This window comes from Paraflavitalea sp. CAU 1676, from assembly GCF_029223285.1.
Lineage (GTDB): Bacteria > Bacteroidota > Bacteroidia > Chitinophagales > Chitinophagaceae > Paraflavitalea.
Genome location: NZ_JARHUJ010000006.1, coordinates 288,357 through 346,027 on the forward strand (window position 1 = coordinate 288,357; position 57,671 = coordinate 346,027).

Annotated in this window: 44 protein-coding genes and 1 riboswitch (2 of these 45 cut by a window edge); of the genes, 16 read left to right on the top strand and 28 right to left on the bottom strand. The window is 49.6% G+C overall.

Translation table 11 applies throughout. From position 1 onward, the window contains the following. From P2H89_RS20935 to P2H89_RS20945, 3 genes are all read left to right on the top strand, one after another. Nucleotides 1–447, top strand: partial view of a dipeptidase gene (locus tag P2H89_RS20935; RefSeq protein WP_275830518.1) — the final stretch only. Its footprint begins 771 nt before the window's first position; 447 of the gene's 1,218 nt are visible here — the last part of the coding sequence; its start codon lies off the left edge, out of view; the stop codon is at nt 445–447. A gap of 17 nt (nt 448–464) precedes the next feature. After that, nucleotides 465–2,810: a penicillin acylase family protein gene (locus P2H89_RS20940; RefSeq protein WP_275830520.1), complete on the top strand. Its 2,346-nt coding sequence runs from the start codon at nt 465–467 to the stop codon at nt 2,808–2,810. 65 nt (nt 2,811–2,875) lie between these two features. Then, nucleotides 2,876–4,447 carry a D-aminoacylase gene (locus tag P2H89_RS20945; RefSeq protein WP_275830522.1) on the top strand — a complete coding sequence of 524 codons (1,572 nt, stop codon included), beginning with the start codon at nt 2,876–2,878 and terminating at the stop codon, nt 4,445–4,447. A gap of 39 nt (nt 4,448–4,486) precedes the next feature. Here the strand turns inward: P2H89_RS20945 and P2H89_RS20950 are convergent, their stop codons facing one another. From P2H89_RS20950 to P2H89_RS20970, 5 genes are all read right to left on the bottom strand, one after another. Beyond that, nucleotides 4,487–6,505 (bottom strand): dehydrogenase E1 component subunit alpha/beta, encoded by a 2,019-nt coding sequence (locus P2H89_RS20950; RefSeq protein WP_275830524.1) that lies wholly within the window; start codon nt 6,503–6,505, stop codon nt 4,487–4,489. A gap of 50 nt (nt 6,506–6,555) precedes the next feature. Beyond that, nucleotides 6,556–6,912, bottom strand: a complete 357-nt coding sequence (locus P2H89_RS20955) for a phage holin family protein (protein ID WP_275830526.1) — start codon at nt 6,910–6,912, stop codon at nt 6,556–6,558. An 80-nt stretch (nt 6,913–6,992) separates the two neighbouring features. Further along, nucleotides 6,993–8,279: a pitrilysin family protein gene (locus tag P2H89_RS20960; RefSeq protein WP_275830528.1), complete on the bottom strand. Its 1,287-nt coding sequence runs from the start codon at nt 8,277–8,279 to the stop codon at nt 6,993–6,995. Nucleotides 8,280–8,317: 38 nt separating this feature from the next. After that, nucleotides 8,318–9,556, bottom strand: coding sequence for a pitrilysin family protein (locus P2H89_RS20965; protein WP_275830530.1), 1,239 nt, complete (start codon nt 9,554–9,556; stop codon nt 8,318–8,320). A gap of 204 nt (nt 9,557–9,760) precedes the next feature. After that, on the bottom strand, nt 9,761–10,963 hold the full coding sequence (locus P2H89_RS20970; RefSeq protein WP_275830532.1) for an aspartyl protease family protein: 1,203 nt from the start codon (nt 10,961–10,963) through the stop codon (nt 9,761–9,763). A 193-nt stretch (nt 10,964–11,156) separates the two neighbouring features. On the opposite strand from P2H89_RS20970, the gene mqnC reads away from it, so the two are divergent. The 3 genes from mqnC to P2H89_RS20985 all read left to right on the top strand — a co-directional run bounded on the left by mqnC (nt 11,157) and on the right by P2H89_RS20985 (nt 17,158). Next, entirely contained in the window at nt 11,157–12,281 is a 1,125-nt protein-coding gene (gene mqnC / locus P2H89_RS20975) for a cyclic dehypoxanthinyl futalosine synthase (RefSeq protein ID WP_275830534.1), read from the top strand. Nucleotides 12,282–12,442: 161 nt separating this feature from the next. Next, nucleotides 12,443–16,801, top strand: coding sequence for a PAS domain S-box protein (locus tag P2H89_RS20980; protein ID WP_275830536.1), 4,359 nt, complete (start codon nt 12,443–12,445; stop codon nt 16,799–16,801). Between the two features lie 66 nt (nt 16,802–16,867). Beyond that, nucleotides 16,868–17,158 (top strand): hypothetical protein, encoded by a 291-nt coding sequence (locus tag P2H89_RS20985; protein WP_275830538.1) that lies wholly within the window; start codon nt 16,868–16,870, stop codon nt 17,156–17,158. 30 nt (nt 17,159–17,188) lie between these two features. Here P2H89_RS20985 and P2H89_RS20990 read toward each other — a convergent pair whose 3' ends face one another. Beyond that, a complete protein-coding gene (locus P2H89_RS20990; RefSeq protein ID WP_275830540.1) occupies nt 17,189–17,881 on the bottom strand; it encodes a response regulator transcription factor in 693 nt (230 codons plus the stop codon). Beyond that, nucleotides 17,878–19,368, bottom strand: a complete 1,491-nt coding sequence (locus P2H89_RS20995; RefSeq protein ID WP_275830543.1) for a HAMP domain-containing sensor histidine kinase — start codon at nt 19,366–19,368, stop codon at nt 17,878–17,880. The genes P2H89_RS20990 and P2H89_RS20995 overlap by 4 nt, the downstream gene beginning before the upstream one ends. A 129-nt stretch (nt 19,369–19,497) precedes the next feature. Between P2H89_RS20995 and P2H89_RS21000 the strand changes: the two genes are divergently transcribed. Beyond that, nucleotides 19,498–20,313 (top strand): GLPGLI family protein, encoded by an 816-nt coding sequence (locus tag P2H89_RS21000; RefSeq protein WP_275830544.1) that lies wholly within the window; start codon nt 19,498–19,500, stop codon nt 20,311–20,313. Between the two features lie 130 nt (nt 20,314–20,443). Here the strand turns inward: P2H89_RS21000 and P2H89_RS21005 are convergent, their stop codons facing one another. The 6 genes from P2H89_RS21005 to P2H89_RS21030 form a co-directional block, all read right to left on the bottom strand. Then, on the bottom strand, nt 20,444–20,680 hold the full coding sequence (locus P2H89_RS21005; protein ID WP_275830546.1) for a Trm112 family protein: 237 nt from the start codon (nt 20,678–20,680) through the stop codon (nt 20,444–20,446). 2 nt (nt 20,681–20,682) lie between these two features. After that, the gene (locus P2H89_RS21010; RefSeq protein WP_275830548.1) at nt 20,683–21,327 is read right to left on the bottom strand and encodes a thiamine phosphate synthase; all 645 of its coding nucleotides are present in this window, start codon (nt 21,325–21,327) and stop codon (nt 20,683–20,685) included. After that, on the bottom strand, nt 21,327–22,385 hold the full coding sequence (locus P2H89_RS21015) for an AIR synthase-related protein (RefSeq protein WP_275830550.1): 1,059 nt from the start codon (nt 22,383–22,385) through the stop codon (nt 21,327–21,329). The genes P2H89_RS21010 and P2H89_RS21015 overlap by 1 nt, the downstream gene beginning before the upstream one ends. Further along, the gene (locus P2H89_RS21020; RefSeq protein WP_275830552.1) at nt 22,382–23,089 is read right to left on the bottom strand and encodes a class I SAM-dependent methyltransferase; all 708 of its coding nucleotides are present in this window, start codon (nt 23,087–23,089) and stop codon (nt 22,382–22,384) included. The genes P2H89_RS21015 and P2H89_RS21020 overlap by 4 nt, the downstream gene beginning before the upstream one ends. Before the next feature lie 75 nt (nt 23,090–23,164). Further along, nucleotides 23,165–23,256, bottom strand: a riboswitch (TPP riboswitch). Nucleotides 23,257–23,317: 61 nt separating this feature from the next. Continuing rightward, on the bottom strand, nt 23,318–26,134 hold the full coding sequence (locus tag P2H89_RS21025; RefSeq protein ID WP_275830554.1) for an outer membrane beta-barrel family protein: 2,817 nt from the start codon (nt 26,132–26,134) through the stop codon (nt 23,318–23,320). A gap of 151 nt (nt 26,135–26,285) precedes the next feature. Continuing rightward, entirely contained in the window at nt 26,286–26,846 is a 561-nt protein-coding gene (locus tag P2H89_RS21030; RefSeq protein ID WP_275830556.1) for a hypothetical protein, read from the bottom strand. 144 nt (nt 26,847–26,990) lie between these two features. On the opposite strand from P2H89_RS21030, the gene P2H89_RS21035 reads away from it, so the two are divergent. After that, a complete protein-coding gene (locus P2H89_RS21035; protein WP_275830558.1) occupies nt 26,991–27,161 on the top strand; it encodes a hypothetical protein in 171 nt (56 codons plus the stop codon). 1,042 nt (nt 27,162–28,203) lie between these two features. Here P2H89_RS21035 and P2H89_RS21040 read toward each other — a convergent pair. Continuing rightward, entirely contained in the window at nt 28,204–31,182 is a 2,979-nt protein-coding gene (locus P2H89_RS21040) for a TonB-dependent receptor (protein ID WP_275830560.1), read from the bottom strand. 295 nt (nt 31,183–31,477) lie between these two features. Then, complete coding sequence (locus P2H89_RS21045) at nt 31,478–35,266, bottom strand: DEAD/DEAH box helicase (protein ID WP_275830562.1); 3,789 nt, start codon at nt 35,264–35,266, stop codon at nt 31,478–31,480. A 376-nt stretch (nt 35,267–35,642) separates the two neighbouring features. Between P2H89_RS21045 and P2H89_RS21050 the strand changes: the two genes are divergently transcribed. The 4 genes from P2H89_RS21050 (at nt 35,643) to P2H89_RS21065 (ending at nt 39,245) form a co-directional block, all read left to right on the top strand. Further along, nucleotides 35,643–37,304, top strand: coding sequence for a M20/M25/M40 family metallo-hydrolase (locus P2H89_RS21050; RefSeq protein WP_275830564.1), 1,662 nt, complete (start codon nt 35,643–35,645; stop codon nt 37,302–37,304). A gap of 91 nt (nt 37,305–37,395) precedes the next feature. Beyond that, complete coding sequence (locus tag P2H89_RS21055) at nt 37,396–37,830, top strand: IPExxxVDY family protein (protein WP_275830566.1); 435 nt, start codon at nt 37,396–37,398, stop codon at nt 37,828–37,830. 178 nt (nt 37,831–38,008) lie between these two features. Beyond that, on the top strand, nt 38,009–38,248 hold the full coding sequence (locus tag P2H89_RS21060; RefSeq protein ID WP_275830568.1) for a 4a-hydroxytetrahydrobiopterin dehydratase: 240 nt from the start codon (nt 38,009–38,011) through the stop codon (nt 38,246–38,248). Between the two features lie 301 nt (nt 38,249–38,549). Then, nucleotides 38,550–39,245 (top strand): hypothetical protein, encoded by a 696-nt coding sequence (locus tag P2H89_RS21065; protein ID WP_275830570.1) that lies wholly within the window; start codon nt 38,550–38,552, stop codon nt 39,243–39,245. 164 nt (nt 39,246–39,409) lie between these two features. Here P2H89_RS21065 and rho read toward each other — a convergent pair whose 3' ends face one another. From rho to P2H89_RS21120, 11 genes are all read right to left on the bottom strand, one after another. Continuing rightward, nucleotides 39,410–41,080: a transcription termination factor Rho gene (rho, locus tag P2H89_RS21070; RefSeq protein ID WP_275830572.1), complete on the bottom strand. Its 1,671-nt coding sequence runs from the start codon at nt 41,078–41,080 to the stop codon at nt 39,410–39,412. A 346-nt stretch (nt 41,081–41,426) separates the two neighbouring features. Then, nucleotides 41,427–42,167: a 2-phosphosulfolactate phosphatase gene (locus tag P2H89_RS21075; protein WP_275830574.1), complete on the bottom strand. Its 741-nt coding sequence runs from the start codon at nt 42,165–42,167 to the stop codon at nt 41,427–41,429. A gap of 128 nt (nt 42,168–42,295) precedes the next feature. Next, the gene (locus P2H89_RS21080) at nt 42,296–42,772 is read right to left on the bottom strand and encodes an SRPBCC family protein (protein ID WP_275830576.1); all 477 of its coding nucleotides are present in this window, start codon (nt 42,770–42,772) and stop codon (nt 42,296–42,298) included. Nucleotides 42,773–42,934: 162 nt separating this feature from the next. Beyond that, the gene (gcvT, locus tag P2H89_RS21085; RefSeq protein WP_345799372.1) at nt 42,935–44,086 is read right to left on the bottom strand and encodes a glycine cleavage system aminomethyltransferase GcvT; all 1,152 of its coding nucleotides are present in this window, start codon (nt 44,084–44,086) and stop codon (nt 42,935–42,937) included. Nucleotides 44,087–44,096: 10 nt separating this feature from the next. After that, entirely contained in the window at nt 44,097–44,936 is an 840-nt protein-coding gene (locus P2H89_RS21090) for a hypothetical protein (protein WP_275830578.1), read from the bottom strand. A gap of 260 nt (nt 44,937–45,196) precedes the next feature. Beyond that, entirely contained in the window at nt 45,197–47,461 is a 2,265-nt protein-coding gene (locus P2H89_RS21095) for a PspC domain-containing protein (protein ID WP_275830580.1), read from the bottom strand. 2 nt (nt 47,462–47,463) lie between these two features. Continuing rightward, complete coding sequence (locus tag P2H89_RS21100; protein ID WP_275830582.1) at nt 47,464–47,883, bottom strand: PadR family transcriptional regulator; 420 nt, start codon at nt 47,881–47,883, stop codon at nt 47,464–47,466. 923 nt (nt 47,884–48,806) lie between these two features. Then, nucleotides 48,807–50,201, bottom strand: coding sequence for a hypothetical protein (locus P2H89_RS21105; RefSeq protein WP_275830584.1), 1,395 nt, complete (start codon nt 50,199–50,201; stop codon nt 48,807–48,809). A gap of 63 nt (nt 50,202–50,264) precedes the next feature. Next, the gene (locus tag P2H89_RS21110) at nt 50,265–50,855 is read right to left on the bottom strand and encodes a penicillin-binding protein activator LpoB (RefSeq protein ID WP_275830586.1); all 591 of its coding nucleotides are present in this window, start codon (nt 50,853–50,855) and stop codon (nt 50,265–50,267) included. Between the two features lie 42 nt (nt 50,856–50,897). Continuing rightward, nucleotides 50,898–51,293, bottom strand: a complete 396-nt coding sequence (locus tag P2H89_RS21115; protein WP_275830588.1) for a hypothetical protein — start codon at nt 51,291–51,293, stop codon at nt 50,898–50,900. Between the two features lie 218 nt (nt 51,294–51,511). Next, a complete protein-coding gene (locus P2H89_RS21120) occupies nt 51,512–52,456 on the bottom strand; it encodes a 2-oxoglutarate and iron-dependent oxygenase domain-containing protein (RefSeq protein WP_275830590.1) in 945 nt (314 codons plus the stop codon). A 128-nt stretch (nt 52,457–52,584) separates the two neighbouring features. On the opposite strand from P2H89_RS21120, the gene P2H89_RS21125 reads away from it, so the two are divergent. Genes P2H89_RS21125 through P2H89_RS21140 form a run of 4 tightly spaced genes read left to right on the top strand, consistent with a single transcriptional unit; the run spans nt 52,585 to nt 55,955 of the window. Beyond that, a complete protein-coding gene (locus P2H89_RS21125) occupies nt 52,585–54,228 on the top strand; it encodes a hypothetical protein (protein WP_275830592.1) in 1,644 nt (547 codons plus the stop codon). Then, nucleotides 54,200–54,904: a glycosyltransferase family 2 protein gene (locus P2H89_RS21130; protein WP_275830594.1), complete on the top strand. Its 705-nt coding sequence runs from the start codon at nt 54,200–54,202 to the stop codon at nt 54,902–54,904. Before P2H89_RS21125 ends, P2H89_RS21130 begins: the two co-directional genes overlap by 29 nt. Then, entirely contained in the window at nt 54,901–55,245 is a 345-nt protein-coding gene (locus tag P2H89_RS21135; protein WP_275830596.1) for a DUF2304 domain-containing protein, read from the top strand. Before P2H89_RS21130 ends, P2H89_RS21135 begins: the two co-directional genes overlap by 4 nt. A 2-nt stretch (nt 55,246–55,247) precedes the next feature. Further along, entirely contained in the window at nt 55,248–55,955 is a 708-nt protein-coding gene (locus P2H89_RS21140; RefSeq protein ID WP_275830598.1) for a class I SAM-dependent methyltransferase, read from the top strand. Here the strand turns inward: P2H89_RS21140 and P2H89_RS21145 are convergent. Next, nucleotides 55,950–56,507, bottom strand: coding sequence for a biopolymer transporter ExbD (locus tag P2H89_RS21145; protein ID WP_275830600.1), 558 nt, complete (start codon nt 56,505–56,507; stop codon nt 55,950–55,952). The two genes, P2H89_RS21140 and P2H89_RS21145, sit on opposite strands and share 6 nt — an antisense overlap. Before the next feature lie 171 nt (nt 56,508–56,678). Then, nucleotides 56,679–57,671, bottom strand: partial view of an asparagine--tRNA ligase gene (gene asnS, locus P2H89_RS21150; RefSeq protein WP_275830602.1) — the 3' portion only. Its footprint extends 447 nt past the window's final position; only the last 993 of its 1,440 coding nucleotides appear in the window; its start codon lies beyond the right edge, outside the window; the stop codon is at nt 56,679–56,681.

Below are 57,671 nucleotides of genomic sequence, written 5' to 3' on the forward strand. Positions count from 1 at the left end.
CAGATCAAAGCAGTGGCAAAGAACGGCGGTGTGATCCACCTCAATTTCTTTTCCGGCTTTCTTGACAGCGGTTTTGTGGCCAGGAACCAGGCTTTCAATCAGCGGCACAAGGCCGAGCGCGATTCGCTGCGCAAAACCGTGACCGATCCTTATTTCGCCGACAACTTCCTGTACCAGAAATATGATGATGAAGTGAAGAGCCTGCGGCCGCCAATGAGCTTGTTGATCGACCACCTCGACTATATCGTAAAACTGGTGGGCGTTGATCACGTGGGGTTAGGTTCCGACTTTGATGGTATCAACTCTTCTCCGCAGCAACTGGATGATGTAACGACCTTTCCGCTGATTACGGAAGAATTGGTGAAACGTGGCTATAGCAAAAAAGCTATCCGGAAGATACTCGGTGAGAACTTTATCCGGGTGTTTAAATCAAACACTGTTCAATAAACCAGTAACTTCTGTACATGAGGCTACTACTATTATTCCTGCTGCTATCTATCGAAATAAGCGCACAACCTGTTTCGAAAGCCGAACTTGGGCGATGGGAACAGCAAGCCAAAAGTGTTACTATCATCCGGGACAACTGGGGTATTCCGCATATCTATGGCAAAACTGATGCGGATGCCGTATTCGGCTTGATGTATGCGCAATGCGAAGACGACTTCAAACGTATTGAAAGCAACTATATAGATATACTCGGCCGTACTGCCGAGCTAAAGGGAGTAGGCAGTATATATGATGACCTCTATACCAGGCTGGTCATCGACTCGGCTGGTGCGATCAAAGATTATGCGAAAAGTCCTGCCTGGCTTAAAAAGCTCCTGCACGCCTGGGCCGATGCGATGAACTATTACCTCTACAAACACCCGGAGGAAAAACCGGCACTACTACGGCGTTTTGAACCCTGGTATCCTTTAATGTGGACCGATGGAAGCATAGCGGCCATCAATACAGGCGGCCTTTCGGCCAATGAACTTAAAACCTTTTATACGGTCGATCTTTCAGTGGCTGCGCGGACGTCGCGGCGGGGAGAAGAGATCAACTCCGGCTCCAATGGGCTTTCCCTTAGGCAAACGCTAGTGACGCAGTCATCGGAAGTACTCCGTTCCGGATCCGACGCGCTTGCTCTTACGCCAGCGCCGTCAGCAGAACTCCGCTCCAACCTCAACCGCTTTGCCATTGCGCCAGCGCGGACGGTGCAATCTGCTGAAGAGATCCACTCCGGATCCAACGGCTTTGCTGTCGCTCCTGCACGTACTGCATCGGGCAAGCCGCTGCTATATATCAACCCCCACGTCACCTTCTATTTCCGGCCCGAAGTGCATATGGTGAGCCTGGAAGGATTGAATGCTTATGGTGCAGTTACCTGGGGACAATTCTTCGTGTACCAGGGGTTTAACGAACATTGTGGATGGATGCATACTTCCGGGTATGCTGATGTGGCCGACCTCTATGCCGAGCAGATCGTAAAGCAGGGAGCAGGATATTTCTATAAATACGATGGCAAACTGTTGCCGGTGCAGCAGCATACCTATACCCTTTCTTACAAGGATGGTGACAAGATGGGTCGCCAATCAATAACCACCTATGCCACTCACCATGGCCCGGTGATGAGCAAACGCGATGGCAAATGGGTCAGCGTTAAAGCCGTGAACCGCCACATCAATGGACTGATACAAGCCTGGCAACGTACCAAGAGTACCAATTTTGCCAGCTTCAAAAAGAACATGCAGCTGCTGGCCAATGCTTCCAACAACACGGTCTATGCCGACGACCAGGGCAATATTGCATACTGGCATGGCAACTTTATACCGCGGCGTGATACACAGTTTGACTGGTCGAAACCTGTAGACGGCAGTATCAAAGCAACGGAATGGAAAGGCCTGCACCCGTTGGATGAAACCATCCATTTGTTCAATCCGGCCAGCGGATGGATACAGAATTGTAACTCGACGCCGTTTACGTCGTCGGGCAGTAGTAGTCCGAAGAAAATCGATTACCCATCCTATATGTCAACCGAAGCGGAAAACTTCCGTGGCATCAATGCCGTGAAGGTGATGGCGCGCGACAGCAGTTTTACCATTGATAAACTGATCGCTGCGGGCTACGATACTTACCTGGCGTTTTTTGAAGATCTGATTCCGGCCCTGGTAAAAGCTTATGCTACCATGCCCGATACGGACCCGCGCCGCAACCTGCTGATAGAAGCGATACCAACCTTGCGTAATTGGGACATGCGATCGAATGAAAGATCAGAAGCTACTACACTAGCTATCGAGTGGGCCCAACGACTGCAGTCCCTGATCAACCGGGTAAATGCGCCCGACTTTGTGAGCCGCACCGCGCTGTTTGCGAAAACTGCTTCTGCAGAAACTTTATTGGAGTCATTTGCCGAAACAGTACGCGATCTCAATAAACGATTTGGTACCTGGGTTACTCCCTGGGGAACCATCAACCGGTACCAGCGTTTAACCGGCGCCCTGCAGGAAACTTACGACGACAGTAAGCCGAGCATTCCCTCTGGCATGGCCGCCTCTACCTGGGGTTGTTTGCCGTCGTTCGTAAGCAGAACCATGCCGGGTACCCAAAAAAGATATGGATACAATGGCAATAGCTTTATCTGCGCCGTAGAGTTTGGGAAAACAATAAAAGCAAAATCGCTGTTAGCAGGGGGCAATAGCAGCCATTCCAACTCGCCGCATTTCAGCGACCAGGCGGAGATGTATACCAAAGGACAATTCAAGGATGTATTGTTCTACAAAGAGGATGTGTTGAAACACGCTGAGCGAACTTATCATCCGGGAGAATAAAACTGGGCTGGCGGCATTAACCGGATCAAATGCTGCTACCCGCGACACTTATCAATACAAAGCTTATGAGACTTATCTTATTCCTGATCCTTTTGATGCCTGCCGGCCTTCTGGCGCAACAAACGGCCGATATATTGATCCGCAACGGAAAGATCATCGACGGCACCGGCAACTCCTGGTTCTATGGCGATGTGGCCATCCGCAATGGCAAGATCATTGCAGTTGGCAAACTGACCCAGTATACCGCCCCCAAAGTGATCGACGCCAAACAGCAGATCGTAGCTCCAGGCTTCATAGACGTGCACGGCCATATCGAGGGTGGCATTTTTGATCAACCCACTACCGAGAATTACATCTACGATGGTGTAACTACTGTTGTAACGGGCAATTGCGGGGGCTCTGCCAGCAACCTGAAACGATTCTTCTACCGGGTAGATAGTTTGCACCCTTCCATCAATGTGGCATCGCTGGTTGGGCACAATACGGTTCGCGAACAGGTGATGAAACGCGAGAACAGACTTCCAACAGCCGATGAGCAGCGTAAAATGGACAGCCTGGTAGAGCAGGCGATGAAGGAAGGAGCGGTAGGACTTTCCACCGGACTCATTTATATTCCCGGCGCTTTCGCGAACACGGCCGAAGTGGTAAGCCTGGCAAAGGCGGCCAGCCGGCACAACGGCATTTACGCCTCGCATATACGTAATGAAGAAAACAGCGCAATTGAAGCGATCAATGAAGCCATTCAGGTAGGCAAGGAAGCCAATATTCCTGTACAGATCTCGCATTTCAAGATCGGTGGCAGAAGCAACTGGGGCAAAAGCAATATCACGCTTGGTCTGGTTGAACAGGCCCGGAAAGAGGGCTGGGATGTTACAATCGATCAATATCCGTATACCGCCAGCAGCACCAACCTCGGCGTAAGATTGCCGGAATGGGCCCTGGCTGGCGGGCAGGACTCCGTAAAAGCCCGTCTGCACAACCCGGCCATTCGCGCGCAGATCAAAAAAGAAATGCTCGAGCAGCTGGGCCGCTACAAATTCAAGAACTACAGCTACGCGGTAGTTGCTAACTATAGTGCCGACAGCAATTACAATGGTAAAAGCATTACAGAGATCAACAAACTGATGGGCCGTAAATCGAAGGCCAGTTATGAAGCCGAGACGATCATGGATATGATCGAAAAGGGCGGTGCACAAATGGTTTACCACAGCATGAACGAAGAGGATGTAAAGTACATCATGAAATATCCTTTCTGCATGGCCGGAGCCGATGCCGGTGTGCCGGTACCCGGTAAGGGAATGCCCCACCCCCGCGGCTATGGAACCAATGCACGTATACTCGGCCGCTATGTACGCGATGCGAAAGTGATTTCCATCGAGGAAGCTATACGCCGGATGACATCATTGGCCGCGCAGAAGTTTCAACTTAAAGACCGGGGATTGTTAAAAGAAGGTATGGCTGCCGACATCGTGATCTTCGATGAGCAGACAGTCAATGATAAAGCAACTTTTGAACAGCCGCATCAGTATTCAGTAGGGTTTCAATATGTGCTGGTGAACGGGCAACTGGTGGTAGAGGATGGCAAACACAACAAGAACCGCCCTGGTAAAGCCTTACTCGGCCCTGCCACTTTGTAAAGGATGCACACAGCGGCGCTGCGGCAGTGCATATCCGCTTTAATAATTGATCAGCTTCCGGATATATTCATCCAGTCTGGATTTAGCCAGGAAGTTCTGCTCGAGCCCCGAATTGAAAGGTACGGGAGTATCGAGTGAGGCACAGCGCATCACCGGCGCATCGAGCAGGTCGAAGCAGTGCTCGCCGATCCAGGCGGCCAGCTCGCCCCCAATGCCACCCAGCAAAGTGTCTTCGTGCAGTATCAGCACCTTTCCCGTACGCGCTACCGCCTGCCTTACAGCTGCATAGTCAAGCGGCAATAAGGTGCGCAGATCCAGTATATGAAATGAAATGTAGTTGTGCGAATTGGCATATTCACTGGCCCAATGCACACCACTTCCATAAGTGATGATGGATATATCGACGCCCTCCTGCACTACGCGTGCCTTTCCGATCTCCACCTCATAGTAGTGGGCGGGTACAGGTCCGCTGATACTCCGGTAGAGCGCCTTGTGCTCAAAGAACATGACGGGATTGGGATCGTTGATAGCGGCGATGAGCAACCCTTTTGCATCCATGGGAGTAGAAGGGTACACTACTTTAAGCCCCGGCGTATGTGTAAACCAGGCTTCATTGCTTTGAGAGTGGAAAGGCCCCGCACCTACGCCGGCGCCCGTCGGCATGCGGATCACCACATCGGCTGGCTGACCCCAGCGGTAATGGATCTTCGCGAGGTTATTGACGATCTGGTTGAAACCAACGGTCACAAAATCGGCAAACTGCATTTCCATCATACTCTTGAAGCCTTCGAGGCTCAATCCCAGGGCAGCGCCAATGATTGCACTCTCACAAAGCGGCGTATTGCGTATCCGTTCTTTCCCAAACTTCTCTACAAAACCCTCGGTGATCTTGAATGCTCCCCCGTATTCTGCAATGTCCTGCCCCATCAACACCAGGTTGGGATGTTGCAGCAGGGACTGTTGGAGTCCTTCTGTAATAGCATCGATAATTCGTTTCGACGGATCGGCTTCGTGTTTTTGGAGTGAAGCCGGAGTCGCGTTGTCGATCACATCAATGCCCCGGCGACTGTCGGGCGCGGCAGTGGCATAGATGTCTTTCAACTCTTCATCGGTATCGGGCGTAAACGGCGCAACATTTAATCCGATCGATAATTCTACTTCGATGTATTCTTTAATGTCTTCTTTGATCGCAGCAATCTGCTCTTCGTCCAGCACCGCTTCGGTAAGGAGGTACTGCTCATAGTTGCGGATGGGGTCTTTCATTTCCCACACGTCGAACAGGTAGGATGGCACATATTTGGTGCCGCTGGCCTCTTCGTGGCCACGCATGCGGAAGGTGGCGCACTCTACCAGGTAGGGCTTTTGCTTTTCCAGGCAGTAGTCGCGTACGCCTTTTAGGGTATCATAAACAGATAGAATATTGTTTCCGTCGATCCTGATGCCTTCCATGCCATAGCCCTTTGCCCGCTCTACCAGGTTTTCGCAACGGTATTGTTCCGATACAGGCGTACTCAATCCATAGCCGTTATTCTCGATGAGGAAGATGACGGGCAGGTCCCATACAGCCGCGGTATTCAGGGCTTCATGAAAATCGCCCTCGCTGGTACCACCTTCGCCGGTAAAGGCGAGTGCTACCTTTTTTTCCTGCCTTAGTTTATGCGCCAACGCTACACCATCGGCGATAGCGAGTTGAGGGCCCAGGTGAGAGATCATGCCACAAATATGGTGTTCCTGGCTACCGAAGTGAAAGCTGCGCTCACGTCCTTTGCTGTAACCTTCACGGCTTCCCTGCCATTGCATGAACAATTTGCTCAGTGCCATATGGCGCGTTGTAAATACGCCGAGGTTTCTATGCAATGGCATGATCCATTCGTCCTGCTCCAGGGCCAGCGCGGCGCCCACCGCAATGGCTTCCTGACCAATACCGCTGAACCATTTGGATATTTTGCCCTGCCGCAGGAGCACCAGCATTTTTTCTTCGATCATGCGGGGCAGCAACAGGCTTTTATAAAAATGACCCAGCTCTTCGTTGGTCAGCTCTTTACGGTTAAACTGCATAGGCCAAATATAAACATGGAAGTTTAGCCCGGAAAGGGCGTCATCTAAAATTAACGGGACTGTTCTTTATTAGATCGATCTTCTCTATACAACACGGATGTAATGATCGAAAGCAACAGGCTGAACAACAGCGCCCACCAGAATCCGTCTACCCGGAACCCTTTTACAAACTCCGCAGTGAGCAGAATGAGCGCCGCATTGATCACAAAGAGGAAGAGACCGAAAGTGAACAGGGTGATCGGCAAGGTGAGGATGATGAATATCGGCCTGAGTATCGCATTGAGGATGGCCAATACGATGGCAAAAATGATGGCAGCCCAGAAAGAGTCGATATGTACCCCCGTGAGGATGTAGGACAACCCAAATGCAATAATGGAGGTTACAATGATGCGCATGATAAAATTCATAGCGAGGATTTTAGAACCGGCATATTGCTATGCCGGTTATGCTATTGAAGTTAACGTTTATTCAGCACATCAAACTTACCCTAAATCACTACCAGCTCATAGAACTGCCCGGGATGCAGGTATTTATTGGAAAGTTCCTGTAATTCCTGCGCAGACACTTTCCGGATCACGTCGAGGCTGGTGTGAAAATAGTTCTCGTCGAGGTTATTCAGGATAAGACTTTTCCAGCGGCCTATTACCTGGAACGGGCCGTCCAGATCGCCGAGTATCGACCCAATCATATAATTGCGGGTCATGAGCAGCTCCTCTTCATCGACTGGTTCTTCGCGCAGCAACTCCATTTCATTGTACACTTCGGTAATAGTAGCTTCACTCACATCACGCCCAGCTTCGGTACTGATCATCCAGCCACTGTCGTGTATATGGTTCAGCAGGAAACTGTAGATCCCGTACGTGTAACCTTTATCTTCCCGGATATTGGCCATCAGCCTCGACCCGAAGAAACCTCCGAACAGGCTGTTCAACACGAGGGTTTTCTGAAAATCGGGATGGTGCCTGTTGGGGAAAGGACGGGCGATGCGGATAGCTGCCTGTACGCCCTGCGCATCATTGACCACATGGTTTTTCAGCTGGCTGGCCGGCTCCACGATGTGTTTGATGATCCTGGCCTGAGCACGGTGCGACTGCAGGGGCAGCGTACCAAAATGCTTTTCCAACTCTTCGATCAGGTTGCCGGGCAATCTACCGGCAGCAAAGATCACACACCTGCCTTGCTGGTAGTATTCTTTATAGAATGCCTTTACATCGTCCTGCACAATGGCATCGTAGTCTTCGGCATTGTTGTACTTTCCATATGGGTGGTGCTCGCCGAATAAATAAGCGTCGATCAGGCGGCCTGCCACAAACTCCGACTTCAGTAGGTTTACTTTCAGCCGTTGCTTGGCATTTTGTTTATATATAGCCATTTCCTCTTCGGGAAACACGGCATCGGTCAGCAACTCGGCCACTACCGGCAACAATTGGTCGGTATGACGGTTGAGGCAGTGCAGCGTGATCTCGGAGGTTTCGCTATAGCAGGCGCGGTTGAGGTAAGCGCCGTGGTACTCGAAGTGTTCGTTGATATCGAAGGCCGTCCTTTTCGAGGTGCCGTTCTTCAACAGAAAATTAGTAGCGGCTGCTACAGCTTTCTTTTCTTCGTTCCAGTTGCCCGCATAGAATACCCAATTAACCATCAGGGTATCCTCGCTGCCCATATCGACCGTGTACACTTCAATCCCATTGGAAAGTGTGTATTTTTTATAGGCCGGGAGCGCTATGGTAAAATCAACCGGTTCTTTTATCGTTGGTGCTATTGTTCTGTTCAGCATTGTGAATTAGGATCGCTTTTTATTTTGTTTTCCTGACCTCAGTTATTGCTATAGTAGCAAAGCGTGTTTGAATTGTTTACATCGAATATCTTCCGGCTGTACTGCAGGACGTCTTCGCGGGTAACGGCGAAATACTTTTCGCGGTCGGTATTGAAGAGTGCCGCATCTCCCAGCAATTCATAGAATGCGAGGTTATTGGTGCGGGTCATAACACTCATATCCTCGAAAGCGATAGACGATTCGGTCTTGTTCTTGATCTTGGTGAGCTCCTTTTCGCTAATGCCTTCCTGCTTCAGTTTCTCCAGCTCTTCTTCCACCGCTTTTTCGGCATCTTCCATTTTAACCCCTTTTACCAGCTTGCCTTCAAAGGCTACAAGACCTTTGTCTACAGTGCCGAAATGGTAGCACTCGATGTGGCTGAATAGCTTCTTCTCTTTTACCAGCGACTGGAAAAGCCTGGAAGAACCGCCACCTCCGAGTACTTCGGTAATGAGGTCGGCCACGTAGTAGCCATGCTCCATGCGGCTGTCCATATGCCAGCATTTGTACAAGGCATCGAGCGGCACATCTGCCTTTACTTCCATCCGGCGGGGAGCCGCTTGCGGCAGCTCATCGGGAATGGACCGATCATATTTTTCGCCGGCGGGTATATCACCAAACCATTTTTCCACCAGTTGTTTTACCTCAGCGGTTTTCACATTGCCACCCACCACCAGGATCGCGTTGACCGGGCGATAATGCTTAAAGAAGAATTGCTTTACATCTTCAAGCGTGGCATTTTCGATATGCGATAATTCCTTGCCAATGGTCATCCACCGGTAGGGGTGGTTGGGATAAGCCATTTCCCGCAGCTTGAACCAAACATCGCCGTAGGGCTTATTGATGTAATGCTCTTTGAACTCCTCGCACACTACTTTGCGCTGTACTTCGAGACTCTTTTCATCGAAAGCCAGCGAAAGCAGGCGGTCGCTCTCGAGCCACAGGGCCGTTTCGAGGTTTTCGGCAGGCAGCTGTACATAATAATTGGTGACGTCGTTGGTCGTGTAGGCATTGTTCTCGCCACCCGCCATCTGGAGTGGTGTTTCGAAGTCCTCGATATTTACCGAACCACCAAACATCAGGTGCTCAAACAGATGCGCAAATCCCGTTTTGTTGGGATCTTCATCGCGCGCGCCCACATCGTACATAATATTAACTACCGCCATAGGAGTGGCAGGGTCTTCATGTACCACTACCCGCAATCCATTGGCCAATGTAAACTTCTCAAAATGTATCATGGAATTTCCTTTCGTTTTGCTCACAGACCCAACTGGCGACCAACAATTTACATGCTATACAAGGTAAAGTAGGAACGCCTGTTTGCGGCTGTAAGGGGGACAGCAAATTAACGACAAGTTGGGGTATAATGTTTATTTCCGTCCAAGATTGACGAATGAGGCCTCTAACTATTTAATAGTAAGCAACTTACGGGTAGGCCGGGATTATTTACCGGTGAGAATGTTCTTTACTTTAAGGGTGAGCACCAGGGGGCCGCCTTCCCGAAGTACCAGGATCTTGAGCCTTTCGCCGGGCATTTGCATCAGGTTTTTGTAGGTCTGGATATTTTTGGAGAAGTTATTCTGCACGGCTACGATGAGGTCGTCGGGTTTAAACCCAGCCTGTTCGGCCGGCGAGCCGGGCATTACATCCACTACCAATATCTCACCTTCCACGACGTACATCCCCAGGCCGGTGTAAGCATAGTCAAATACATCTTTAAAGTGCGAATTGGGCAGCATGTGGATCTCGGGCCGGTCGTAATTGATGATGAGGTTGAACCTTCTAAGCAGGTCGTTGCCAATAAGCCCGCCCAAGGCCGGGTATTGGATCACATTGTATTCATCATCAAATATATAGGTCGGGACATTCCTGAATTTGTAGGGCCCCAGTTTAACCTGCTTGACCACTCCCTGCTTCATGGGTGCTTTGCCGCCGAGGCCTTCGGCCTGGGTGGCATACCACTTGCGGCGTTTGCTGACGATGGCGCTGTCATTGACAAAATCGGAGGTCATGAGCAAGCACATGCCGGCACCGGTATCAAAATAGAAGCGGGCCGAAAGATCACGGGCATCGTTTACCTGGGCGCTGAGGATGGGTATGTATTGCAACTGTGGCTTCAGCACAAAACCACCGCGGGGATATTTGATGGAACCTTTGGTATACACGTGGATCCGGGAGCTGTCGTAATCGACCTTTACGATATACCGGGAAAGAAAGCTGTACCCTACGATGCCGTCTATTTTTTCGCCATAGGCGCTGGTGAGGATATCATAGTCGTTGATGTGAAAATTGAGGCTGTCGACGTCGAGGCCGGGGAGGTGCAGTGTTTGATGGTTGGCAAACCGGACCGTCATGCTACCTGCAATGCCCCGGATGGTACGGTCGCTGGGCACCGTATTGATCTTGATATTGGCGGCCGTGGCCGAATCGAGCGAAATACCGCCGCTGCCGGTATCGAGAATAAAAGTAAGGGAGTCGGGAAACTGGCTCAGTTTGGCCCGGAGGGTGATGATGCCGCCGGTCAACATCCGGAACCCAAAGCTCGTAATGTGCTTAGCAGGCGCCGGAACGAACACTTCCTGCGCGGGCAGTGAAGTACAGACCAGGGTTAACAGCAGCAGTGTAGTGATGGAGCGCAATCGCATAGGCTATTTTACTAATTTTCCGGGGTACGCTATGGATTTGTCTGCGAATGACCGGTTTTGGTTGACGAACGACATCTACCGGTAATCCTCATTTAAGTTAGTGGATTTATAGGAAATGGCGTCTCCGCCAGAATAAAAAATAGTGGGTAGGGGCAAAACCGATCGTTTAGTACTTTTGTTGTTTAATGTTGTTATGAAAACAGACGATCTCTACTCGAAAGCCCTGCAGTTTGAATTCCTGAGCATTGAGGAAGGCATGCAGTTGTTTGAAGAAGCCCCGCTTACTGAACTGATGTATGTAGCTAATGAGCTACGGAAGAAACAGGTGCCTTATAACAAGGTAACCTGGCAGATTGACCGGAATGTGAATACGACCAATGTGTGTACGGCCAACTGTAAATTCTGCAACTTCTACCGCATTCCGGGCCATGCAGAGGCCTATATCACCGATATAGAGACGTACAAAAAGAAGATCGACGAAACCATCCGCTGGGGCGGCGATCAGCTGCTATTACAGGGCGGCCACCACCCCAAGCTCGGATTGCAGTTTTATGTGGATCTTTTCCGAGAATTGAAGAGCCTTTATCCCAACCTGAAGTTGCATACGCTTGGGCCGCCTGAGGTGGCCCATATCACCAAACTGGAAAAATCGACCCACCGGGAAGTACTGGCCGCACTGAAAGAGGCTGGTATGGACAGTTTGCCCGGCGCCGGCGCCGAGATCCTGGTAGACAGGGTGCGCAGGCTGATCTCCAAAGGTAAGTGTGGTTCGCAGGAGTGGCTCGATATCATGCATGAAGCGCATAAACTGGAGATCACCACCTCGGCCACGATGATGTTTGGGCATGTGGAGACGGTGCGTGAGCGCTTTGAACACCTGGTGAAGATCCGGGAAGTGCAGAGCCGCAAACCCGCATCAGCCAAGGGATTCCTCGCATTTATTCCCTGGACCTTCCAGGACGTAGACACCTTGCTCACCCGCATCCGTGGAGTACATAATCTTACCACGGCCGACGAATACATCCGGATGATCGCCATCAGCCGCATTATGTTGCCCAATGTGAAGAACATCCAGGCGTCCTGGCTCACGGTGGGTAAACAAACAGCCCAGATATGCCTCCATGGCGGCGCCAATGACTTTGGCAGCATCATGCTGGAAGAAAATGTGGTCAGCGCGGCAGGAGCCCCCCACCGGTTTACCTACAAAAGCATTCAACAGGCCATCAAGGAGGCCGGATTTGAACCTCAGTTACGCAACCAGCAGTACGAATTCAGGCCCTTGCCGGCGGTGATCGAAGAGCAGGTTATTGATTATTGATGGTATAAAACGGGCGTCGAAGCTGCAAACACCGTCTTTTTTGCTGATTTATATCAGTGATTTTACGGTAAATGCCTTAGATATTAAAAAAAAGCACTAGGGTATTCAATAGAAACCCTTGTTTTGCAGTTATTTGCTATTCGAATATCCCGTTAAAAACCATGAAGAATCCGCGTAAGCTGGTGCGTATTGCGATCGTACTCCTCGCAACCGTGTTGTTGTTCAACTTCACGGGCTACTACCTGATCTATCTCCGTAGTCAGGAAAATGAACAATATGTGCAGGTGCATCGAATTGCCAATGAGCAGCGCATGCTAAGCCAGATCATCAGCAAGGATATCGTATTGCTAACCCGTCCCCGGCTCACCAACCAGGAGATTGTAGAGCTTCGCAAGGAGCTGCAAGCGGCAGTAGATACCTTTATTGTCAACAACGAATTTCTGAAGACAAAGGTCAATTCCCTTTCTCATGAACGCCAGTTTGAGATCCGAAAACTGCATAGTCATGCCCAGGTCCATTTCAAAGACATTATTGCCGTAAGCCGTACCGTGCTGGCCGCCGACAGCGCGCAACTAACAGATAACCGCCATGCTTTCAGGCGGGATGTCCTACTAAAAGAAAAGAATTATAGTCCGCTCCTAAGTACCCTGTCGCACAATTACTCCGACATCATTTCGGACAAAATGGGCGAGGCTACTACTATCAATACCGGAAAGTTCATTTCGCTGATCGTAGCCTTTGTTTGCCTTGTTTTCCTGGTATTGGAGCCCCTGTTCCGCTCTAACCAGCGTAATTTCGAAGAACTGCAGCGGGCCCAAAATGAACTGCAAAAAGAGAAGACCTACTTTTCATCGATCCTCAATTCGCAGACCAACTATGTTATCCGGGTCGATCATGATGGAAATTTTACTTATGCCAACCCCCAGTTCCTGCAAGCCTTCGGGTACGAAGAGAAGTTCCTGATGGGAGAACCATATTATAATACCATCTACCCCAAAGACCTGTACCGCTGCCAGCAGATGGCTGAAGAGTGCTGGAAAAATCCGGGGAAAGTGAATAAGCTCCTCATCCGGAAACCCATCCAGCATACGAAGATGTTCCAATGGACCGAATGGGAGTTCATTGCACTTCAAAACGAAACCGGAACACTCGAAATGCAGGGCATTGGCTCCAATGTGACCGACAAAGTGATGGCGGAACAACTAAAAGAAGAGGCCATCCGCACTTCATCTTACGCCATGACCTATGCCAGGATGGGCAGCTGGAAACTGGATTTCTTTTCGCAGGAGATGACGATGAGCAAGGAGTTTGCCACGCTGCTGGAGTACGATGAACAGGAAGAGCTGACCATGACCTTCGAGCAGTTCATGCACGATTATGTACTGCCCGAATACCATAACAAGGTAATCAGCGAACTCACCAACTCGATCCACAACAAGTACAACCACGATTACGAAACTAATTTCAGCTGTCAGATCATAACCCGTAAAGGGAATATCCGCCACCTGTACATACGCGGCAAAATGGTTGATGCCACCAGTGGTTTCGGCATTGCCCAGGATATTACCACACAAAAAGAAGCCGAGCAGGCGCTTCAGGACAGTGAGCAACAGTTCAGGCTACTGGCCGAGCATTCGGAAGACATCATTACGGTGAACAGGCTCGATGGTATACTGCTTTACGCTTCACCATCGATGGAAAAAACCCTCGGTTATGCGCCGGAAGAAGTGTTGAACCATTCGGTGCTGGACTACATACATCCCGACGACAAATATAAATTTATACCACAGGCAGGCGGACCTACGATGGAAGACCTCGAGAACATTACCCTCCGGTACCGGATGCGCACCAAAAGAGGCGACTATGTCTGGCTGGAAAGCATCATCAAGCCGGTGCGTGAAACGGGTGAGGTAAACCGGTTGATCTGTACATCGCGTAACATTACAGAAAGAAAACAATCGGAAGTGGAACGGGAGCAGTTGCTGACCGAAGTAAAGCAGTCGGAAGAGCTATTGCGTACCGTGATCAACTCCACACCCGATTGGATCTTCATCAAAGACCTTGGTCACCGTTTCCTATTGGTGAACCAGGCTTTTGCGGACTCCATGAATAAGCCGCCGCAGGAATTTATCGGCAAGAACGATCTGGATATCGGTTTCCCCGAAGAAGTGGTGAAAGGAGATGAAGACAAGAGTATACGCGGTTTCTGGCACGATGATGAGGAAGTGGCCAAGACCGGCAACGCCAAATTCATCCAGGAAGAACCTTCTTCCATCAATGGCAAGGCACAGGTAATGACCACTGTAAAAGTTCCTTTGCGTGATCCCGATGGGGCCGTATGGGGGGTACTGGGTTTCGCACACAATATCACGGAGCAAAAGAAGTCGGAAGAAAGATTACTCCATAAAGACCTGCTGCTGCAGGCCATGGCCGAAGCAACCCACCAGCTGATCAGTAACAACCACCTCGAAGAAGCGATCGGTGAGGCGATCCAGTTGCTGGGCGTGAAGCTGCAGGTAAATTCCGTGAATGTGTACAAGAACGATTATAGCTACCAGGAGAACAAATGGTACTCGAGTCAGCTTTTACACTGGGATAGTTCGACGGGGGAACTCGTTCATAAAGACCCGGCTTACCAGCGCCTGCTGATGAATGAAGACACTTCGATCTTTAAAACACTCAAGCAGGAAGAACTGTATTGTGGCTATGTAAGGGATATTGTTGAAGAGGAAGCCAGGGCCTATTTTGAGAAGTTGGGCGTTAAATCGGTGGCGATCGTTCCCATATTCACCCTGCACCAGTTTTGGGGTATCGTAGGTTTCAGCGACCGCGAAGAGCGTGACTGGACCATTCCGGAATTCTCCATCCTGCAATCATTCGCAGCTACGCTGGCAGCCGCGATCGAACGGAAACAAATGGAGCAGGAACTGGTACTGGCGAAAGATGCTGCAGAATCGGCCAGTCAGGCTAAAAGCGAATTCATGGCCAATATGAGTCATGAGTTGCGGACACCCATGAACGGCATCATTGGTTTTACCGACCTGGTATTGACCACCGACCTGCAGAAGACGCAGCGCGACTACCTGCACAACGTGAAGAAATCGGCCAACGGCCTGCTCGATATCATCAATGACATTCTCGACTTCTCGAAACTGGAAGCCGGTAAACTGCAGATAGAGCATATTCCATTCAGGCTGGATGAGCTGGTAGAAGAAACAGTGGATATCCTGATGGTGAAAGCGTTTGAGAAAAATCTTGAACTGATCTGCCATATCGATCCGGAATTGCCGGTTCAATTTGGTGGCGACCCTGTCCGCATCAGGCAGGTGTTGGTGAACCTGCTGGGCAACGCCATCAAATTCACTCCGCAAGGCGAGATCCTTGTTTCGCTCGTGAAGGCTGGCGGCGTTTATCAAAAGAATGGAAAACCCTTCCTTGACCTCGAGCTTTCGGTGCGCGATACCGGTATCGGCATTTCGCCTAAAAAACTGCGTAAGATCTTCGAGAGCTTTACCCAGGCAGATTCTTCTACCACCCGTAAATACGGAGGCACCGGTTTGGGCCTCACCATCTCCAAGAGCCTGGCCGAACTGATGTATGGCAACCTGACTGTGAACAGTGAGTTGGGAAGAGGAAGTACGTTCACCCTGCATATTCCGCTCGAAGTAATGAAGGAGCATACCGAGATCGCTGCTGCGCACAGACCACCATTGCGCAACGTGCTGGTGGTGGACGACAACAGCACGAACCGCTGGCTGATGCAGGAGATCTTCAAATATTTCAGTATTCCTTGCGAGATAGCAGGCAGTGGCCGCGAAGCATTGATGATCCTGGAGCGCATAAAACGCTCCGGTGAGCCGCTGGACCTTATTATTACGGATCACCACATGCCCGAAATGGACGGTATTCAACTGGTGAAAGAGCTGAACCAGCAAAATACCGGCTCTACACAGCCTACGATCCTGATGTTGTCGTCGCTGGAGAAAAACCTCTTCCAGTATGAAGCAGAAAAACTAGGCATTCGTCAGCTGCTATCCAAGCCGGTCAAGATGTATGAACTTTATGCCATGTTGAGTGCGATGTTCATTCCGGGTCACGAGTCGAACAAACAGGACCTTTCTACCGCCAGGATCGAACACATTGCGGACGCCGCCTCTATCATGGTCGTAGAAGACGACCCCATCAATATGCTGCTGATTTCGGAAGTATTGCGGAAAATGGGTTTTGAGATCATCCGTGCCAATAATGGCAAGGAAGCGCTCGACATTCTACCACACTACGACCCCGTACTCATATTCATGGATGTGAACATGCCCGAGATGGATGGCTACACGACCACCCGCCACATCAGGGCCATGGGAGAGCCTTATAAACACTTGCCTATCATTGCGCTTACGGCCGATGCCATGCAGGGTGACCGCGAAAAATGCCTGGCTGCCGGTATGGACGATTATATTTCCAAGCCATTCCGTATCGAGGAGATTGTAGGGGTATTGAAAAACAGGACCTTGCTGGTGTGATGAACAAGTGCGGGGATACAACCTTTGGGTGTATTCCTGCGTCTTCGGATAAATATCATCACTACCATGAACAATACGCCCGCAAGACCTTCTTTACTAATATGTATCCTGATGGATCTTATTGGTTATGCCACCTACGCCATTCCAGGCCTGGGTGAGCTGGGAGATATTGTATGGGCACCAGTTTCTGCTATTATATTCTACAAGCTTTTCGGAGGATGGAAGGGTGCCTTTGGCGGCCTGTTCAACTTTGTAGAAGAAATACTTCCCGGCCTCGACTTCATACCAAGCTTTACGATCATGTGGATATGGCAAAAACGGGCAGCTTTCAATAAACCTGTCGTCGGCGCCCGATAATCAACACATTCATCACGACTGAGATCTTAATCAGGCGATTATAAACCGGTATCCCACTCCTTTTATCGTAATGATGGCCAGGCTGTCATCATCTTTCAGGTAGCCACGTAGTTTGGTAATATAAACATCCAGGTTGCGGGAATTGAAGAAAGAATCATTACCCCATAGCATCGTGAGTATATCCTTGCGATCGATGATCTTATCCCGGTTCTCATACAACAGTTTCAGCAATTCGCTTTCGCGGAAGGAGAGTTTGCGCTCATCCTTGCCCACGATCAACGTTTGCCGGGTTAGGTGAAACTGGAATTTCCCAAGCCGCACTTCGTCGCTGTTGGGAATAACCGACCGGCTATGGAGCCGATACCGCAGCGCGTTGTCGATGCGCACGATCAACTCTTCCATGCTGAATGGCTTGCGGATATAATCATTGGCGCCCGTAGAGAATCCTTTTACCAGGTCTTCCGTTTGGGTTTTGGCAGTCAGGAAAATGATGGGTACCTTTTCATCGATGGTCCTGATCTCACCGGCCAGCGTAAACCCGTCCTTGTTGGGCAACATCACATCGAGTACGCATACCTCGGGGTTGATGCGTTTAAAGGTTTGTATCACATTGGCGCCATCGCTTTCCATCACCACATCAAATCCCCGGCTTTCGAGGCTTTCCTTGACGATCTTGCCAAGGAACAATTCATCTTCTACGTACAATATCCTGGTCTTACTCATGCGGGTTTAGGCAGTTTAGTCGTAAAGCGGGTTCCAATGCCCGGCTGGCTTTCTACATTGATGGCTCCTTTATGCCGGTCCATGATATAGGCTACATAACTGAGGCCGAGGCCATACCCTTTTACATTGTGGGTATCGCCGGTGGGGACGCGGAAAAACTTGTCGAATATTTTCTTCTGGTATTCATTAGAGATCCCGATACCATTATCGGTTACGTTCATTTCAATATGCTCGTCGAGAGAAACCAGGTCTACCTGGATGGTTGGATGCGCCTTGCTGTATTTGAGCGCATTGTCGAGCAGGTTGAATATTACGCTGGTGATGTGCATCCTGTCGGCATTCAATATAAAATCGTCGCCATGCACATGGATGCTGACGCTGGCTTTGTATTTTTCAAACTGCAGGCGCATGGATGCTACCACTTCTTCTACCAGTTCTTTAAGGTCGAAGGTCTCCCCATTCAATTCGATCTGCTGCTTCTCGAACATCGACAATTTGAGCACTTTGTCGACCAGCAGGGACAAGCGCTGCAGCTCGTTGGCCGATATATCCAGGTATTCCTCCGTTCGTTTGGGATCATGCAGCGCGTTGAAGTTGCGCAGGGCCTCAATCGCTACACTTACCGTAGCGATGGGCGTTTTAAGTTCGTGAGTGATATTACTGATAAAGTCGTTCTTAAGCCGCGTAAGGCGACGTTGCTTTATCATGTTCCGGTACATCAACACAAAAGAAAAGATCGTAAGGCCCACCAGCAGGGCCGACACCAGTATCTGCGATGTCAGCTTCTTCAGGACCCAGGGGATCGTATTTTCCAATTCCAGTGCAAGGGTATATGGCTTGCTGAAGCCAATGGTTACTTTATTGTCTTTGGCGATATCATCCGGAATAATCAGTTCGTCGGTGGGTTCATGTTGCTCCCGCAGGATGTAGAAAGGAATATCAAGGCCTTCCTTCTCCAGCATTTTGCCATAACGGGTCGTTGCTTCCTTTACGGTAATAGAATCCTGTAGTGAGTCGACCCCTTCCAGGAACTGGATGATCCGCTGGCCGGGGTGCATGCGGGGAATCATGTCACCCATAACCGCTGGCCGGCCCGCCACCACGTGCAGGCTATCAGTTTTTATGCGCATCGAATCGGATCGGTATGACCTGAAAGTTTTGTTGAGCGTATACACAACAGACCCCATACGCTGTTTGCGGGGAGAAGCAGAATCAATGAAGGTAACAGACTGAAAAGAGGCATTCACATCGGGCCGGCGGGAGACCCTCATTTTAATATTATTCGTATCCAGTTTCATCCGCTCTATCTGGTACCGTTGGATGGATTCGCGGAATAATACATTCGCGCGGATATGCAGGTTTTGCAGTTCATCCCGGTAATTGTTCCGTAACCAGTATCCCTGGAATAGAACAATCGCGAGGATGGCCAATACCATCAACGCGACCGACATGGAGGAACCCGATATTTTGGCTGACCTGGTTGACATGCGATACAAATGTAGGTTTTTGACTATTTCAGCAAGGCCCGTATTAACCTTAATTAACATTAAAGCAAGGTGTGTTAACCTGCTGCCAGAACGCCACTCAGTAGCTTTGGTCATAAATCAACCAGCATTATGAAAAAGATATGGATGGGTTGCCTCGCGATCTTACTGATTGCCACTGCCCGGGCTCAGCAAACTGAAGGGAAAGTCGTTTACGAACGGACGATGGAAATGGTGATGCGTTTTCAGGGAATGGACGAACGGATTGCCCAGCAAATTCCGCGTACGCGAACCGATAAATTCGAGATCCTCTTTGCCAATGGGAAATCCCTGCGGCGCCAATTGCCGGCCGAAGAATCGGACGAGCAGGCATTTCAAAGCGCAGTGGGTGACGGGCGGCAAATGCAGGTGCGTATGATGGTGGCCGGCGCCGATGATGTAACCTTTACCGACCACCTGAATGGTACCTATATCGATCAACGCGAGTTGGGCACCAAAAAAGTATTGGTGGGCGACACTATCCGAAAGCTCAGCTGGAAACTTACCGGAGATACCAAAACGATTCTGGGTTATGCCTGCCAGGCGGCCACTACCCAGCGGATATCTACACGGATGATGACCTCTATGTCTAACGGCGAAATGAAGCGGGAGGAAATTCAGGATACGGCCAATATTACAGCCTGGTTTACGACCTCGATACCTGCCAGTGTGAGCCCCGAATTTGCCGGTCAGCTGCCTGGATTGGTACTTGCCATCGACATCAACAATGGACGCACTGTTTACAAAGCCATAGAAGTATCGCCCAAGGTAGACGTTACCGCGGTAAAAGAGCCCAAGGAGGGCAAGCGACTTACTCCGAAAGAGTTTGCCGACGAGCGAAGCAAGCTGATGCGCGATATGCAAACAGGAGGCCCCGGAAGAGGCGCCACCATACGGTTCTCGAACTAACGAAGGGAAAGCCATGAATACATAAACGGTAGCCAGGCGGTGCTATGATCCAGACACATTGGAATCATTTTACTACTGCCTGGCTACTTTGTTTTTTACCGTAGACGGATAAACAGCTCCTTGCCGGCTATTATGCCGGCAATTCTATTTGCCAGCGTTGGGTAATGTTGCCTTCCAGTGCGGGCTGCCTGTATTCATCGGGGGCCAGTATGGGCAGGCCGTAAATGATGGGGTATTGCCGGTTGCAATGCTGGCAGTGCAGCATCCCTTCAATGATATTGCCGTTGGTATCTTTAGCAAATACTTTGAGCGAGAGGTCGTGCTTGTCCATGGGACAGGCGAGTTTATGAAGCAATGCAGGTTGCATAGTCAAAGTTGTTTTAATTGTTGTAATGCCTGTTTATAGGCTTGGGTTGATTGTTGCGGATCAGCTGCTTTCATGATACCGCCTATGACTGCAACTCCATCCATGTGGGTGGCGGCCAGTGCGCTGAGGTTGTGAGGTGTGATGCCTCCCGCAAGGAAGATGGGCATACTGGTAAGGAGTCGGGCTTCCTGCACCGTTGACACCGCTACCAGCTCGCAGCTACCAGCGGAACCAGAAGGGAACATCGAACAAAAGGAAATATAGTCGAGTCCGTTGTCTATAGCCCACCGAACCTTTTGGAGGTCGTTGCCACAAGTGATACCGGCAATGAACGGCCGGGCCAATTCTTTTCGGATAACGGCCAGATCGGGCTCGTTATCGAAATGAACCCCATCAAGCCGGGTGTTCTGCAATAGTCGCCAATCTTCATTGATCAGTACGGGAATATCGTGCCCTTGAGCACAGGCACCTATCTTTTCAATGAGCGGGCGCTTCAATTGGCCGGGAAGCCAGTGGTTCCAAATTTGTATCACCTCTACACCACCCGCTATGGCCTGTTGCAACACCGGCATCACGATCTCTTCTCCTTTTGCGGGATCGATGACCAGGTAAATGCCGCCGGTTATTGTTCGTTTAGTTGTTTCCATTAGTTCCAGCCATTATTAAGGGCGTTGAAATACGCCAACCAATAGGGGTCAGTACCGGGATGCACGAGTGGATGAGTGCTTCCATGCTGGTGTATGTTAATTCCTGCTTCCCTTTCTGTGATCACCCCCACCACCGCAGCGTTGATCCCGGCCAGTTGCAGGCGATGTATCACCGGCTGGTATTGACCGGCTCTTGCTGTGATGATCATAGAGCCGGCGCCTATCGAAAACATCGGATCGATGCCAAACAACCGGCATACAGCCTGTTGTGCCGGGCCCACCGGTAATCGACTGGCTTCTATCGAGGCGCCAGTGCCGGCAGCCTTCACCATTTCGTAAATAGCTCCCAATATGCCGCCTTCGGTTACGTCGTGCATGGCGGTTACCTGCCTGTTTGTGTCATTACCAGCGGCTACCAGTCCTGCTTTGAGCGAACTGGTATTGTAAAATAGATCACAGGCCCGGTTATAATTCTCAACCCCGCATTTGTCCTTCACAAACTTCGGAAAGCTCATGGCCAGGATGGCAGTGGAAAGCATGGCGGCTTCGGCGGTTACGATGATCACATCGCCGGGTTGTGCATATTTACTGAGCAGAAAGGTATCGGCCGGGGCGATCGATACCATCGTGCCGCCACCTGCCAGTGTTGAGTGCTGCCCCGCAGCCACGCCGGTATGGCCACCCGTGATCGATACTTTTATTTCGCTGCAATAGTTGTGTATGTGGCGCCAGTATTCTTCGAATTGTTCGGGTGTGGTGGACTCGGGCAAGTTCAGTACGAACTGGGCATACATTGGCGCCACACCGGTAGTAGCCATATCATTGGCCATGAGATGAACCGATAGCCAGGCCGATTCCTGCAATCCGATAGATGGGATGAGGGATAGCGGATCACTGGTGAGCGCCATATCGAAGCCATTGGGCAGGTTGATAATGGATACATCCACGCCAAACGCAGCACCTGCCTTCACTTCCGGCCGCGCTGCCCCACAAAACGGATATATGGATTGATGAAAGTAATTATCAGCGATCTTTCCGCTGCCATGAAAGTTGCTCATCGGATATCGTTGAATTGTACATGTAAGCCAAAGAAATCACCATAGGGAACGCCCCATTTTTGTACCGGGAACCATTTTGGCAGGCCGGTGCAGGTCCATTCTATCGAATATTCCCTGCCCTTCAATGCTTCATGAATGATTGCGGTGAGCGCAGCAGGTGTATAGAAGGTGGCGGTAACGTAAAAGGGATTCTTTCCGAAGAGTTGCTGTACGCGGCGACGCACCACCTTGGGCGAGTTGCGGTTCATCATCCCAAACACGATTCCGTACCTGCCTACCCGTGCGGCCTCACGAATCACCTTTACGGGATCCTTATAGTATTCGAAGGTGGTGATAAAGGCCAGTGCGTCGAAGGTGTGGTCTTTGAAAGGCATGTGGTGCGAATCGGCCAGCACAAGGTTGCCATCGAAAAGGTGTACACCCTGGCCCAGCATGAAAGGGGATATGTCTCCACCGGTAGCATCAATCCCGATGTTATGCCACCAGCGGGTAAAGCGGGTAGTGCCGCAACCAAACTCCAGCAACGTCTTTACGCGTGTATCTTTTTTGATCAGGCCGCCGATCACTTTCTTTTGCCATACTTCGGCGCGCTTGTAGCGCCCCTCATACCACTGTTCGTAGGTATCGGTATGTTCGCGGTTGAAGAACCACTCCTGCCGGCCCTGCCAGTTGGTGAGGTTGTTGGTGAACTGTTGTATATCCATATCGTATAATTAAAAATCAAAAGCCACATTGCCTGTGCAGGAAATGTGGCTTTCTATATACTTAATGAAATATACGTCGGGCCCATTTGCATTTCCTCCGCTGGTATTAGCCAGATCAGGTTCCCGGGTATTATCTCAGCCTTGTGCAGGCACCCCGATGCAATGTGTATCTCAAAAATATTAATGTTTGCCCAACTGGCAAAATGGATTATCGGCAGCGGCTATACTTTATCGCATGATGCGAAAACTTCCGGGCGCGGGTGATGCAACGTCGAGGCCCATCTTGCTGAGGCTGTACGTGAAGCTCAGGAGGAAATACCTGCGCAAGGTGGTTACCCGGTTATCTTCGATATAGTTTTGGTTGCTTGTGCGGCTGATGTTCACATTCTCATTCAGCAGGTCGAAGGCAGTAAGCTTGAGCTCGCCACGGTTGAATCGGAGGAACTGCTTGCTGATCGATGCATTCCACAAGGGAACACGCAGATTGAAACCGTCGGCCAGGCGGTTATTCAACATATACGTAAATTCGGTATTGAAGTAAAAGCTTTTGGGAAGCTGCCAGTTGATATCGGTACCATAGTTCTGAGAGAAATAGGTGGTATTAAGGCTCGATTGCAGGGAATACTCGCTCCGGTTGTAGTTGATGCCGGCGTTGAGCGATACATCGAACTTGCCGGTGGGACTCATATCCAGCCGCAGTGATGGTCCCAGCGTAGTGGTATTGATCGTATTGCCGGCGCCATTGATATATTGTTTGTTCCTGTCATACCCGACGTTGGAAGAAATGTTGACGGTTCCCTTCAGGAATCGTACCGGTAAACCCAGACTTACCGTTCCATTTAGATTAAATACGCCGTCTACGTTGATGGGCCGGGTGCGCTTGATGCCCTGGGCGTTGATGCTGTCGTAGCTTACGATCTTGTTATTGGTTTGCCGGATGTTGAAGTAGGCAAACAGGTTCTTGTTCCTGAATGGATTGACCGACATGAAATTGATGGTGGCCAAATGCGTGTACTCCTGTTGCAGATCGGGATTACCTTCCCGGATGTTGAGCGGATTACTGATATCCGCCACCGGCGACAACTGTGTCATGCTCGGCTGATTGGTCATTGCATTGTAATTGACCTGCAGATTCTTGAACTTGGTGAAATTATATTGGAACCTCGCGCTGGGTAAAATATTGTAGAACGTTTGTTTGATCAGGCTGTCTTTGGTACCGGCAATGATATTGCCTTCCAGGTCGGCTTTTTGCCAGTTGGCGCCGGCTGCAAAGTTCCACTTCTTGAACTGGCTGCGCCAGCGAATACCTCCATTGGTAAATTCATAGGTATTCTCATAGTGGTTGGATAGCGCGTCGTTGATGGCATCGTATTTCCCGTTAAGCCTATTGTAATCCCAGGTGGTTTTGGCGGAGGTGCTTTTGCTGAGGCTGTTGCTTACACTAAACTCGAGCAAGGTGTTCTTCATGATCGGCTCTGTATATACGGCCCTGGCGTTGTAACTGAGCAGGTCGCTTTCGAATGCATTGAACTGGTTGATGGAATCGGTTCCAAGTGCGCTGCCATCGGGGTTAAAGAATTTATTGACCGACAGCTGGCTTCCATCGCCATCGGAGGCATTGAGGTTGGTGGTGAGCGTGAGGGAGAAAGTACGCCCGCGCGTACGGAATCTTTTCCGGAACAGTATCTCATTACGGAAATTATATCCGTCGCTGGCCGACAGGCTTTTATTGATGCCCTGGTTGGCCAGCGTGTTGTGCTGGTTGCGGGTGGCGTATTCGCTGATGTTATTGTTGTTGGTTGACTGATAACCCAGCGATGGTGAGATCTTGATGGAATGAAATGAATCAAGTTTGATATCCGCGCTCAGGTTGAGCTTGTGGCTGTTGTTGATATTATCTGAAAGACTATTGGATGATTTTGTAAGTATGGACCCATCGGGCAGAAAATTCTGCTGTTGTGTTTCCTTTTCAATTTTAGGATTGTAGCGGTTGTAGAAGTAGTTGCTGGTAAAGTCGGTATTGTTGCCGATGATATTGTTGTAGTTAAGGCCGCCTCCCCAGATGGTGCGGATGCTGTTGTTGTTGTTGCCACCGGCGAAGCCACCTACAGAAGGATCATTACTAGTGATGGTCATCACACCGCCATTTTGCCGGCCGCCGCTCAGCTGGCCCGAAAAACTCAGCATATCCATAAATGAGAACCCTTCGGCATTGGTATTGTTGCCCATGCCTATGACCGACAGCTGTCGTGCGCCTTTGAATGAGTTCAAATTAAAGCGGCCTTCGTACCGGTCAGATGTACCGGCTCCAACGGAGGCTTTTCCGAATAGACCTTTCTTCTTGTCTTTTTTCAATTTCAGGTTGATGGTCTTTTCGCTATTGCCGTCATCGAAGCCGGTGAGCTGTGCTGCATCGCTCGATTTGTCATAGACCTGCACTTTATCAACGGCGTCGGAGGGCAGGTTCCTGGTTGCGATCTTCGGGTCGGTGCCAAAGAACTCCTTTCCATCTACCAACACCCGCTTCACTTCCTGGCCCTGTGCTTTTACGGTGCCATCTTTTTCAACCTGTATGCCGGGCATTTTCTTGAGCAATTGTTCCACGTTGGCGTTTGGGGGTGTCTTGAAGGAGCCCGCATTGTATTGAACGGTATCCCCTATCAGGGTAACCGGGGGCGCCTCGGCCGTTACCACTACTTCATTCAGCATCTGGGCCGCATCGTGCAGGATGAGGTTGCCTAGATCCCTGTTCTTATTGGCATCGTCGATGCTGAAGGTTTTATTGCTGCCATGGTAGTTGACGTGCGTGATCAGCAACCGGTAGTCGCCATTGGCCAGCTGGGTAATCTCAAAACGCCCCTTGCTATCGGTCATGGTAAAAGTGACGAGGGACGAATCCTTTTTTTGGAGTACTGTAATGGTGGCCGATGCTACGGGTTGTTTCGCTACGCTATCATACAGGCTGCCTTTTACGCTGCCGTTCTTTTGCGCGCAGAGGCTGAGGGTGGAAAGGCTGGCGATGATGAGCAGGTAGATATTTTTCATACCGGTTTTATTTTCGGAGGTTTATTCAGCTACGAAAATATTAGTACACGGCATGAAAGCAGGTTAACCAGCCTTGCTTTAATGTTAATGAAGGTTAATAAATAAGAATCGGGAGTTTGCAAACTCCCGGTGGCTGTATCTTTATTTTCGGTTAGGGTTGCTGCATGGCAACGTCGTATTGCCGATCCTGGTCGTACACCGAGAGAGTGATCTTCCATTCGGTTGTGTAACGCAGGGAAAGTTCTACTTTGAGCGGCTGCACAGCTTCGGGCGCAGCGAGTAGTTCGAAACGGATGGTGGTGGCTTTTTTGTCGACCGGTGCTTCGAATTTACCGTTGAGGATAAAAGGCTTTTCGCCGTCTATCTTGATGATGGTATTGGTGATCTGGTTAAAGAGGTTCTGGAAACTGGTCTTTGCCTGATCGAAGTTGTCGGACCTGGCCAGCTCGCAGCTCCAGGCGTATTGCTCTTTGGGTGGTGCAGCATAGGTGGTGATGATGGGATTGGCGGCCCCGGCAATGACCACGCGGGATTTATAGTCGACTGCGCGGGTATGTTCGGCAAGCCGGTCGCCTTTGATGTTATTGAACCGGTTGGGATAGTCTTCAATGACCTTTTGAAGTGCGGTGGTGGTTTTGGTGCTGAAAACGCCCTGCGCGTGGAGGGAGGCGCTGCATACAGCAAACCACAGGAGCAGGTAAATCTGTTTCATGGCATGGATTTATGGTCGAAAAATAGACAATCCCGCTGGCGGATGAAATAGAAATCCACTTTTTTTACCGGTACACAATAAAAGAATAAAAGGGGCGTTGAGTGTAGGTTAAACCTAAACTTTGTTCCCTAAATCCACTATTCCATGCAAAAGAATACAATGTATTATGACACCCACCGGGCTAAGATCAATAAAGACATCTATCGCCCTTCCTCCAATGTACTCCGTTTCTTCAGGAGTCTGATGGCTGTTTTAATGGTCGGAAAGTCGCCCATTTCGTCTCCCATCAGCAGATACCGTTTACACCAACACTAACAGCATTACCTAAACTGAAGTTAGCCATTGGGCTTGTTCCAAGGCCTTGTACACTTGAATAAAGATTTCAGCACTTACCTCTGAAACCACAATCAGTATGTGCTGGCCCCCTGTGCAAACGGGGGGCTTTTTGTTGTTTGGTACCGCAACCGGAAGTCCTTCCGGCAGACTTTTTGAGTTTCCTGAAGGGCTCTTCCGACAGGTTTAATGCGTTTCCCACTGGGCCTTGCGTGCAAGCTAATTGCTCCACTCCTCAGGACTCCACTGCCAGGCTTACCTGGTTTGCAGCCTGGCCCTGTCTGCAGACTTATTGCTGCTCCAGCCGGGCTCATCAGACAGCACTACTGTGCTTCCCGCCGGGAGCAGTCTGCTGACGTATTGCTTTTTTGCCAGGTTCGACCAGCTTACTGTACGCCTGCAGCTACGGCATTTTGCACATTCCCACCTCCAAATTATTGGGCCCAATAGCACTTCCCCGCTAGCCCTGTTCTTCAATATGCTTTCAAAATCTTAATGGTGGAAATGGGTCGGGTTTCTCGAAAGTTAAACACAAACTGTAGCCATAGACATGCGATCTCAACGCTGACCAAAAACAGGGCAAACACGCCAAGTATTCGGATTTGCCCGAGTCTGGTCCGGGTTTGGTCCGGCTTTGGTGTGCGTCTGGTGCCTGTCTAAAAGGTCGCTTTCGCCTTTTTATGACGATATTTTGCCGGCTTAGCATTCAGCGAAAACCATCAATCAGGTGTATGTGAATGGCGTTTAATGCCACCAACTACGGGCATTGTTAGCTCGCCTGGCGGCGACCGGGAAATGCCAGGTTTTTGAGAAAAAGGAAGGTGGCCCAGCTTTTAATATGGCAGTCCGAAGTGCCCCTGTATACGCAGATATGATCGGCCCTCGTAATAGTTCGAAAAATGTTGTGCCTCTTTGGACGAGGGGTGGGATAAGATTATCAGGAATTGGAGACCGTTGCGCCTTTACCCAAAAACAAAGCCTCCCATTGGGAGGCCTGTTAGTATGTGAAGGGGGAAAGCTCTTGCTAGTTGCGCATCATCCTGAACTGGCGGGGCATATCGCCTCCGCCGGGGCCGCGTTGCTGGTTTTGTGCACCTGCCCTGTTGAGGTTGTACGTAAAGGTGAGCATGAAATAACGCTTCAGTACCAGAGAGCGGGTGTCTTTGATGTTCAATCCGTCTACCGTACGGTTAATGCTCTGATTCTGGTTAAGCAGGTCATTGACAGAGAATTTGATCTCGCCTTCTTTCTTCTTGAAGAGCAGCATCGCCAGGCTGGTATTCCACAATGGAATGTTTTGATCGAATTCGCCGCCACGACCAGAGTTGATGATATAATCAAAATCGGATGAATAAATCAGCTTTTTGAAGAAAGTATAGTTGAAGTCCAACCCATAGTTCTGTGTATAATAGACCTGTTCGGCTGCTCCGCTATAATTGCCTGAGTAGTTGATATTGTTGTAGGTAAAGCTTCCATTTACGCCAACGTTCAAACCCTTGTAGTCGATATGGATGCTGGCGGTTTGGGTCATTGCAAACGTATTGGTAAAGTAAGTTAACCCCGACTGTATTCCGGCATTCCTGTTATAAGACGCATTGTTGTTGAAATTCAGGTTGCTGCCTTTCAAGGCACCTTTCAGCGGAAAGCCCATTGTTACAAAGGATGATGCACTGAAAGAACCATTGAGGTTTACCGGTACAATGTAGGAAGCACCTGGTGTATTATTATACTTCTTGAACCGGTCGGGCACAGTATCAACATTGTTCACGATCTTATTGCTGGTATTGCTGAAGTTCAGGTTGGCTGAAAACAGCTTAAACGTAGAAATATTGAACGTGCTATAGTTCAGGTTCACGTAGTTTGAATATTCCTGCTTCAGGAAGGGATTACCATTGGTAACAGAAAACTGATTCGAGAAATCCGGTGCGTCCTGCAACTGTGTTATTGAAGGCTGGTTCGTACGACCCATGTAGGAGATCCGGAGGTTTTTGGTACGGGTAAACGTAAAGTTCAAGCGTGCAATTGGCTGAAAATTGAAAAAGTTCTGGTTTACCGTTGTGTCTTTCGAGGTAAGCGGGCGAACGGTACGGTTGGTGAGGTCGGAGGACTCGACTGCACCACCTATCTGGAAATTATACTTGTTGGTTTGCACGCGGAAATTTGCACCCGCTCGATGTCTTATATTATCGTTCTCGAAATAGTTGGTCTGCGCCAGGTTCGGGATGGTGTATCCTTTGCTGCCAATGCTATCGAAATTATACGCCAACCTATCGGAAGTATTATGACTATTGGTGTAGGCATAGTTAAGTTCGATGATCTTATTATGACCTATCGGCTCCGTGTAGGAGGTGCTGATTACTGTAGACGTTGATTTTGTTGTCGAGTTGCTGATAAAGTCCTGCAACGAATCCTGGATCAAGGTGCCATCGAAAGCATAGGAACGGATAGGCGAATAGTTTTTGGAATCCGTTTCATTGTTATTGATGCTGTTGTTGAGGCCCAGGGTAAACGTGCGGCCAGGCTTATTGAACTTTCTGCGATACAACAGGTTGTTGTTTACATTGTAGCCCTTCCGCTCGCTGTAGCTGCGGGTTTGGATGGTATTGGCCAGATACGAGCCTTTATTGGCGGGTGAATAGCGGTAGATGGTATCTTCCTGGTAGTTGGCTGTTTGAGATTGCTGGAAGGTAGCAGTTGGCGTATACAGGATCGAGTTCATGGAATCGATCGCAGCTTCTATACGCAGACTGAACCGGTGGTTCTGGTTCTTGGTATCGGTGAATGCCTGTTCGTCTTGCACAGAAGCAGAGTCGGGTATGATTTTACCTCTTACGCTTTTACTAAGATCAGTTTGCTGGCGAATGATCTGCTCTGCGTGGTTGTTGGTATTGGAGTAAAAGTAACTTCCTGTTACATCTACTTTAGAAGACCACTTATCGGTATAGTTGATGCCACCAGAAAGCGTTTTCGTAATACCACCAGAGGCTCCGTTGCTGAGCAAGCCAAAGCCCATGCCGCCGCCACCGCCACCGCGGAAACCTCCGCCACCTCCACCACCGCCGCCGAAGCCTCCAAAGCCTCCGCCACCGAATCCACCACCTCCACCACGGTTACCGCCGCCACCGCCGCCGGAAATATCGTTAAAGCTGAAGCTTTGCTTGTTGATGTTATTGAACTGGCCGAGTACAGAGATACGGCGATCGCCATTGAAGCGGCTGAAGTTGAAGCTACCGTCATAACGGAAATCTTTGTTCTCTTCACTATAACCACCGCCTACTACGGCACGGCCGAAATATCCTTTTCGTTTATCTTTTTTGAGGCGAATGTTGATTGTCTTTGAACGGCTGCCATCGTCGATACGGGTAAACTTGGCCTGATCGCTCATATCATCGAATACCTGTACGGACTCGATCATGTCGGCAGTAATGTTCTTGGTGGCCAGTTTGGGATCGCTGCCGAAGAATTCCTTTCCATCAACATATACTTTCTGCACATCTTCGCCCTGCGCTTTCACGTTGCCTTCTTTATCTACCTGAATGCCGGGCACTTTCTTCAGAACGTCTTCTGCCGTAGAGTTGGGCTTGGTCTTGAATGCGCTGGCCTTGAACTCGATCGTATCTTTTTTCACCTGGATGGGCGGCGCTTCTACCACTACCTCATCGAGTAGGGTAGTTCGTTTGTCCATATATATAGTGGCCAGGTCGAGCGTGGGCTGTTCGGTCTTTATGCTAATTCTTTTTGTAACAGGCTGATAACCCTGGTAGGTTATGCTGAGGCGGAAGGTGCCCGTATCGAGGTTTTTGATCTCGAACTCTCCTTTCGCATTGGAGATGCCGAATGCGATTACCGAAGAGTCTTTGATGCTGTAAATCGAAACGGTGGCCTCAGACAATACTTCTTTATAAGTGGAATCGGTGAGCTTACCTTTCACACTCCCCTTTTGTGCCAGGGCGGCCGTTCCGAACGTTGTCAATAAAATCAAGAGGGTCAATATCTTGCTCATGCAGGTTGTATATAAGAGTTCGCGATTTAAAAGTTAGACGCTGTGGATTTGTGAAACTTGTGTGGATAAGTGTTCCTTATTACGACAATCCGGTCTTTCGTGGCAGAGAATCGACCGTTGTTGCCTTTGTACCGGTGAATAGGGGTAGGTGTTGGATGGGCAGTTGAACGTTTGGGCCGCCTATGCGCTGCGCTCAGTCCGGGAAAAGGCTGGTTTAACAAATATCAAATGTGTGAGCTATACATGTACGATGCCGCTGTGGGCGGCATCGTACAATATAATATATATGACATCCTTAACTGAACAGGTATTCGACGTCTTCGCGGGTAAGGCTCTTGACAAAGCCTTCATCGTCGGTGATGAGGTCTTTCGCGAGCAGTCGTTTTCTGTCCTGCAGCTGAAGGATCTTGTCTTCGATCGTGTCTTTACAGATCATGCGGTAGGCGAAGATGTTCTTCGTTTGCCCGATGCGGTGCGTACGGTCGATAGCCTGCTGTTCCACGGCGGGGTTCCACCAGGGGTCAACGATGTACACATAATCGGCAGCGGTAAGGTTGAGACCCACACCACCCGCCTTGAGGGAGATGAGGAATACCCGGCAATTGGGATCGTTCTGGAAACGCTGGATCGCTTTTTCCCGGTCTATTGCCGAAGTGCTGCCATCGAAGTATTCGTAGTCAACACCCAGTTCCTTCAGTTTCTCGCGGATCAAGGCCAGCATGCCGAGGAACTGAGAGAACACCAGGGCTTTGTGGTCGCTGATGTTTTCGGTGATCTCACGGCCCAATTCTTCCAGTTTAATGGAGTGGTTGGGGAACTTCTCGGTTTCGTTCAGGATGGCCGGTGAGTCGCAGATCTGGCGCAGTTTCATAAGGCCCTGCAGGATGGTGAGCTGCGAGCGCTGGATACCCTGCGATTCGATGGTACCGAGGATCTTATCCCGGAAATCGTTGCGGTAGGCATCGTATATATTCCGTTGTTCATCGTCCATTTCGCAATAGAGGATGGTCTCCGTTTTATCGGGCAGGTCTTTGGCCACCTGCTCTTTGGTACGGCGGAGTATAAAGGGGAACAGCAGCTTGCGTAGGTGGTCCTTGCGATCGGCCTCGCCAAACTTATCGATGGGGATAGCGAACTCCTGGCGGAAGAACTCGATGCTTCCCAGCATGCCGGGGTTGAGGAAGTTCATCTGCGCAAATATGTCGAAGGTATTGTTCTGCAGCGGCGTACCACTGAGGCAAATGCGGTTCTTTGAATTGAGCAGGCAGGCCGCACGGGTAACCTTACTGGCGGGGTTTTTGATCGCCTGCGATTCATCGAGTACCACATAATCGAACTGAATGTCGACCAGTAATTTAATATCGCTGCGCAAGGTGCCGTAGGTGGTGATCATTACTTCGGCCTGTGCAAATTGTTCCTTATTTCGAGTACGTTCGCCACCGTGGTGAATGTAGTAAGTGAGTTCGGGGGTGAACTTCTTGATTTCATTCTCCCAGTTGAACATAAGGGTAGTAGGGCAAACCACGAGGGCTCTGAGCTTCCCATGGTGCTTACGGTAATAATGCAAGTAAGAGAGTGCCTGGATGGTTTTACCCAAACCCATGTCATCGGCCAGGATTCCACCCCATCCTATTTCACTGAGGTAATTGAGCCAGTGGAACCCATGCTCCTGGTAAGGACGCAGGATGGGCGCCAGGTGCTCTGGTACCGGTATCTCTTTGATCTTATTGAATGTCCTTAACTGATCGTATTTCTCTTCCAGTTTCAGTACCAGTTCTTCTTCGCTGCGGCCATCATAGAGTTCGTCGATGACGCTCATATGGTATTTGGACAAGCGAAGCTGGTTCTGTTTTCCCTCGCCTACCCTGAACAGCAGGGAGTATTTCTTGATCCACTCTTCGGGCAGAATACCCAGGGTACCATCATTCAGCTGCACAAACTGCTGACGGTTGGCCAGGGCTTTCTTTACATCGGCTACGGTAACCTTCTGCTCGCCAAACACGATATCCACCCGCGCATCGAACCAATCGGTATTGCTGCTGATGTGGATCTTGGTTTGTGGTTTGGCTGTATTGAAGCGGAAGTTCTTGAGTGCATCGAAGCCAAAGACTGGCACTTTCATGTCTTTCATGGCATCGACAAACAGGAAGAACCAGTTGTTCTTGAGTACATCGGCTCCTTTGAGGGCCAGTTGCTGGCCTCCTTCGGGGCGGATAAAATTGGAGTGGAGTGCCTCGAGCTTTTGTATAAACTCCTGCTCTTTGTCTTTATCGCGGTGTACGATCAGCACTTTATCGCTATCGGGGATAATGAGCTCATTCTTACCGCCGGGCTTTGTTTCGAACCCTTTATAGGAGAAATAAGGCTGGAACACGAGGTAGTCGCCTTTTTCCTGGAGGATGATGCGTTTTTCGGGATCGCCTTCCTTGATCTCGCTGATGAGGGCGGAATCGAATTCTACGTGGTGCTCGCGGGTGAGGGGCAGTACGAACTGGCGCAACTGCTCGGCCCACTGGCTTTTGGGTATCGTGATCTTTCCCTTGCCATGGAAGCGGGTTACGAGGTTCACTTCTTCGGAAGAGTTCCAGAGGAAGAGATTATCCTGGTAAAAGAACATGAGGCTGCTGTTGAGCAGGTTCTCCGTTACAGGCACCTGCTGCCCGTTGAGCTTGACCCAGCACTCCACATCGTAATTGCTCTTATTGGCCACCACTTTGAACCAAGGCGTTATGGGATCGGTGACGACGCCCACGGTATGCAGGTTATCGGTCTTGAATGGCTTCTTTCCATTCAGGTAAAAAACGAAGGGACTGGCTGCTACATCTACAAACAGTTTTTTGAGTTTGGGGTGCAGGTATTCTACCATGAGTGCCTTCGTCTCTTCGGGAAGCTCATCCTTTTCGTGATGTATGATATTTTCCCAAATGCCGCTGAATGGCGAGTTCCGATTCAGGTATTTCGTGATCTCGCTTTCCTGCATTTTGCGCAGGGGGGCGATGAGTTGACGGTCGTTGTCGTTGTAAACGTCGATGTTGATGAACTTGGACAGGTCGAGTTTTTCGACCTTGCCTACGTAGGCGGTGATCTCTTCGTTCGATTCGCCGCTCACGGCATCGATGGAAAAGCCGGGGTAAGCCTGTTGATTGAGGTTAAAGACAATGCCGAGCCGCTGGGCAGGCACTTCCAACTTTTCGGTGGCTGCTTCCAGCACGCCTGCGCCCGCTTGTGGCTGGGGCAGTTCGGCTTCGGCTACCGGCACAGGTTTGATCACCGGCCGTGCATTGGCTGCCTGGGTGATGCGTTTGATGCTGGTGTCGAGCACGCGCAGGAAGGGTTTTCCTTCTTTGTAGGTAAACTCAAATTTGCCTTCCAGGTTATCGCTGAGGCTGTAGCCATAGGCTTCCAGCAACTTGTTCTTTTCCTTGTCCCAGTTTCGGATGGTATCGAAATAAAAGGGACCATGGTTATTGAGGAGTTGGAGGAAGACGACCACTTTGGGCAGGCCGAGCGGATGGAGGCGGTCCTCGAAGTCACAGCTGGTATCGAAGTTCCGTTCTTCGTTTTTACGGATCACCACTTTCCAGTCCTGGCCTTCGAGGTTAACGGTTGCCTTGACCACTTCGTCCTTGGCAAATTCAATATCGGCACGCTGGGTGCGCAGGTATTGTTCGGCAGCTGTATAGCTTTCGGGCGAACAGAGCAGGCGTAGTGTTTTGAGATCGATGGTCTTCATTTTCACCACGGTATGGCGCTGATCATAGTCGGCGTCTTCGGCTTTCAGCATGTTCTTATCCAGCATTTCCTGGAGCTGGATGAGGGCTGCGGCTTCGTGGCGGCAGATATCGCCGAGGTTATAGGGACAGGCACAGCGCACCGAGAGGGTACGTGGGTCTTTGAACTTGGTGATGTTTACTTTATAGTATGTAGAGTAACTGTCGTCCTTTACCCGGAACACCACAGAATCTGTGAGCTCATCGTAATCAACCAATTCTACATAGCCGATAGCATGTATCTTTTTACCGCGACGGATCACTTCATCTGTTCCATTGGTATAGACGTACTTTATGAGATGGGGTAGTGCCATGCTTTGCGTTGTATTTACAGTTGTCCGGCATGAAAGCGGTCATAGGGTGTGTAGCCTGTTAGTGGGGTGAACATCCTTTGGTGACGCCGTCCAGCATCGGGTTTCTGCCCTATCCGTTGAGGAAAGGGCAATCTGCAAAAGTAAAGGAAAAAAAACGAGCTTAAAAAGTACTAAATCAATTATTAATACCAAAATAAGCTTTTTAATCCCATGCGCCCGGGGCGATTTTCCTGATCCCTGCCAATCAAGGGAATAGACGGTCCGAACGGGTGGCCAGGAACGGGATTTCTTTATAAAATTATCCTAACATTTATTGGTATGGGCTTTGTCGGCTATACCTTTGTCCTCGCTCATTCTGCCCATTAAAACGTTATTTATGTCGAAGGCCCGAACCTTGCGTTTGTTTCTTGTCTTTCTGCTATTATCTACCCAGTTATTTGCTCAAAAGCTCAAAAAGGCCGACAAGGCGGGTATTGCCGGTTTGCAGGCACATATTGCCTACCTCGCCGACGATAAACTGGAAGGCCGCCGGGCAGGCACGAAGGGCGAAGAACTGGCCCGGGAATACATCAGCGCGCAGTTTCAACAGGCTGGTTTGCAACCGAAAGGAGAAGGCAATGGCTGGTTTCAATCCTTCGAGATCAATGACGGTAAACAGCTGGGCAGCTCTACTTTCTTCTTTATCAACAACCACGAACTGAAGGTCAACGAGGAATTTTTTCCTTTGGCAGGCAGCCCCAACGGCAGCCTGGAAGAGGCTGTTTCGATCGCCTTACCGGAACAGGGCGTGCCCTGGTTCTTTGACCTGAAGGAGCTGTTGGAGGGTAATAAAGACAACCCCCACTTCGACCTGGTTCCTGCTATCCGTGCAAAAGCCGCCAAGGTAGCTGAAAAAGGCGCCAATGCCCTGATCATCTACAATAGCTCGGCGATTGCAGACGGGCTCAAATATGACGGCAAGGATCGCTCTGAAGCGACAAAGATCCCCATCGTCTATATCACCGACAAGGTTCGCAAGGCCCACCTGAAAGACGAGGCGGCCACCTACGACCTGAAGATCCGGGTTACGATTGCCGATAAAAAACGCACGGGCAACAACGTGGTGGGTTATATCGACAACGGCGCCGGCACTACCGTGGTGCTGGGTGCGCACTATGACCATCTTGGCTATGGCGAAGACAATAATTCGATGCTACGCACCGGCGAGCACCTGATCCACAATGGCGCCGACGACAATGCGAGCGGTACTGCCGCTTTGATCGAGCTGGCCAAGCTGTTGAAGGTGTCGAAGAGCAAGGGCAATAACTACCTGTTCATCGCTTTCTCGGGCGAAGAACTGGGCCTTAACGGTTCGAAGTATTTTACGGAACATCCGTCCATCGATCTCAGCAAGGTGAGCTATATGATCAATATGGATATGGTGGGCCGACTGAACGATTCGAGCAAGGCCCTTACCATAGGCGGTTATGGCACTTCGCCTTTCTGGGGTGCAACCTTTGGGAAGTTCAATCCCAAGAAGCTGCCTTTGACCCTCAAGTACGACAGCAGCGGCACAGGCCCCAGCGACCACACTTCCTTTTACCGGAAAGATATTCCCGTATTGTTCTTCTTTACGGGGCTGCATAGTGATTACCACCGCCCCACTGATGATGCCGATAAAGTGAATTATACCGGCGAATGGCAAATCGTTAAACTGATCGAAGAGATCGTCGCATCTGCCAATCTGCAGGGCAAGCTGGCCTTTACCAAAACAAGAGAGGTACAGACCTCCACTTCTACCCGCTTCAGCGTAAGTATGGGTATTATGCCCGATTACACGTTCAGTGGCGCCGGGGTACGGGTAGACGGGGTGAGTGATAACCGTCCGGCGAAAAAGGCCGGCATCCAAACGGGTGATGTGATCGTGCAGCTAGGCGACTTTTCCACCACTTCCATGGAGAGCTATATGCAGGCGCTTTCTAAATTCAAGAAAGGCGATAAGGCCCGGGTTAAATACAAGCGTGGCGCCGATACGCATGAAACCGAGGTAGAGTTTTAGCGGGCGGCGGCGGGCTGTTGCCTGGGACTAACCAGGCTGGGGCAGCAGACTGTCGCGTGCAACTCCTGGTCACTTTTTATGTTGTACAGTTATGAAACTGAAGCTGGACCTCGATGAAATGACGGATGACTTCTTCGACAATACCCGGTTGATGGGTATTGTGGCGCCGGTCAAGAACTACCAGTTCTGCTGGCAGCTGAACCAGCTGTTGCGTTTCGATTTCCGCATCAACAACGATATTGAGATCCAGCTGTACAAGAAGCAGCGACATTATTACTTCTCCATTTTCGAATACCGCGAACCCAATAGCTCCCTGGTACACTATTTATACCATAATCAGTTTGACGGCGAATACCTGTTGCCCGAATTCAGGCATCTTGATTTTTTGTGGTTGTTGAAGGGCGACCTGGTGGCTGAAGACTTTCTGCAGAACCTGATGGGCGCCATCAAAGGCATCGGGGCTGTGCAGCTGGTTACTGAGCTCACCAATGAGAAGATCAAGAACAAGGGGCATTTGATCTTTTAGGCGCGTGCCCTGGTGCTCACCGCCACGATGAGGCGGTTATTGAGGTGGCATCGCGACCTGGCGGCGTTAATTTGACTGGCCAGTCACCGCAATAGTTTTGTTTTGTGGGTGACGTCGCCTGTGTTTGGGTTCGCCGCCTGGCCCTTCCGCACTGCTGTGAACTTTTCAATTTAATTATATGTGGCAAGAAGAAAACAACAAACTGTACCGGAAATTCCAGTTCAAGGATTTTTCGGAGGCCTTTGCTTTTATGACCAGGGTGGCCATTGAGGCGGAGAAGATGAATCATCATCCGTTGTGGACGAATGTTTACAATACTGTGGAGATCTGGTTATCGACGCATGATGCGGGCGATGTTGTTACCGACAAAGACCGTAAGTTGTCGGGCAAGATCGATGCCCTGGTTGCCAGCCGGTGAGGCGATAGGGGGTGGATTTGTCGCCTGGCGTGGACTTGGTCATAACAGGATGGCCAGCAGCACGAGGAGTAATCCTATCAGCAAGGATATGCCCGCGCCCATCAACAGGCGTCTTCGCCGGATACGTTTATACCTGATCTTTGCCATAAGCGTTCAGCAGTGTTTTGGAGGGCAAAGAAAGGGGTTGGCTTCCCGGCAAACTATCGCATAATCATGTGGTTTTGGCCTCATTAAAAGCAAGTTAAATGGTGTAGGCCGCATGAGGAATGTTGTATCTTGAAATGCACCAATCCGGTTTTATATGAAGTTCTTATCCATTGCCTGTATGACGGTGTTCCTTATGCTGGCGGCCTGCCAGGATAATGCCGATAAAAAGGCTCCGCAGCAAGACGCCAAGCAGGAAGATTCTGTAGTGGAGAGTCTTGATACGCTGTTATCGGCCGAAACGATCCAATCGTTCAGTACAAGCGGCATTTCGGAGTATGTCCGGAAGAGATCGGCCAGCTTTGACTGGAACAAGTTCAGGATGGTGAGCTCGTACCAGGAGGATTCCATGCTGGTGACTCCTTTTGAAGACAACAATAACTTTTTTCGTAATTATGGTCCTTTCTTAAAGTATTCTCCCGATAGTTCGATGTTCATTGACCTGGACAGTTATAATATCGACATCACACGCGACGCACAGGGACGGTTTTCGGGCTCGGAAATGGGGCCCGATACAGAGGTGAGCCTCATCGATGTAGAAGATAAGACGAGGACCAGGCTGGTTTTCCTGGGGCCAGGCGGTATGGTGGAAGATGGTCTTTGGCTCGATAACCAAACGCTGGTATTGATGGGAAGGCAGGAGAATGAGCACGGAAAACAGGTGCCTACTTTATGGCGGTTTCATGTACCTACCCACACTTACTTTATCTACGAACTGCCCGACCCTTCGCTGGCGGGCCCGATGGCCGAATACTGGAAGACCGAACGGTTGAAGCTGGTGAAGATCAAATAAGGTGATGTGGCTGCAGTGGGCACTTTATGTAGTGGTTGCAGATTACCGGACAGCTCAACTCAATGAACCGTTTATCTAATACAGTGACTATAGGTAAATTAGAAAGCCCTGTATTCCTTGCGGAAATACAGGGCTTTTTATGTTTACTGCTGTTGCAGTAGTGTTTATCCGTTCATGCTCGCCAGGAACTCGTGGTTGTCTTTTGTTCCTCTCATGCGGCGCAACAGTTCGTGCATGGCTTCTTCGGTGTTCATATCTGTCAGATACACACGGAGCAGGTTCATGCGTTGCAATACCTCTTTTTCGAGGAGGAGGTCATCGCGGCGGGTAGAGGAAGCTACGAGGTCGATGGCCGGGAAGATACGTCTGTTGGCCAGGCGACGATCGAGTTGCAATTCCATGTTGCCGGTTCCCTTGAACTCTTCGAAGATCACTTCATCCATCTTGGAGCCGGTATCGATCAGGGCTGTTGCGAGGATGGTGAGTGAGCCGCCATTTTCAATCTTACGGGCTGCACCGAAGAACTGCTTGGGCTTCTGCATAGCGTTTGCTTCCACACCACCAGACAGTACTTTACCGGATGCAGGGGCTACCGTGTTGTGTGCCCGTGCGAGACGGGTGATAGAGTCGAGCAGGATCACTACATCGTGTCCGCATTCTACGAGGCGCTTTGCTTTTTGCAAGGCTATGGTAGATACTTTTACGTGTTTCTCTGCAGGCTCATCGAAGGTAGAAGCGATCACTTCTGCTTTTACGCTACGCTCCATATCGGTAACTTCCTCAGGGCGCTCATCCACCAGTACTACCATCAGGTAACATTCGGGGTGATTGGCAGCGATTGCATTGGCTACTTCTTTCAACAATACCGTTTTACCGGTTTTTGGCTGTGCCACGATCAATCCACGCTGTCCCTTACCGATGGGGGTGAACAGGTCCATGATACGTGTGCTATAGGCGTTAGGAGCCGTAAAAATGTTGAGCTTTTCGAAAGGGAAGAGTGGCGTCAGGTAATCAAACGGAACACGATCGCGCACATCTTCAGGTGCTTTGCCATTGATGTGCTCTACCTTCAGCAGTGCAAAGTATTTTTCGCCTTCTTTGGGAGGGCGTACTGCACCGAAAACGGTATCACCGGTCTTCAGACCAAACAATTTGATCTGCGAGGGAGATACGTAGATATCGTCGGGTGATGAGAGATAGTTATAATCGGAGGAGCGGAGGAAGCCGTATCCGTCGGGCATCATTTCGAGCACACCTTCTGCGAGGATAACGCCATCGAACTCGATGTTGAAGGTTGTTTCACGATGACGGGGATATGACTTTTGCTGCTGGTCCTGTGCGCTGCCGTTGGTATTGATCTCTTCCTGGGGTCCTTCATCTTCCTGGCTGATCTCGTTGCCACCCTGTTGTTGAGATTCCATTACGTCGTCTTCATCATCCTCATCCTCTTCCTGTGTTATCTGTGGCAGGTCGAGTACAGGTTGTTCGTCGTCGGTCTTTTTGCGGGCTCCTTTTTTAGCGATCACCACTTTTTCGGCGGCTTTCTTCTTAGGCGCTTCCTTCTTGAGGTCCTTTTTATTTTTTTCTTCGCCGGTGCTCATGACATCTGCTTCTTCAGTAGCATTGGCGGTTGTGGTTTTAATGATGCGTTTGCGCTTACCTTTTTCTTCAGTTGATGCGCCTTTCTCATCGCTGGCCAGGACGGCCTGCTTATCGAGGATTTTGTAGATGAGACCCTGCTTGTCGAGCTTTTTGGAATTGGGGATTTTAAGCTGCTCAGCTATATCAAGCAGTTCGGGAACGAGCATGTCGTTCAGTTGGAGAATATCATACATAACAAAACTTGAGAGTTTAACACTTGGTCAAGATGACCAATCTTTGTGTGTGTGTGTGAAAAATAAATCTTTTGAAATGAGTTTTTATTGAGTTGGAATGCACAAAAACTGATGAGTTAGCAGAGATCGGGTATGACTTATCAGTCCTATTCCGCCACAATAATACATCAATTTTATAAAAACCAAAAATTTTTGCCCTGCAGGCCTGGGGTTTAATGTTATAAACGGTAAAAGGGTATGATCGACGCTCAATTGTCTAAAAGCCTGATCAGGCTTGAGATATATGGTAAAAACCCCGTATGCGGCAGCAATCGTTGAACAAGCCGGGACCGATGGCTAATCATCATTAACGTGGGTTATGCACCACCAGCTTGCCCTCTTCGTAAAAGGGCAGCACATTAGCTCCATCGGGTGTTAAGCAATAGCGTATATCCTTCTCCAATCCAAAGCCTGTGAGACGATGGTAATGGGAAGCATTCTTGTCGCGCATGAAACCGTACAGGTCCTCGCTGGCTGCAACGTACATGGTCTCTGCCATTTGCGATGAGTCGCAGTTGATGCTAAAGTGCTGTTTTACGCGGTTGATTACGGCGCCTGCGAAGAGCGTGTCTTCAATGTTCACACGGTCTTTCCAGGCGGCGCATCCCAGTACCACGTTCATTTGCTGCCCTACGATGTAATCACATACTGCTGAGAGGTTGGGGAATGAACCGGTGATGATCTGCCCTGCTCCTCTCTCGAGCGCCATGTGCAACAATTTCGTGCCATTGGTGGTGGTGAGTACGAGGGCCTTGTTCCTGATGAACGCTTCCGGGTATTCAAATGGAGAGTTTCCGTATTCGAGCCCTTCGGCAATCTGTCCGTCGCGCTCGCCGGCTGTGATAGAGTCGATACTTTTACCGAGTTCTATACACCTGGCTACACTGTCTACGGGTATTACACATTTGGCGCCATTGTACAGGGCAGTTGCGATGGTGGAGGTGGCTCTCAATACGTCGATGATAACTACTACGGTATTGTTGAGGTCGTACAGGTGTAATAATGCGGGCGACAGGGTGGTGTATAGCGTCAGTTTATTGTTGCTCATGCGCGGATTAACGATTTAAAATCTGGTGCAATGTTAAGACGCTGGCAGCAGCTAAAAAAAACAAAATATGGGACAGGGTGGTTCGGCGGTCGGGGAATGGCAGTCGTTAATGATTTGTAAAAACGGATCTACTTCTGGAGCATGAACTTCCATTTGTCGGTTTCGGCGTATTCGCGGATCATCCGGTTGCGCTGGTTGAGCAGCTGTTCCATGTATTTGCGCAGGCAGATGCTGTTGACCATTTTGCCGAGTGCGCCCCAGGGCGATTCGAAGTGAAAGATATCGATGGCAAGTGTTCCGTTCTCGATGGGCTTGAAGTGGTGTTCGTGCCGCATGCTTTTGAAGGCTCCCTCCACCATTTCATCGGTGAAGCTGTAAGGGGCTTTCATGTCGGTGATCCGCACTTTCATGATGCGCGTTTTGTAAAAGTGCTTTGCTTTCCAGGTTACGGTTTCATCCAGGCCGATCAATCCCATGGTGGTACCTGCCACTGCCTGTTCGCCGGTATGGGCCATTGCTTTCTTATGCAGGTCGATGCTTCTGCTGAGGTCGAATACCCGTTCGACGGGTGCGGCGATGAAGGTGGTGAGGTGGATAGTGGGCATGGGATGCTGGTTTGCTTTGAGGTGTGGAATAAATAGCAATAAACAAGCCAGTTTGCGGTGGTGGTGCATCAGGTGCAGCCGGGGCCCGACAAACTGCCATCAGCCATAAAAAAAGCGTTGCCTGATGGGGCAACGCCTTTGTATAACTGAATAGTTGATCGACTATACGAAGGGGAACTTTACCACTTTGGCCTGCAGCTGCCTGTCGCGCACCTTAATGTAGATCGTGGTGTCGAGTGGCGTAAACGCAGTTTCCACATAACCCATCCCTACTGCTTTTGCGAGGCTGGGGGCCTGGGTCCCGGAGGTTACTTTGCCGATGGTTTTGCCCGTTGCGTCGCAGATCTCGTAGTCGTGGCGGGGTATGCCTTTATCGATCATTTCAAAACCTACCAGCTTGCGGGTTACACCAGCTTTCTTTTGTTGCTCCAGTATTTCTTTGGCAGTGAAATCTTTGGTGAATTTGGTGATCCAGCCAAGGCCTGCTTCGAGGGGTGATGTGGTATCATCGATGTCGTTGCCATAGAGGCAGAAGCCCATTTCGAGGCGAAGGGTATCACGTGCACCGAGACCGATGGGTTTCATTCCCTGCGGTCCGCCAGCGGCGAAGAGGGCATCCCAGATCTTTTCGGCTGCGCCGTCCTTGTCTTCGAAATAGATCTCTACCCCACCCGCTCCGGTGTATCCGGTGGCGCTTACAAGTACATTATCAACACCCGCGAATTTTCCCTTTGCGAAGGTGTAGTACTTGAGGTTGAGTATGTCCATGTCGGTAAGTGGCTGCAGGATCTTCGTAGCGTTGGGTCCCTGAATGGCGAGCAAACAGGTTTTGTCGCTTACGTTGTGCATTTCCACCTTGTTGGTATTGTACTGGCTGATCCAGTTCCAGTCCTTTTCAATATTGGACGCGTTCACCACCAGCATGTATACTTTATTTTCTTCGATGCAGTATACCAGCAGATCGTCTACAACGCCGCCTTCTTTATTGGGCAGGCAGCTGTATTGTGCTTTCCCGGCAGTGAGTTTGGAGGCATCGTTGGATGTTACACGCTGTATGAGGTCGAGTGCATTTTCTCCTTTCAGGATGAACTCGCCCATGTGGCTAACGTCGAATACGCCGGCATTGTTGCGTACGGCTGCATGTTCATCATTGATGCCAGTATAGGATATGGGCATGTTGTACCCGGCAAACTCCGCCATCTTGGCTCCGAGGGCGAGGTGCTTTTGCGTGAAAGGAGTATTCTTCATTTGTTGTTTTTGTGCGGCAAAAATAAAGGTTGCCGCCAAGGTCGCCAATAAAAAGAGGACTGGCATACTGCTAAGTTTATTGGAAGGCCGGAGCTACGCAAGCTGCGTGGCTGGAGCCACTGATCAGAAATACCCGTTCCTGCCGGGCGGCCAATTCCTTCACCACCGCCACCAGCTGGCGATTGCGCAAATCGTTGGTAGTGGCCATGATATCGTTGAGAAAACCCGGCAAGGTCGTTTCATCGGAGGTTATGCGCCAATCGGGGCCGTTGGGGAAATGTGTTTTCCATACGCGGTCTACATCTGCAGGCGTTTTGAAGTTGGCTTCCTGCTGCACGTATTTTGCGCGGGGCAGGTATTCTTCGATGGCTGTTTCGGGAGAAGCTGGTTTCCCAAAACGCAACTGGCTGAAATATGGGTTAAGGATCTGGTACAGCGCTATCTGCTCCGGACTGAACTTTTGCTGCAGCTGTACGGCCAGGGTTTCTTTGGAGAGGTCCCAATTGTATAAGGGGATGCCCTTGTCTTTGGCGAGGGCTGCTACTTTACCGCCTTCTCCCAGTTCCTTCACGGGATCCATTACGCCGGGCAGCAGGAATCCGAGACGACCTTCTACGAGTGCGATGGTTGGGTTGAGGGTTTTCCATTTTTCTTCGATGGTTTTGATCTCTGCATGCAGGGGATCGCGGGTATGCGTGGCACCAATGATCACGTAGTTCTTTCCTTCTATGATGTAGGGCCTTTTGTGGTCGGCGATGAGATGATAGTTTGCGAAAGGAGTAATGGAATCTGATTTTACTGCGGCATTGGTAAGGGTATAATATTTAGGCGATTTCCAGGCGATCATAAATACTGTTCCCAATAATGCAATAACGATCACCAATACCCATGCGGATACTTTAAGTACTTTTTTCATGACTTTGTTTTGTTGTTTTAATCCTTGTTGATATAACCTAAATGGTACGCTATGGAGGGTGATGTGCGTTCTGAAGAGTGGTGGCAGGTTCTGTAAGGCGGGCGACATACGGTTTCCGTGAGGGGTACGGAATGTGTTGATCCTAATGACTGTTGTGGTGCGGATGTTTGGTTCGGGCGAAAAAAGAGGGGCCGTAGTGTAACCGGCCCCGTTGTTCCAACTTCAACCAGGTCCAGGATAGAAGATCCCTGACCAACTATTTATAAGAGCTTTGCGAGCGATGCTACAGGACCGGCAAGGTTGGCCAGGGTGCGGTGGCCATTGCGGGCTGTTTCATTTTCCGCTGATGAATTAAAGGCTGTTTTTACTTCCACTTCTTTCACGCGCGTGCTGTCGGCACTTTGCTTCTTTTCTTTTTCGCGGGGATAGCGGTAGCCGGGTGTTGTATCCTTTTTGTCACTTTCGTTGTTGTTCAATTCACCTTCCAGCTGTATCTCATTTTCGCCGTCTTTGATTTTCAGTTTGAACTTGCCGCTTTTCAGTTCTATCTGATCGTATTTATCGACAGGTTGCAGGCCATCTTCAGGGGTCATGATCATATCGCGATCGCTGGTCCAACTGTAGGAATTATCCCAATTGTAATCATTGCGGAATCCTCGGCGGCGGTTGTAGTTGATGCTGAACCATTCGTAGTCATCCACTTTGCCATCGATACGGATGCGTTTTCCTACAGGCACTTCGATAATCACCAGCACCTGCTGGTTCCTGAACTTTTCGAAGCGGCTGATCGCAAATCCTTTGGGCAATTCCAGGATACTGTCTTTCTGTTCGATGTTGAAGGATACGCGCTCTGCGAGGTCCTTGGCCTTTTGGGGATTGTTGCCCCTGCAGAGCCTTACCCTGCGCACATGGAAATTAGCATCATTGCTCTTTTGGATATTAACCCGGACGGTATTGAGCATCAGGGTATCCTGATTAATGGCATAGAAGGGTGCATCTTCCCAGGAGATACCGAACCAGTCGCCGCCATAGTAGTGCTCGTAGGTGTTGGCTACATCAATGATCAGCTTGTTGTTGGCTGGCTGTGTGAGCTTTACTTCCTCTTCCGAAAAGCTTGAGCTTCTGAAGTTGCGGTAAACTGTGCCGCTGAGGATGAATGCGCATATCAATCCTACGATCCACAAGGTGCTGAACACATACCCAAGGTAGTGATTACGTGAACGTACGCCCATGATGCGGCGAATGAGCCAGGTGATCAATGCGATCAAAGGTATGCCGAGGAAGAGGATGAGGGTGGCCCAGGCCAGCAGGTTCTCACCAAATCCTTCGAAGATGAAGTCTTTCACCGGGAACATCGTAAAGCCTCCGAAGATCACGCCGGCGATGGCTGCGAACAAGGCTACTACTATGATGGCCGCGAGGACCATGAAGAATGCTTTGAACAGTACACCGATGACATGGCCTATTCCGCTACCTGCGCCGCGGGCTACAGGGCCTGCTTCGGCAGAGAAGGTCTTGGCGCGCGAGCCGGCTGTTTGACCAAACTCCTTTGCTTTTTCACCAAACTGCTGGGCAGATTCTTTTACTTCTTTACCCCATTTTTCTGCTTTGGCCTTAAATCCTTCGAGGTCTTCCTTCACGGTATCGCGTATGGAGTTAAGGTCTACCTTCTCCCCCCGCATTTCCAGTTTTTCGGAGGAGGAAACAGCTACGGGTACAGTGATCCAGAGAATCACATAGGCAAAGAAGAGGGTGCTGCCGAGAGAGCCGGTGATGACTTTGGGTCCCCACCAGAAATCCCAATCGTGCCACCAGATATTATTGAACACGCCGGAGATCAATCCGAATATCAGGGGCAGGGCAAAAATGAGCCGGGGTACCCAGGTGGGAGTATTGAAGTAGGCCGATAAACCGCCACATACACCGGAGATCACTTTGTCTTCTGCACTGCGGTAGAGACGCTTGGTGATATTTGTTTCTATCGACTGCGAAGGTATGATGACCCACAGCAGGATGTACACCCAGAACAGGGGGGCGAAGAGCACTACGAACAGTATGCGCATCACGACAGGATCGATGCCGAAGTAGTTGGCCAATCCGCTCGCTACACCACCGAGGATCTTATCGTCGGCGTTGCGGTAAAGACGGCCACGCTGGGCACGGTTCTGGGCACCATAATTATAGGTCGATTGCGACTGCGATTGGGAGCTTTGTTGCTGCTGGCTGGTATTGCCGTTGGTTTCAGTACCGGAGCCAACGGTTTCAGCTTCGAAGTCTTCGGGGCGGCCCATGCTGGCGATGACGGTGTTAACGTCTTCGTCGGTAATGCAGGTAGCGCCTTTCTTGATGCGTTCGGAGAACAGTTCAGCGATACGGCCTTCGATGTCGTTGATGATCTCATCGCGTCCTTCTTCGTTGGCGAAGTACCTTCGCAGGCTTTCGATGTATTGTTTCAGGAGTTCATAAGCGGTCTCCTCGATGGGGATCACTCTGCCCTGAAAGTTTATATTGATTACCTTTTTCATTGTTACTCTTGTTTGTCGGTGGTTGAAGTGTTGGTTGGTATGTTGGGAGAATCGGGCCCGAAGGAGACATTGCCGGCTGTTGAGACCAGCGATTCTTTTTTGGTGGTGAGCCGGGTTACCGCGTTGGCCAGTTCGTTCCAGGTGGCTTCCAGCTCGTTGTAGAATTCTTCGCCTTTCGGGGTAAGCGAAAAATACTTGCGGGGTGGCCCTGAGTTGCTTTCTACCCAGCGGTAGGTGAGCATATCGGCGTTTTTAAGCCGGGTTAACAGGGGGTAAAGGGTACCTTCCAGGATCTGGAGGTTGCAACCCCGCATTTCATCCACGATATCACTCGGGTAAGCTTCGCCCCGACGAATGATGGAGAGAATGCAGAACTCCAGTATACCTTTACGCATCTGGCTCTGTGTGTTCTCGATGTTCATAGATGCTTTTGTTTTTAAAATGGCAGCAGGGGCTTTCATGGCTGTACTTTCTGATACTTGTTGGCTATACTTTGTCTTTGACCCGCTGCTGCCGTTGTTGTGATCATTGACAATACAAATGTAGGGAGAATTCAAGTACTATACAACACATAGTACCTACCGAAGGAAGGTAATTTTGATGGGCTGCTAATAAGTTTTACCCAAAATGCAGGCGGAATAGGGGTTTCCGGGCTCTCCCGGTAGCTGAAACAATTTCGAATGATTGGATGAACGGTAATTAATGCAGGTTGAATGGGGCATAAAATTGAAATAATGCCTGGTGGAGTTGCTGGGATGGCTTGGAATTGGGTCCAGGAGCTGTGCGACGCCCGGAAATGGCGTTTCTTTTCAATAGATTAATGAATTTAATCCACCTCCCGGCGGGAGCAGCCTTGAACTGAGTGAAATGGCTGTAGAGCCTTCTCCTGCCGAACTGGTTCGTTGCGGGATGTTGTATAATGGGATGAAGGGCATGGCAGGTGATTTGGCCGTTGCTTTATATGGTGTTGCAAAGATATTACGCTGATCACTAGCGCCAATTTGACACACTATTTGTATCTTCGGGGCATGCTAGTTTCCCTTACTTACGGCTCTATTCTTCTTTGCCGGCTGCCGGTACGGACCCACGAGAATCGGTTGCTGTTCATGACTCCGGGCCAGACAAATGCGGCCATTTACCTCCTTTTACCCACTTGCGCTTTACTCTAGGTTTACTTCAGGTTTACTCCAGGGCTACTTTAGGTTTACCCGAAATAGTCTCCTTCCATCTTACATTCATGGATTATATACGGTATGACTCCCTTGTATCCGTTCGCCATTTTACTTGGCTTGGGAAAAGGACCTACCCTCTACCTCAGTCAAATTGACAGCTTTTGTTGTATGCGCTATTGTAATGTGCAGATATTTTGCACCTGGAGGCCTCCATGGCCTTCGGCGACCAGGTTTACTTTGGTGGTTGCCTGTCCGGTCAGGCTAACCTCGACCACATTAACACCCCGGTTGAGGGGCACCCTCATGTAGGAAATGGTATGGGGCAGGCTTTGCCAGTTGCGGGTATCCGCTTTTTCGGAAGCGAAATTGAAGACCTGGATGGCAAGCGCTATGGCCTCTTTGGTATCCTTATTCTTATCATCGCTCTTAGGGCGGGCGGCCGCTTCGGCCAGTTTTTTGATGGCAAGGCGGCTGAGGGCGGTTGACATTTCTTTCAGAAACCGCTCGCGGAGGGTGGCAAATGCAATGGCATTAATATCTTCCGCTGCTTCGAAATGATAGTTGACATCGTTAAGTTCTACCGTGGCGTTACGGTAGTTCGGTGGCTGCTCCTGGTAGCGCGGGAAGGCTACCCGCAGTGAGCGCAGGTCATCCAGCTTTAGATCTTCCTTTTTGGCGTTGGTGCTGGAAAAATCAAAAGGAATGTTGAATGAGCCGGCGGGGTCTACAAATGCGAAATTGCCGATGCCGTCTTTGGTGAGCGCGAAGAAGAAGTCCTGCTGCAATTTTACCGGGGCGAGTCCATTCTCCCAGAACAATACCAGTTCGCCTGCTTCGGAAGCGGCCTTTGGCCTGTACCTGACCTTCAGCAATCCTTCATAACGCTCTACCTCTTCGCGGAACCCCATCAGGTCGGCCGTACGCAGCAGATCTTGTTTCAGCTGCTCGGGTAATGGCGTTCCGTAATAAAGGTCATTGTGCTGGAGGTATATGTCTACAGCGTTGCGATAGGATATGAATGCATTGTTGATATCGTTGCTCTGCTCGTATATAATACCCTGGATGGTGAGTGAAAAGGCATCGTCGGAATATCGGTTATCGCTTTTGTATTTATCCTGCTGGGCGTAACTCGCCAGTGAGATCCGGCGGGCTTCTACGAGTGCCTCTTCGCGATCGCCCAGATAAAGATAATTAAGGGCTTTGTAGTAATGGATCATGAACCGCTCGAAATCTTCGCCCCGGTAGGTTTGCATCATGGGGTTGAGGAGAGTTCCGAGTGCTATGTCGCCGGCACTGACACGCGTGTCTTCGATGAAATTATCGGCGAGGTTGAAATAATAATTGCTGCTGTCGTATTTCTTCTGGAGGTGGGTGACCTTCCCTTTTTCGACATAGTACAACAGGCGGTTACGATTCGCTTTTACCAGCTTGATCTTTTCCAGATCATTTTCCGCCTGGTTGTACTGACCATTCCTGACATGCGCATAGTAGCTACCAATACGCGTATTGTAGGTTGCACAGGAAAACAAAAAGAGCATCAGCGAAAAAAGGGCCAATGCTCTTATCATATTTTTAGATGATAATGCCATGCCGGTAGGATCTGCAGTTCACCAGTAGGTTTCGGAAGAAAATCAGTTCTTAATGTATTTGGAGATCTTCTCGTCACCGATCCAAACAATTTCATTGCTTTGCATATCGGTAAGTTCCAGATTAACCTGAAAGTAAGAGACCTTCTTTTTCTTATGGGCGTCCACGATCTGGTTAATGGATCCCTGGAGGATGAAATCGGCTCCTTGTTCCAGGCCAAATTTTTTCATGCTGGAGGCTGTTGAGTTGGTTTGCTGATCGGCTCTTTCGGCGCGCAGCTCTTCCCGTTTTTTGCCGCCTTGTACGAGCCGCACTTTGCCAGAGCGGATGAAGGACTGTTCTACATCCTTGAGAAATGTCTCCGCTTCTATATGCTCGGTCGATTTATTGGTAACGAAGCCTACGATAACTACAGGTTTTTGACCGTTGTGTGCCTGCTGGTAATTGCTTACCCATTTGTCGCCCAGGATCTGATCGATCATTCTTTCGGCGGTGAGGCGGGCATCGGTATTGTTCCAGCGTCCGCTGATGTCAACTTGTTCGCCGGGGTCGATACGGGTTACTGTCCGGGAGCAGGATACACTGATTACGCTTACAGCTACGGCAGCTGTAACAGTCCATAAAAGTCTTTTCATAATACGTTTTTATAAAAAAATAAGCTGTTGAAAGGGGGTGTTTTAGTGGCACCACAATGCCATGGCGGCTATGAATGGCAGTGTAGACAACAGGTAGTTGCCCCAGCCTGTTCCATTGGAGGAAGGATAATATCCATTTCCATAGGTATTATAACCATTATCGTAACCATTACCACCATTACGAGCTTTTTCCATGCGCAGTTCACGCTTCCAGGCTTTGCGGGAGGCACGGAGTGCAAGTTTATCCTCGTAATAATCGATGGCTTTGTAGGTCTCTTGTAATGTTGTGCTGTGCCAGCTGTTGACGGAGTCGGCCATGTTCATATAACGGGCCTGACTAACCATAAAGCTGGGGTTTTGATCGGGGGCTGATGTCTGCGCAGAACTGGCAAACACTGCTGCGAGTACAATAGAAGCTGTAAGTAGAAAACTTTTCATAGTTATAGCTTTTTAGGTTCCGGATTGACAACACAAAGCTAATCGGCGATGCGTTAAGCGAGCGTTAAATCGCTCGTAGCTCATGCAAGATAGTGTTAAACCTTAGGTTATGCAAGCCATATACATAAAACTACATCATTATGTGATCAATGATGCTCAATAATGTCAAAAGCCGGCTGTGTGATGCCGGCTTTTTGCCATATCGCTCCAGGTTTCTTTTACTTTTTGAGGCCGATCTCGCGTAACCGTTCGTCGAGGTATTCGCCTGCTGTGGCATCAGGATAAGCTTTCGGATGGCCAGCATCGATGCAACTTTGCAAGCTAGCGAGGCTCATTTCGCTTTTGGGATGCAAAAAGAAGGGTATTGAAAAACGTGAGGTATGCCACATTTCCCTCGCCGGATTGACGACACGGTGGGTTGTACTCTTCAATTTGTTGTTGGTGAGCCGCTGCAGCATATCGCCTACATTCACTACGATCTGTTCGGGCAAGGAGGTCACCCCTACCCAATCGTTCTGCTTGGTCAGGATCTGCAATCCATCGGCAGAGGCACCTACCAGCAGGGTGATGAGGTTGATATCTTCATGCTGCTCGGCGCGGATGGCCGACTTCGGCTCCTGCGTAATGGGCGGATAATGTATGGCCCGCAGGATCGAATTGCCATTGTGGACGAACTGGTCGAAGTAATGTTCTTCGAGTCCCAGGTATAATGCTATGGCCTGCAACAAGGCGGTGCCTGACTTTTCAAAGGCCCGGTAGGCCTTTTCGAAGGTGACATTGAAGGCTGCCACATCTTTTACCTGTACGTTATCGGGATATTCGCTTTTGATGGGATCGTTGTCTTCGACTATCTGACCGTACTGGAAGAACTCCTTCAGATCGGGTGCGTCGCTGCCTTTGGCGTGTTCTTTTCCGAAGGATGTATACCCCCTTTGGCCCGCCAGGCCAGGTACTTCATACTGTTTTTTAGCATCGAGCGGAAGGGCAAAGAACTGCTGTACGTATTTATAAAGATCGGCTATCAGTGCATCCGGTATTCCGTGATTCTTCACAGCTACAAAGCCAACATCTTCATAGGCCTTGCCCAATTGCTGTACAAACGCCTGTTTCAATTGCGGATCGCCGGAAGTAAAGTCGGCGAGATTTACGACGGGTATTGCCATACGACAAGTTTAGTGTGATCAATAGTAGTTCTCTCCTATAAAATTAGGTCTTTTTCGTGCAATGATCTATTTTGGCGTCTAAGACCGGCTGTAGATTGACTGACCTTATCATTGGGATTTTATCGCATATGTGGAACCGCACCAAAGTTTATTTATCGTCGCGCGTAGCGTCGGTGATTTGTTTCATTATTGCCATTTTGGGCAAAATCATTCTGCTTAAGGTCTTCTTAACGATTGGTGCCGACAAAATGGGCCAAATCGCGATAACCCGTAACTTCCTGCAAGGGCATGGTCTCCGACTTCTCGCTTCATCGCCCACGGATATCTCCAGTTCGAGCTATATTTGGAACAACGGATGGCCGCCGGGTTACAATTTGCTCCTGAGCCTATTTCTTTCTCCTTCAGGTTTCAATTATGTACAGGCAAGTTTCGTTACTGATTGCGTTGCTGCGCTATTGTTCTTTTGGTATTGCAGAAAGGTGCTATTGATGATCGATTTCCCGATCTGGACAGTGAATCTTTTCCTTTTATTCCAGTCATTTTTTCTTTTTAAATACCTGCAGCGGGATCCAGTAACCGACTTCCTTTCGTTGTCGTTGATGGTTGCCGCTATGTATTATGTACTTAAGGTAGTAAAAGAATGCAAGGTTTCGATCAACACAATTGCCTGGTTATCATTCTTCCTGCTTGCAGCTTCATCTATGCGGTATCAAAACTTTCCCGCTTGTTTATTTTTGGCTGGGGCACTTACTTTTATCGGTTGGTTTCAAAAGCAGCCTAGCTGGTCTACAACCGGTTGCATAGCGGTTTGTTTTCTTATCTTCTGCTTCGGAGGTTTTCTGGTCTACCAGCATTTCCAAGCCGGCAAGGCATATTATCTCGTTCCGGTTCGCAACGGGTTTTTCCCATCGAACCTGCTATATATGGATCCCTATGTATTCACGGCATTCGTCAATGTCCATTTTCTGGCTGTGCAGGCTTCCAAGGCCAATCTGGCTTCGTACACAACCTGCGCAGAGCTTGTAAGATGGACGGCGATCCCATTGGGCCTGCTTTTTACATTGGTTGCAGGCAGGCATTTTATCAAAACCCGATTTAGGATACGCCATGCGCAGGAGGGGTTTTTCTTTTTTGGTTTTATTACTTACCTGAGCATTGTTGGACTATTGGTACTTTTATCTTTGAGGCTCGACATCAACATCGGTCCTCCCCTGTTTCGATGGACCTATGTAATGAACGCACGCTATTATGCGTTTCCGATATTCTATGTACAGGTTTGTTTGTGGTGGTATTTATTTGTTCGGCCGGTAAAGCATGGAAATTTGTGGCTTCGCTGGCTGAAGGTCTTGTTTTTGGGACTTATGACGTTCGAGGCATTACACGGGGCATATTTTACCATAAAGCACTGCAACCGGGATCTGTTCGTATTTCGGGATACAGAAATTGAGAAGCCGGAACAAGCCTTACTAACCCAATTTGTTAAGGAGAGCCAGGCCAGGGATCCAGACAGAAAGATTGTTGTAGCGTCCTATTTCTCGCGGATTCGTTTCCTCGCGGATCTTTACGGTGTCTCCACTATTCTTGATATCCGTACTTTATCCCACCAAATGCCTTTGAGCAGCAAGCCAGCTGTATTACTAGCCGTGCTCAGCCGGAGCGAATTACAAATGTTCGAGAAGTTTATACACGAGCCGGGGGTAAAGCTGCTTTCACAAACTAAAGACTATTATTTGTATACATATTATGTCGAGCCTTCCGGAACAAAGCAATAAGCAAGTTTTCGTTGTTATACCCGTTTTCAATGACCTTTCGGTGATCCGGCATGTTGTACAAGAGCTTCTTTCCATGTACGAATACCGAATTGTCATTGTGGATGATGGTTCAATAATTCCAGTTAATACCTTTCTTGTCGGGCTGCCGGTTTACTGCCTCCGACACCGGGTGAACCTTGGGCAAGGTGCTGCGCTAGAAACCGGGTTTCAATATGCTTTTAAATGTGGTGCAGATATAGTAGTGACCTTTGACGGAGATGGGCAGCATGTTGCAGAAGATGTGAGAACAATCGTGAAGCCCCTCATGGATGGCGAAGTGGAAGTGGTTTTAGGATCCAGGTTCCTGGAAGATGGGGTAAGCGAGGTACCTGTCGTAAGAAAAATGGTGTTGCGTATTGGACGGCTTGTGAATTTCGCGCTGGGTGGCGGCTTATTGAGCGATGCACACAATGGATTGCGGGCCGTCAGCAGGGAGGCACTTGAAAAAATTTCTATTACCGAGAACCGGATGGCGCATGCCTCTGAAATTCTGTTCGAGATCAAAAGGCACCGTTTATCGTACCGGGAAGTACCGGTGACTGTTAACTACACTGATTACTCACGGCAAAAAGGCCAATCGGGTGTTGATGGTATTAAAATCCTATTTGACTTAGTTTTACACAAACTTTTCCGATGAGTGGCATTCAACTTCTACTGTTAACCGGCGTTGCCTTTATTGGCCTGTTTTTCTTCACCAGGTTGAAGAAGCGTACGTTGGATATTCTATTACTGGCCCTCATGGTTGGTTGCGCAGGCATGTTTGTCATTTGGCCTGATATTACCAATAAAATTGCGACCCGCCTTGGTGTGGGTCGTGGTGCCGACCTGGTATTTTATGTAAGCATCCTCCTCTTTTGGTTTGTAATACTTAAGTTGTATGCGCGCATCAGGAGGCTTGAACAATTGCTGACGCAGATCGTGCGGGAAGATGCTCTGAATAAGGCTGCAACACCTGTAACAAAACAGGAAGCACCATGAGCATGGAACGCATTAAGCCGGAAAGTCTGCTGGCAGATGAAGTTACCGGCCGTGAAACTTTGCATCTTCACCTGGAACGGTATCACTTCGCAGGAAAGCACCTTTTGCCTGGATTGGTGGCAGATGTTGCCTGTGGCGTAGGGTATGGCAGCTACCTGCTGGCCACTGAATATGGCAAGGGTGATTGTTCGATCATTGCTGGTGATATCGATGATGCGAGTATACGATATGCGCAGGAAGCGTATAGCCATCCGTCCATCAGGTTTGTACAGGCCGACGCTTATTCGTTTGAAGCAGGCGCTTTACTGAACAATATCGTGTCGCTGGAAACGATTGAACATTTGGCCGAGCCGGAACAATTTGTGCGTCATATGGCCGGGCAGCTGGCGAAAGGTGGACGGTTCATTGCTTCGGCGCCCATAACCCCTTCGATGGACGCGAACCCATATCACTTACAGGACTTTACCGGCAAAAGTTTCCGGCAGTTGTTTTTCGATGCCGGCTTCCGCGAGGTGGCGTCTTTTGTGCAGGTACAGCGTTTCAATCCATTGCCTTTATTGAACAGAAAAGAAAAGCGCAGTAAGGATCTGCGAAGAAACGTACTGCGCTATTATGCCGATCATCCCAACAAACTCCTGCTACGCCTGCGATCGATCGTGAAAGATGGATTCGCCAACAAATACCTCGTTGCAGTTTTTGAGAAGTTATAAGCCTCCGGCTTTTTGCTTTATAATGTCCTTTTCTTCTGGGGTAATTTCCATGAGTGCATAATGCTTTAGTCCATTGATCTGCACTTCATCGAGAACATCAACTACATTCTGATAATTAGATTCGCTGTGTGGTTTGATCATCAGCGTGAGGTCTTTGCGCGAGCCGGGCTTTGCCTTGTCCATGGCGACTTGTTTATCACGAATTATCTGACCGATGCCGTCTTTTACAGCATAGGAGGTTACTCCATAATTACCAGCGGCCATGGCTTCTTCCAATGTACCGTGATAATAAAAGATCTTGTTGCCTTCTAATGGTAATACCGTTAAGGCTGCACTAATTGGAACTTTGATGTCAACGTCTACCGGTTTCGTATCATCGGGCATAACGAGCTTCGTGGCGCGGGGATCGCTCATGGTAGTAGTAAATATGAAAAACGTAATGAGCAGAAAGCCGAGGTCGACCATTGGCGTGAGATCGACACGGGTAGACAGTTTTTTGCTTCGGCGTACGCCGGGCTTGTTGCTGGTGGTAGCGGTGTTTATTTCAGCCATATGTATTGGTTTTGCCTATAGGATGCGCTGCACCGGATAATTCCATACACTTTTTACGACTGATTTTGAGAATTGACTCTTTTGATCGGTTACGGGCATAAAAAAGAGCCGCCGAAGCGACTCTACTTATAATATTATGAATAACCAAGGCCCCTTTTGTGGCGCTTTGGTTTAAAACTCGGCACTCTTGGGTGTACGCGGGAAGGCGATCACATCACGGATATTCGTCATGCCGGTAACAAACAGCACCATGCGTTCGAAACCAAGTCCGAACCCGGCATGCGGTACGGTACCATAGCGACGCGTATCGAGGAACCACCACATTTCTTCTACCGGTATGTTCAGTTCTTCCATTCTTTTGGTGAGCAAGTCAAGACGCTCCTCGCGTTGTGAACCGCCCACGATCTCCCCGATGCCGGGCGCCAGGATATCCATGGCGGCAACGGTTTTGCCATCATCGTTCTGGCGCATGTAGAACGATTTGATGTCTTTGGGGTAGTTGGTTACGATGACTGGTTTCTTGAAATGTTTTTCGACCAGGTAGCGCTCGTGCTCGCTCTGCATATCCACCCCCCATTTCACTTCGTACTGGAATTTCTTCTTTTTGTAGGCTGGTGAATTGAGGAGGATGTCGATGGCTTCGGTATAGGTGATGCGCTCGAAGTTATTGTTGAGTACAAACTCCAGTTTCTCGATGAGACCCAATTCGCTGCGCTTGTCCTGAGGCAACTGCTTTTCTTCTTCTACCAGGCGTTGGGCCAGGAATTCGAGGTCTTCGCGGTTGTTCTCCATCGCAAAGCGAATGAGGTACTTGATGAATTCCTCGGCCAGGTTCATGTTGTCTTCCAGGTCGTAGAAGGCCATTTCGGGTTCTATCATCCAAAACTCGGCCAGGTGGCGGGCGGTATTGGAGTTTTCGGCGCGGAAGGTGGGGCCGAATGTATAGATCTCGCTGAAGGCTGTAGCTGCCAATTCACCTTCAAGCTGTCCGCTCACGGTGAGGTTGGTAGACCGGCCAAAGAAATCTTCTTTATAGTTGATGCTGCCGTCGTCGTTCGTGGGCAGTTGTTTAGCGAGGTCGAGGGTGGTTACGCGAAACATTTCGCCGGCACCTTCTGCGTCGCTGGCGGTGATGATGGGTGTATGCATGTACACAAATCCTTT

Coding starts and splice junctions, on each gene's coding strand:
- P2H89_RS21145 (WP_275830600.1), bottom strand. CDS start 56,507: ATGGCTGAAATAAACACCGCTACCACCAGCAACAAGCCCGGCGTACGC.
- P2H89_RS21100 (WP_275830582.1), bottom strand. CDS start 47,883: ATGAACATCGAGAACACACAGAGCCAGATGCGTAAAGGTATACTGGAG.
- P2H89_RS20980 (WP_275830536.1), top strand. CDS start 12,443: ATGAAGAATCCGCGTAAGCTGGTGCGTATTGCGATCGTACTCCTCGCA.
- P2H89_RS21035 (WP_275830558.1), top strand. CDS start 26,991: ATGCAAAAGAATACAATGTATTATGACACCCACCGGGCTAAGATCAAT.
- P2H89_RS21110 (WP_275830586.1), bottom strand. CDS start 50,855: ATGAAAAGACTTTTATGGACTGTTACAGCTGCCGTAGCTGTAAGCGTA.
- P2H89_RS21000 (WP_275830544.1), top strand. CDS start 19,498: ATGAAAAAGATATGGATGGGTTGCCTCGCGATCTTACTGATTGCCACT.
- P2H89_RS21080 (WP_275830576.1), bottom strand. CDS start 42,772: ATGCCCACTATCCACCTCACCACCTTCATCGCCGCACCCGTCGAACGG.
- P2H89_RS21030 (WP_275830556.1), bottom strand. CDS start 26,846: ATGAAACAGATTTACCTGCTCCTGTGGTTTGCTGTATGCAGCGCCTCC.
- P2H89_RS20960 (WP_275830528.1), bottom strand. CDS start 8,279: ATGCTGAACAGAACAATAGCACCAACGATAAAAGAACCGGTTGATTTT.
- P2H89_RS21130 (WP_275830594.1), top strand. CDS start 54,200: ATGTCGAGCCTTCCGGAACAAAGCAATAAGCAAGTTTTCGTTGTTATA.
- P2H89_RS21115 (WP_275830588.1), bottom strand. CDS start 51,293: ATGAAAAGTTTTCTACTTACAGCTTCTATTGTACTCGCAGCAGTGTTT.
- P2H89_RS21015 (WP_275830550.1), bottom strand. CDS start 22,385: ATGAGCAACTTTCATGGCAGCGGAAAGATCGCTGATAATTACTTTCAT.
- P2H89_RS21040 (WP_275830560.1), bottom strand. CDS start 31,182: ATGAGCAAGATATTGACCCTCTTGATTTTATTGACAACGTTCGGAACG.
- P2H89_RS21010 (WP_275830548.1), bottom strand. CDS start 21,327: ATGGAAACAACTAAACGAACAATAACCGGCGGCATTTACCTGGTCATC.
- P2H89_RS21140 (WP_275830598.1), top strand. CDS start 55,248: ATGGAACGCATTAAGCCGGAAAGTCTGCTGGCAGATGAAGTTACCGGC.
- P2H89_RS20945 (WP_275830522.1), top strand. CDS start 2,876: ATGAGACTTATCTTATTCCTGATCCTTTTGATGCCTGCCGGCCTTCTG.
- P2H89_RS20965 (WP_275830530.1), bottom strand. CDS start 9,556: ATGATACATTTTGAGAAGTTTACATTGGCCAATGGATTGCGGGTAGTG.
- mqnC (WP_275830534.1), top strand. CDS start 11,157: ATGAAAACAGACGATCTCTACTCGAAAGCCCTGCAGTTTGAATTCCTG.
- P2H89_RS21045 (WP_275830562.1), bottom strand. CDS start 35,266: ATGGCACTACCCCATCTCATAAAGTACGTCTATACCAATGGAACAGAT.
- P2H89_RS21005 (WP_275830546.1), bottom strand. CDS start 20,680: ATGCAACCTGCATTGCTTCATAAACTCGCCTGTCCCATGGACAAGCAC.
- P2H89_RS21055 (WP_275830566.1), top strand. CDS start 37,396: ATGAAACTGAAGCTGGACCTCGATGAAATGACGGATGACTTCTTCGAC.
- P2H89_RS20970 (WP_275830532.1), bottom strand. CDS start 10,963: ATGCGATTGCGCTCCATCACTACACTGCTGCTGTTAACCCTGGTCTGT.
- P2H89_RS21120 (WP_275830590.1), bottom strand. CDS start 52,456: ATGGCAATACCCGTCGTAAATCTCGCCGACTTTACTTCCGGCGATCCG.
- P2H89_RS20950 (WP_275830524.1), bottom strand. CDS start 6,505: ATGCAGTTTAACCGTAAAGAGCTGACCAACGAAGAGCTGGGTCATTTT.
- P2H89_RS21125 (WP_275830592.1), top strand. CDS start 52,585: ATGTGGAACCGCACCAAAGTTTATTTATCGTCGCGCGTAGCGTCGGTG.
- P2H89_RS21065 (WP_275830570.1), top strand. CDS start 38,550: ATGAAGTTCTTATCCATTGCCTGTATGACGGTGTTCCTTATGCTGGCG.
- P2H89_RS20955 (WP_275830526.1), bottom strand. CDS start 6,912: ATGAATTTTATCATGCGCATCATTGTAACCTCCATTATTGCATTTGGG.
- P2H89_RS21060 (WP_275830568.1), top strand. CDS start 38,009: ATGTGGCAAGAAGAAAACAACAAACTGTACCGGAAATTCCAGTTCAAG.
- P2H89_RS21105 (WP_275830584.1), bottom strand. CDS start 50,201: ATGATAAGAGCATTGGCCCTTTTTTCGCTGATGCTCTTTTTGTTTTCC.
- P2H89_RS20990 (WP_275830540.1), bottom strand. CDS start 17,881: ATGAGTAAGACCAGGATATTGTACGTAGAAGATGAATTGTTCCTTGGC.
- P2H89_RS20985 (WP_275830538.1), top strand. CDS start 16,868: ATGAACAATACGCCCGCAAGACCTTCTTTACTAATATGTATCCTGATG.
- P2H89_RS20995 (WP_275830543.1), bottom strand. CDS start 19,368: ATGTCAACCAGGTCAGCCAAAATATCGGGTTCCTCCATGTCGGTCGCG.
- P2H89_RS21090 (WP_275830578.1), bottom strand. CDS start 44,936: ATGAAAAAAGTACTTAAAGTATCCGCATGGGTATTGGTGATCGTTATT.
- rho (WP_275830572.1), bottom strand. CDS start 41,080: ATGTATGATATTCTCCAACTGAACGACATGCTCGTTCCCGAACTGCTT.
- P2H89_RS21075 (WP_275830574.1), bottom strand. CDS start 42,167: ATGAGCAACAATAAACTGACGCTATACACCACCCTGTCGCCCGCATTA.
- P2H89_RS21095 (WP_275830580.1), bottom strand. CDS start 47,461: ATGAAAAAGGTAATCAATATAAACTTTCAGGGCAGAGTGATCCCCATC.
- P2H89_RS21025 (WP_275830554.1), bottom strand. CDS start 26,134: ATGAAAAATATCTACCTGCTCATCATCGCCAGCCTTTCCACCCTCAGC.
- P2H89_RS21135 (WP_275830596.1), top strand. CDS start 54,901: ATGAGTGGCATTCAACTTCTACTGTTAACCGGCGTTGCCTTTATTGGC.
- P2H89_RS21020 (WP_275830552.1), bottom strand. CDS start 23,089: ATGGATATACAACAGTTCACCAACAACCTCACCAACTGGCAGGGCCGG.
- gcvT (WP_345799372.1), bottom strand. CDS start 44,086: ATGCCAGTCCTCTTTTTATTGGCGACCTTGGCGGCAACCTTTATTTTT.
- P2H89_RS20940 (WP_275830520.1), top strand. CDS start 465: ATGAGGCTACTACTATTATTCCTGCTGCTATCTATCGAAATAAGCGCA.
- P2H89_RS21050 (WP_275830564.1), top strand. CDS start 35,643: ATGTCGAAGGCCCGAACCTTGCGTTTGTTTCTTGTCTTTCTGCTATTA.